Consider the following 55966-nt stretch of genomic DNA (forward strand, 5'->3'; position numbering starts at 1 on the left):
TGGATTGCCGGGCACGCGCATCCGGAGCGCCGCTTCGACGAGGTCGCTGTGCGCGACGCCCAGTCGGCAGCCGATCTGGTGGGCTACCTGAACTACATCCACCCTTACCGGGTCCAGATCGTGGGACGGCGCGAGGTGGCTTATCTGCAGCCGCCGGACATCGAAACCCAGGAGCGCCGCATCTCGCGCATCGTCACGCTGGAGCCGCCCGCGCTGGTGGTGGCCGACGGTCAGGCGCCGCCCGACCGGCTGGTGGCGATGTGCGAGCGCGCCGACATCCCGCTCTTCTGTACTCAGGATTCCGCCGGCCACGTCATCGACGTGCTGCGCGGCTACCTGAGCCAGCACTTCGCCGAGCGCACCTCGCGCCACGGCGTGTTCATGGACATCCTTGGCCTGGGCGTGCTGCTGACGGGCGAATCCGGCCTGGGCAAGAGCGAACTGGGCCTGGAGCTGATCTCGCGCGGCCACGGCCTGGTGGCCGATGACGTGGTCGACCTGTTCCGCGTCTCGCAATCGGCCATCGAAGGCCGCTGCCCCGAGTTGCTGCGCAACCTGCTGGAAGTGCGCGGCATTGGCTTGCTCGACATCAAGGCCATCTTTGGCGAGACGGCCGTGCGCCGCAAGATGCGCCTCAAGCTGATCGTGCACCTGGTACGCAAGGAAACGCTCGACCGTGACTTCGAGCGCCTGCCGCATGAGCCGCTCTATGAAGACGTGCTGGGCATGCCGGTGCGCCGGGTGGTGATCGCGGTGGACGCCGGCCGCAACCTGGCGGTGCTGGTGGAGGCTGCCGTGCGCAACACCGTGCTTCAGTTGCGCGGCATCGACACCTACCGCGAGTTCATCGAACGTCACCGCGTCCTGATGGAGCGCGGCGAAGGCGACCTCTGACCCGATGGCGGGCCGGCTTATTTCACCGGCCGATGCGGACAATCGATCTTGACGCAGTGGGCGTAGAGCGCCAGCGAGTGCTCCTGCAGCTTGAAGCCGCGCTCTTGCGCGATCTCATGCTGGCGGTTCTCGATCTGCGCGTCGAAGAACTCCTCGACGTGGCCGCAATCTAGGCACACCAGATGGTCATGGTGCTGGCCTTCGTTGAGTTCGAAGATCGATTTGCCACTCTCGAAGTGATTGCGCGTCAGCAGCCCCGCCTGCTCGAACTGCATCAGCACCCGGTAGACCGTGGCCAGGCCGATGTCCGAGCCCTCCAGCAGCAAGACCTTGTAGACGTCCTCTGCCGTCATGTGGCGCTGGGCGGCGCGCTGGAAGATTTCCAGGATCTTGATGCGCGGCAGCGTGGCCTTCAGGCCCGAGCTCTTGAGTTCTTCGGAGTTGGTCATGGTGGTCGGCGATGGGGCCGTTGGGCCGGAGGGCCGGGTGCAAAGCCGGCCTCGCTAGAATCTGTCGATGATATCGGCACGGTCTGCCCCGGTGGGCCTCAGGATCCCCAACATGCTCCTTTCCTTCCGGCGCGCACCGCGCCCGCTTTTACTGGCTGCGCTTCTGTTGGCGGGGCTCACGGGTTGCGCCCAGCGCCCCGGCGACAGTCTGTTCGGCCTGATCACGCCTTATCGTCTTGAAGTGGTGCAGGGCAATGTGGTCACGCAGGAAATGGTGGCGCAGTTGCGCCCCGGTCTCAGCCGTGATCAGGTGCGCAGCCTGCTGGGCTCGCCGTTGCTGGCCGACCTGTTCCATGCCGACCGCTGGGATTACGTCTTCACGATCCGCCGCCAGGGCACCGCGCCGCAGCAGCGCCGGGTGTCGGTCTTCTTCAAGGGCGATCTGCTCGACCGTCACGAGGCTGATGCGCTGCCCTCCGAGCGCGATTTCGTCGCCTCCATCGACGCGGCCAAGGTCGAGCAGCGCAAGCAGTCGCTGGAACTGACCGAAGCCCAGTTGCGCGCCTTGCCTGCGCCTGTGGCGCGCGCCACGCCGTCGGCCCAGGCCGCGTCTGCTGCCGGCCCGCTGCGCACCTATCCGCCGCTGGAATCCAGCGCCAAACCTTGATTGAGCTGACGATGAACCCTGCCCACCTGATCGCCATTGCTGGCTGTACCGGCCGCATGGGCCACATGCTGATCGAGGCCGTCCAGGCCGCCGACGACTGCACGCTGGCCGGTGCGCTCGACCGCGCCGGCAGCCCCGCCATCGGCCACGACGCTGCCGCCTTCCTGGGCCAGACCAGCAACGTGGCCATCACCGCCGACCTGCGTGCCGGCCTGCAGGGCGCCCGTTACCTGATCGACTTCACCCGGCCCGAAGGCACGCTGGCGCACCTGGCGGTGTGCCGCGAACTCGGCGTCAAGATGGTGATCGGCACCACCGGCTTCACGCCCGAGCAGAAGGCCGAGATCGAAGCCGCCTCCAAAGACATCGCCATCATGATGGCGCCGAACATGAGCGTGGGCGTCAACGTCGTGCTGCGCCTGCTCGACATGGCCGCGCGCGCGCTCAACGAGGGCTATGACATCGAGGTCATCGAAGCCCATCACCGTCACAAGGTCGATGCCCCCAGCGGCACTGCGCTGAAGATGGGCGAAGTCGTGGCTGCAGCCCTTGGCCGTGACCTGGCCGACTGCGCCGTCTACGGCCGCGAAGGCGTCACCGGCGAGCGCGACCCGAGCACCATCGGCTTCGCCACCGTGCGCGGCGGCGACATTGTCGGCGACCACACCGTGCTATTCGCCGGCATCGGCGAGCGCATCGAGATCACGCACAAGTCGTCCAGCCGCTCGACCTACGCCCAGGGCAGCCTGCGCGCGGTGCGCTTCCTGGCCGGCCAGCCGCGCGGCCTGTTCGACATGAACGATGTGCTCGGTCTGACCTGAGCCGTCATCCCGGCCCTGACCCATGAACGTCCTGCAGCAACTCTGGTCCGAAGGCGACGGCGTCAGCCGTCTGGTGGCGGCGCTGCTGCTGGCGATGTCGGTGTCGGCCTGGGTGCTGATCTTCTGGAAGGCCTGGATCCTGAGCCGCGCCCGCCGCGATCTGGCCCGCGCCGTGCCCGCTTTCTGGGCCGCCAGCGACCTGACCATGGCGCGCGCGCAACTCGCCACGCTCGACCGCGAACAGGTGTTGCAGCCGCTGTTGGACGCCGCGCTGCGCACGCCGCCCGGCGGCACGCTCGAAGCCACCGGCCAGCACGGCTCGCAACTCACCCGCCGCCTGCGCGATGCGCTGCACGGCGTGCTGCGCCAGTTGCAACTCGGCCAGGTGCTGCTGGCGTCGGTGGGCGCCACGGCGCCGTTCATCGGCCTGTTCGGCACCGTGTGGGGCATCTATCACGCGCTGCTGGGCATCTCGGCGGCGGGCAGCGTCAGCATCGACAAGGTCGCCGGCCCGGTGGGTGAGGCACTCATCATGACCGCTGCCGGCCTGGCGGTGGCGATTCCCGCCGTGCTGGCCTACAACGTCTTCGGCAAGTGGGTCGGCGCCTGCGAGGCCGAGCTGGAAGGCTACGCCCACGACCTGCGCGAACTCGCCATGGACCCGTCGGCCTGGAAAACGGCCGACGCCCGGAGCGCCTGAGCATGGCCTTCGGTCGCCTGGAGCGCAGCAGCGGCCCGCAGCCGATGAGCGACATCAACATGACGCCGCTGATCGACGTCATGCTGGTGCTGCTGGTGATTTTCATGATCACCGCGCCGCTGATGACCAGCAGCCTGAAGCTCGACCTGCCCCGCACCGAAGGCGCCACGCCGACCGGTGAGGTGCCGCAATCGCTCGACATCAGCCTGCAGGCCAACGGTGCGCTCTACGTCGGTGAAGAGCGCCTGGAGCCGCCCGCTTTTGCCGGGCGCCTGACACAAGTCGGCCAGCAGACCACCAAACCCGAAGTCCAGTTGCGCGCCGACCAGTCGGTGCCCTATGGCCGGGTGGCCGAGTTGATCGGCCAGTTGCAGCAGGCGGGCCTCAACCGCATCGCCTTCGTGACGGCACCGCAGGCGGCGGCCTCCGCCGCTCGTTGAGTCGCACGCGATAATCGCCGGCTCCCGATCAGCCTGCCGGCGCTCTTGGGCGCTGCGGCGTCCGGCGCAGTCAGGCGGTCGCCAAGATGTCTGCCCAGCCTGCGCCATGAACGAGAAATACGATCCCGCCGCCGTCGAATCCGCCGCCCAGACCGCCTGGCGCGCGGCCGACGCCTACCGCGTCACCGAGGACAAGAGCCGCCCCAAGTTCTACGCCTGCTCGATGCTGCCTTACCCCAGCGGCAAGCTGCACATGGGCCATGTGCGCAACTACACCATCAACGACATGCTGACGCGTCAGCTGCGCATGAAGGGCTACAACGTCCTGATGCCGATGGGCTGGGACGCCTTCGGCCTGCCGGCCGAGAACGCCGCGCTGAAGAACGCCGTGCCGCCGGAGAAGTGGACGCGCGAAAACATCGCCTACATGAAGACCCAGATGCAGGCCATGGGTCTGGCGATCGACTGGTCGCGCGAGGTTGCCACCTGCGATCCCGATTACTACAAATGGAACCAGTGGCTGTTCCTGAAGATGCTCGAAGCCGGCATCGCCGAGCGCCGCACGCAGGTCGTCAACTGGGATCCGGTCGACCAGACCGTGCTGGCCAATGAGCAGGTGATCGACGGCCGCGGCTGGCGCTCTGGCGCGCTGGTCGAGAAGCGCGAGATCCCGGGCTATTACCTGAACATCGTGCAGTACGCCGACGAGCTGCTGGGCGCGGTGGCCGATCCGCAGGACCCGAACTACCTGTCCGGCTGGCCCGAGCGCGTGCGCCTGATGCAGGAAAACTGGATCGGCAAGAGCGAGGGCGTGCGCTTCGCCTTCCCGCATGAAATCGTGGGCGCTGACGGTGCGCTGATCCAGGGCGGCCGGCTCTACGTCTTCACGACCCGCGCCGACACGATCATGGGCGTGACCTTCTGCGCCGTGGCGCCGGAGCATCCGCTGGCCGCACACGCGGCGGCGACGAACCCCGCGCTGGCCGCCTTCATCGCCGAATGCGCGCAGGGCGGCACGACCGAAGCCGAACTCGCCACGCAGGAAAAGAAGGGCATGCCCACCGGGCTGTTCGTCACCCACCCGCTGACCGGCGTCCAGGTCGAGGTCTGGGTCGGCAACTACGTGCTGATGAGCTACGGCGACGGCGCCGTGATGGGCGTGCCGGCGCATGACGAGCGCGACTTCGCGTTCGCCAAGAAGTACGGCATCGAGATCAAGCAAGTCGTGAAGGCGGGCGACGAGGTGTTCTCGCTCGATGCCTGGGCCGACTGGTACGGCGACAAGCAGCGCGCCGTCTGCGTCAACTCGGGCGAACTGGACGGGCTCCCGTACAAGGAGGCCGTCTCCAAGGTCGCCGAACTCGTCGGCGCCAAGGGCCTCGGCGAGAAGAAGACCACCTGGCGCCTGCGCGACTGGGGCATCAGCCGCCAGCGCTACTGGGGCACGCCGATTCCGATCATCCATTGCGACGATTGCGGCTCCGTGCCGGTGCCGGAAGCTGATCTGCCGGTCGTGCTGCCCATCGACTGCGTGCCGGACGGCTCAGGTAACCCGCTCAAGAAGCGCACCGACTTCCTGAATGTCGCCTGCCCCTGCTGCGGCAAGCCTGCGCAGCGCGAGACCGACACGATGGACACCTTCGTCGATTCGTCGTGGTACTTCATGCGCTACTGCGACGCGCAGAACAGCGACGCGATGGTCGCCGGCGGCACCGACTACTGGATGCCGATGGACCAGTACATCGGCGGCATCGAGCACGCCATCCTGCACCTGCTGTACGCGCGCTTCTGGACCAAGGTCATGCGCGACCTGAAGCTGGTCAAGATCAACGAGCCCTTCACCAAGCTGCTGACGCAGGGCATGGTGCTCAAGGGCGCGTTTTTCCGCAAGCCCGAGGGCGGCGGCAAGAGCTACTTCTGGGAGCACGAGGTCAACGTGCTCACCAACGAGCACGGCGTGACCATCGGCGGCACGCTCAAGGCCGACGGCCTGCCGCTTGAATATGAGATGACGACGATGTCGAAGTCCAAGAGCAACGGCGTCGACCCGCAGGAACTCATCAACCAGTACGGCGCCGACACGGCCCGCCTGTTCGTGATGTTCGCGTCGCCGCCCGAGCAGACGCTGGAGTGGAACGACGCCGGCGTGGAGGGTGCACACCGCTTCATCAAGCGCGTGTGGGGCTTCGGCGCCAAGAACGAGGCGCTGCTCAAGGGCGCGGCTGACGTGGCAGGCGAGTTGCCGGCCGCTGCCAAGGCGCTGCGCCGCGAGGTGCACCTGGTGCTCAAGCAGATCAGCTTCGACTTCGAGCGCATGCAGTACAACACCGTGGTGTCGGGCGCGATGAAGCTGCTCAACGCGCTGGAGAGCTACAGGCACGAAGGCGATGCGGCTTCTGCTGCGGTGCTGCGCGAAGGCTATTCGGTGCTGCTGCGCGGCCTCTATCCGGCCTGCCCGCACCTGACCTGGAAGCTCTGGCACGACCTCGGCTACGCCGCCCAGCAGGGCGACCTGCTCGACGCACCGTGGCCGCAGGTGGTGGAAGCCGCGCTGGTGCAGGACGAGCTGGAGCTGGTGCTGCAGGTCAACGGCAAGACGCGCGGCTCGATCAAGGTGCCGGCCAGCGCCGACAAGGCCGCCATCGAAGCGGTGGCGGCCGCCAGCGCCGAGGTGGCCAAGTTCGCCGATGGCAAGCCGCCCAAGAAGATCATCGTCGTGCCGGGCCGGCTGGTGAACGTGGTCGTCTGAGCATGCAGCGCCGCAGCCTGATCACTTCTGCGTTGGGCGCGGTCGCTCTGGGCGTTTCAACGCTGGCGGGCTGCGGCTTCCAGCTGCGCCGCCCGCCCGAGCTGCAGCTCAAGCGCATCTACCTCGGTGGCTTCGACCGCTATTCGGTGCTGGCCGATGAGCTGCGCAGCCAGCTGCGTGCCAGCCCCGGCGTGGTGCTGACCGAGGCCGCGAGCCAGTCCGACCTGGTCTTGCGCGCGCTGGCCGACGTGCAGGAACAGGTTGCCGCCGCCTCCACCGCTGCGGGTCTGGTGACGGAAATGACGCTGCGCACCCGCTTCACTTTCGAAGTACGCAATGCCGGCGGCCAGCTGCTGATTGCGGCCAGCACGCTCAGTCTGAGCCGCGACATGAGCTATTCCGAAACGCGCGCGCTGGCCAAGGAGCAGGAAGCGCAGCTGATGTTCCGCGCCATGCAGCGCGACATTGCCAATCAGGTGCTGCGGCGTCTGGCGGCGTTGCCGGCGGTTCAGTCGGCCGTGTCGGCGGCCTCGGCAGCCTCGCGCTGAAGCGGCCGATGCAGATCCGCGCCGACCAACTCGCCGCCGCGCTGCAGCGTGGCCTGCGCCCGCTCTACGTCATCTACGGCGACGAGCCGCTGCTGGCGCAGGAGGCGGCCGACGCGGTGCGCGCCGCTGCCCGTGCTGCCGGCCACGCCGAGCGCAGCGTGCACACGGTGGCGGGCGCGCACTTCGACTGGTCGGGTCTGCTGGGCGAGGCCAGCGCGCTGAGCCTGTTTGCCGACAAGCGGCTGATCGAGATCCGCATTCCCGGCGGCAAGCCGGGCAAGGACGGTTCGGAGGCGCTGCAGCGCTACGTCGAGACGCTGGGCGACGACACCGTCACGCTGATCCTGCTGCCGCGGCTCGACCGCACCCAGCAGGGCAGCGCCTGGTTCACGGCGCTGGATGGCGCGGGTGTGAGCGTGCGGGTCGACCCGGTCGAGCGCCGCGCGCTGCCGCAGTGGCTGGCGCAGCGGCTGACGCAGCACGGCCTGCGCGTGCAGGACGGCGAGGCCGGGCAGCGCACGCTGGCGTTCTTTGCCGACCGCATCGAGGGCAATTTGCTGGCCGCGCATCAGGAAATCAGCAAGCTGGCGCTGCTGCATCCGCCGGGTGAGCTGAGCTTCGAGCAGGTCGAGTCGGCGGTGCTGAACGTGGCGCGCTATGACGTCTTCAAGCTCGGCGAGGCGGTGCTGGCCGCTCAGGTGAGCCGCGCGCTGCGCATGCTCGAAGGCCTGCGCGCCGAGGGCGAGGCCGCCGTGCTGGTGCACTGGACGCTGACCGAAGACCTGCGCGCGCTGCGCCGCGTGCAGCAGGCGCTGCAGCAGGGCCGGCCGATGGCGATGGCGCTGCGCGAGGCGCGCGTCTGGGGCCTGAAGGAAAAACTCTTCGAGCGTGTACTGCCGCAATTGGATGCCGCCGCGCTCGAGGCGCTGTTGCGCGACGCGCAGGTGTGCGACGGCATCGTCAAGGGCCTGCGCCACGAAGCCTGGCCGGGCGACGCCTGGCAGGCGCTGCAGCGGCTGATGCTGCAGGTGATGGAGGCGGTGGCCACGGCCACCACGCGGCGCGGCGGCACCTTGCCACCCCCGCTGGCCCTGCGCGCCTGATTGATCCGGCCCCCCTTGAAATGACGCGGACCGTTCCTATAATCTGTATTCGTTAGCACTCGCCTCAGGTGAGTGCTAGTGATTCCGGCCCGCCGGAATCGTGAATCAGAACAAGCGCTCGGATCCACCGGGCGTTTCGCCGACTCAAGCTCAACCCCTTCGTTAGGAGATGCCCCATGAAGCTTCGCCCCCTGCACGACCGCGTGATCGTCAAACGCCTCGAACAAGAAACCAAGACCGCCTCGGGCATCGTGATCCCCGACAACGCCGCCGAGAAGCCTGATCAGGGCGAAGTGCTGGCCGTCGGTCCTGGCAAGCGCAACGACAAGGGCGACTTCGTGGCCCTGAACGTGGCTGTGGGCGATCGCGTGCTGTTCGGCAAGTACAGCGGCCAGACCGTCAAGGTCGACGGCGACGAACTGCTCGTGATGCGCGAAGAAGACCTCTTCGCCGTGGTTTCGAAGTAATTCTTCGGCCACACCGCACACCCCACTGAACTGAATCCGGAGTCATACAACATGGCAGCAAAAGACGTTATTTTTGGCGCAGACGCGCGTCATCGCATGATCGAAGGCGTGAACATCCTGGCCAACGCGGTCAAGGTCACCCTGGGCCCCAAGGGTCGCAACGTGGTGCTTGAGCGCTCGTTCGGCGCCCCGACCGTGACCAAGGACGGTGTGTCCGTGGCCAAGGAAATCGAACTCAAGGACAAGCTGCAGAACATGGGCGCGCAGATGGTCAAGGAAGTCGCTTCCAAGACCTCTGACAACGCTGGCGACGGCACCACCACCGCCACCGTGCTGGCACAAGCCATCGTGCGCGAAGGCATGAAGTACGTGGCCGCCGGCATGAACCCGATGGACCTCAAGCGCGGCATCGACAAGGCGGTCACCGCCCTGGTCGCCCAGCTCAAGGCGGCTTCGAAGGCCACCACGACCACCAAGGAAATCAGCCAGGTCGGTTCGATCTCGGCCAACTCCGATGAGTCGATCGGCGAAATCATCGCCAAGGCGATGGACAAGGTCGGCAAGGAAGGCGTGATCACCGTTGAAGACGGCAAGTCGCTCGACAACGAGCTCGACATCGTCGAAGGCATGCAGTTCGACCGCGGCTACCTGTCGCCGTACTTCATCAACAACCCCGAAAAGCAATCCGCGATTCTGGACAACCCCTTCGTGCTGCTGTACGACAAGAAGGTGTCCAACATCCGTGACCTGCTGCCGACGCTGGAGCAAGTCGCCAAGGCCGGCCGCCCGCTGCTGATCGTGGCTGAAGACGTCGACGGCGAAGCGCTGGCGACGCTGGTGGTCAACACCATCCGCGGCATCCTGAAGGTCGTGGCCGTCAAGGCACCGGGCTTCGGCGACCGCCGCAAGGCCATGCTGGAAGACATCGCCATCCTGACGGGCGGCAAGGTCATTGCTGAAGAAGTCGGCATGGCGCTCGACAAGGTGACGCTGGCCGACCTCGGCCAAGCCAAGCGCATCGAAGTGGGCAAGGAAAACACCATCATCATCGACGGTGCCGGCTCCGAAAGCGACATCCAGGCGCGCGTCAAGCAGATCCGCATCCAGATCGAAGAAGCTTCGAGCGACTACGACCGCGAGAAGCTGCAAGAGCGCGTGGCCAAGCTGGCCGGCGGTGTGGCCGTCATCAAGGTCGGTGCTGCCACCGAAGTCGAGATGAAGGAAAAGAAGGCTCGCGTGGAAGACGCGCTGCACGCGACCCGTGCTGCCGTTGAAGAAGGCATCGTCGCTGGCGGCGGCGTGGCTCTGCTGCGTGCCCGCCAAGCGGCTGGCACCATCAAGGGCGACAACGCTGACCAGGACGCCGGCATCAAGCTGGTGCTCAAGGCCATCGAAGCGCCGCTGCGCGAGATCGTCGCCAACGCCGGTGGCGAGCCGAGCGTGGTCGTGAACGCGATCCTGGCCGGTTCGGGCAACTACGGCTTCAACGCCGCCAACGACACCTACGGCGACATGATCGAAATGGGCATCCTGGACCCGACCAAGGTGACGCGCACTGCACTGCAGAACGCCGCTTCGGTCTCCAGCTTGATGCTGACGACCGAGTGCATGGTTGCTGAGGCCCCCAAGGACGATGCACCGGGCGGCATGCCTGGCGGCATGGGTGACATGGGCGGCATGGGCGGCATGGGCATGTAATGCCCATGAGCTGAGCCTTCGGGCTCGGCGTCTGTCAGTCAAGAGGGGCCGCAGCGATGCGGCCCTTTTTTGTGGCTGGATCAATTGCTGTAGCATCGTGCTACACGCTTTTGGAGTTCGTCATGCCTGCTGCCGCTGCCCCGATTCGTCTTGATCGAGAACTCGATGCCTCCGCCCGCGAGGTCGCCCGGCTGATGAGTCGCAGCGTCGCCGAGCAAGTCAGCCACTGGGCGCGGCTGGGCCGGGAACTGGAGCGCAGTCCGGCCGTTTCCGTTGTTCAGGTCAAAGCGGTGCTTGCGGGCGCAGCCAGCTATGACCAGTTGCCCGCCGCAGCGCAGGCGGTGGTCCGCGCAGAGTGGCAGGAGCATCTTGATGCGGCGTTGGGTGAACTGGACTTTTCAGCCACTTTTGCGGCAGAAGGCCATCACTACGCTGAACTGGATGAGCACGGCCAGTTGCGGATCGTGAACTCGGGTGACCGCTGAGCCTCCCCGATGCCGGTACTCCACCTGCTGGTCGGCCCGAATGGATCGGGAAAAACGACGTTTTTCGAGCGAGTCCTCTCGCCCACCACGCACCTGCCGTTCATCAACGCTGATGTGCTGGCCCGCCAGCGTTGGCCCGGTGATGAAGAGTCGCACGGCCATGATGCCGCTGCGCTGGCGCAGCAGGCGCGTGATGTAGCCATCGCGCAAGGCATCTCGTTCGTGGCCGCGACTGTGTTCTCGCACCCCTCCAAGCTTGCGTTGGTGGCTCAGGCGCAGGCGGCGTCTTACCTTGTGACGCTGCATGTGATGCTCGTGCCGCTGGCCCTGTCTCTGGCCCGGGTTCAACTCCGGCATCAGCAGGGCGGGCACTCGGTGCCGTCCGACAAGGTGCGTGAGCGGTACGCGCGTCTGTGGGCGCTCGTCGCGCAGGCCATCACCTTGGCCGATACGGCCACCGTGTACGACAACAGCAGTGCCCGTCACCCGTATCGCTGCGCGGCCCGCTACGAGCAAGGGCGCTTGCTGGGGGTGGCGCAGTTTCCGCCCTGGTCGCCGCTGAAATAGCGTGGATGAAATGAAAGAAGGCGCCTGAGGCGCCTTCTGCTTGTGCGGGAACTAGGCCTGATCAACCGCGGCAGGAGCCGGGGAGGTACTTCGCGGGGATGGTGGTTACAGCGGTGCTCGTGCCGATGGCAGCGGTATTGCCGCACTTCCATTGAGCAACTGAACTGCCGAAGGTCGGCAGGCCCGTGCCTGCAGCGTTGGTCGGGACGAGCGACAGCGTCTTGGCGTCGATCGTGGTGTCGCCCGTGTTCTGGGCGGTGACCGTGATACCGCCGGCGGCGTCGGTGGCGATCGACGCGACGTACTTCGACGTCGACGCGGTGGACTCGCAGCCCCAGCCGCCGGCAGCGGGTGCCGTCGTTGCGGATTGGTAGACCTCCGTTACCGTGGTGCGGCAAGCCGAGGCCGCCAAGATCAGTTCGCTGAGCTTGGCACGCTTGGTGTAGTCCTGATAGGCAGGCAGAGCTACGGCGGCCAAGATACCAATGATCGCTACGACGATCATCAATTCGATCAGGGTAAAGCCACGTTGGATGGATTTCATGGTGAAGCTCGGTGAGGGAAGATTTGAAGAGGAGCCGTCAGGAGGCCCAGGTTTTAACCGCGGCAAGAGCCGGGAAGATACTTTGCGGCAATGGTTGTGCCGTCTGTAGATGATCCGCAGATCCACTTCGCCACTACACCACCAGCGGCAACTGCCGCATCGCTGGCGTCCAAAGGCTTCAGTGTGAGTACGCCGCCTGCGGTTCCATCGGCTTTGTTGTTGATGTTTTGACTGGTCACCTGGATGAGGCCGGCGGCCGTCGTTTCAATTTTGGCTACGTACTTCGATGTAGATGCTGTCGCTTCGCAACCCCATGCGTTGGCGCCTGGCAGAGTCGTCGCGGTTTGCACCGCTTCCGTGATCGTTGTGCGGCAAGCCGATGCGGCCAAGATGACCTCGGAGGTTTTCGCCCGCACCGTGTAATCCTGATACGCCGGCAACGCCACGGCGGCCAGGATGCCGATGATCGCTACGACGATCATTAATTCGATCAGGGTAAAACCTTGCTGTACACGCTTCATGACGAACTCCTTGGGTCAAGCTGGAAAGACTGGTGAACCTATCTCAGCAGCTTGCATGCCAGCCCGGCCGCTTGATATCACTCAACCACGGGAGTGAAATGATCACTTGAGGCATCTTTTCCTGTCGAAGCGTGCATGAAGCGATGAACAAGGTGACGGTTTTGGTCACTTGCCGACCGATGCCGTCGGTCCGAGGCCAGCCACTATGATGGCGTCCGCCCTTGAAGCCCGTGCCATGAACCCCTTGTCCGTCGGATTGATCCTTCCTGCCTTGCTGGCCGTCACGGTACCGCTGTTGCTGGCGCCCAGCGTGTCGCCCACCTCGACGTTCCTGAACCAGATCGTGGCCTTTTCCGGCTGTTGCTTCTGGTTGTGGGCTTGGGTTGGCAGCCCGGCCCGGCGCATGCCGAATGCGGCCGTGACAGGCGCGGGCCGTGTGATCGAGCCGGCGGCGCTGCGGCTGCTGGTGGCCGTGTTGCTGGTGATGGCGCTGTTGCAGGGCGTGAGCTTTGCGCCCATGGGTCAACGCTGGGTGCCGGTGATGTCGATGTTGTTGGCCGCGACGCTGGCCACGGCGGCGGGTGGCGCGGCGCAGCGCGGCGATGTCGCCAGTTTCTGGCGGCCGCTGATGGTGGCGCTGTTGCTGGCGGGCGTGCTGAGCGTGGGCGTGTCGGTGGTGCAGGTGTTCTTGCCCAGTTGGGCCGACGGCGTGCGAGTCGCTTTCCCGACGGCGCCGGGCCGCGCCATCGGCAACATGCGCCAGCCCAACCAACTCTCGACCCTGTTGATGTGGTCGTGTGCCGCTGCCGTCTGGCTGGCGGTGCATCGCCGCTGGCACTGGGGCGTGCTGGCGGCCGTGCTGGCGGCGCTGGTGCTGACGGTGGTGGCGACGGCCTCGCGCACCGGTACGGTGGGCGTGCTGATGCTGGCGCTGTGGGGTGCCGTCGACCGCCGCCTGCCTGGCCGCGTGCGGCTGCTGATGCTGGCCAGCCTGCCGGTCTATGTGCTGGGCTGGTGGGGGCTGGAGCAATGGGCCAACCACACCGGCATCATGTTTTATGGCGACGACCAGTTGCGCAAGACGCTGCATGGCGACGCCAGCAGCTCGCGCGGGCGCATCTGGGGCAACACGCTGGCGATGATCAGCGCGAACCCGTGGTTCGGCGTCGGGCCGGGGGCGTTCAACTTCAACTGGTCGATGTCGGTGTTTCCGGACCGGCCGGTGGCGTTCTTCGACCACTCGCACAACCTGGTGCTGCAACTGGCGGTGGAGTCGGGCGTGCCGCTGGCGCTGGGTGTGCTGTCCGCGCTGGGCCTGAGCCTGTGGCTGGCGCGCGGGGCCTTCAATCATCCGGATGATGCACGCGCCCGTCAGGCTCGGGCCGCCGGCTTCATGCTGGCGCTGGTGGCGGTGCACAGCCTGCTGGAATATCCGCTTTGGTACCTCTATTTCCTGCTGCCCACGGCGCTGCTGGCGGGCAGCCTGGTCGGGTTGGCGGTGCGGCATGAGGCGGATCCGCCGTCCCGTCTTGCCGCCAAGCCGCTGGTGGTGATGAGTCCCGGTCTGACGGCGCGGCTCTACAGCGCGGTGGCCGTGCTGGGCCTGGCCGGGTCCGCCTGGGCGCTGTACGAGTACTACACCGTGGCCGTGATCTTCGAGCCCGATCTGGCCATCGGCACGCCTGCGCCGCTGGCGCAGCGCATCGAGGTCGGCCAGCGCAGCGTGCTGTTCGGCCACCACGCCGACTACGCCCGGGTGACCATGGCGCCGCAGCCCGAAATGGAGTGGGCTGCCTTCCGCCGTCCGCTCCATCACCTGCTCGATACCCGGTTGATGACCGCCTACGCCCGCGCGCTGGCCGGCCGGGGCGACACCGAGCGCGCCCGGCACGTGGCAGCCCGCCTGCGCGAGTTCAACAACCCGCAGTCGGCCGAGTTCTTTGCCGTCTGCGACAGCGCCGCCAACCTGCCCGAGCCGGATCGACCGTTTCAGTGCCGCTCGGACCCGCGCCTGGAAGCGGACGCCCTTCGACCCTGATGGGGGTCCGCTCAGGCCTCGGCCTGCCAGTGCCCTGACTTGCCGCCGATCTTCTCCAGCAGGCGGATGTCGCTCATCACCATGCCGCGATCGGCGGCCTTGCACATGTCGTAAATGGTCAGCAGGCCGACCTGCACGGCGGTGAGCGCTTCCATCTCGACGCCGGTGCGGCCGAAAGTCTCGGCCGTGGCGCGGCAGTGCACGGTGGCCGTGGCTTCATCCACCTCGAAATCCACCGCCACGCGCGTCAGCGGCAGCGGGTGGCAGAGCGGAATCAGCTCGGCCGTGCGCTTGGCGCCCTGGATGGCGGCAATGCGCGCGATGCCCAGCACATCGCCCTTGCGCGCCGTGCCCTGGGTGATGAGCGCCAGCGTCGCCGGCAGCATGCGGATCTGGCCGCAGGCGGTCGCCACGCGGTGGGTCTCGGCCTTGGCGGCCACGTCGACCATGTGAGCCTGGCCCTGGGCGTCGAAGTGGGTCAGCGGCGAAGGTGGGGCTGCAGCGGTCATGGCGGTTTGGTTTACAAGTGAGTGACATCCGGCGGGCATCATAGGGGGCGGAGTCACCCGCTCCCCGGAGTCTGCCCATGCGCCTTGCCCCCTCGCTGTCGTCCTGTTTCCAGCCCCGTTGGGTCGCCCTGACCCTGGCCATGGCGCTGGCCTGCCTTGCGCCGGAAGGTGTTGCACGTGCCCAAAGTGCCTCGTCCCAGGCCCTGCCGGCTTTGGGCGATGCGGCCAGCGATGACCTGGCCGTGGGCGCCGAGCGCCGGCTGGGTGACCGCATCATGCAAGAGCTGCGGCGCGATCCGGACGTGATCGACGATCCGCTGCTGGGCGACTACCTGCAGTCGCTCTGGCTGCCGCTGCTGGCGGCCTCGCGCCAGCGCGGCGACCTGTCGGAAGACCTCAACCAGCACTTCGCCTGGGAGATGTTTCTGGTGCGCGACCGCAGCGTCAACGCCTTTGCACTGCCGGGCGGCTATTTCGGTGTGCACCTGGGACTGATCTCGATGACGGGCAGCCGGGATGAGCTGGCCTCGGTGCTGGCGCACGAGATGTCGCACGTCACGCAGCGCCACATCGCCCGCATGCTGTCGGTGGGGCGGCGGCAGTCGGCGCTGGGCATCGCGACGCTGATCCTGGGCATCATGGCCGCCTCGCGCAGTCCAGACGCCGCCCAGGCGCTGGTGCTGGGTGGCCAGGCTGCCGCCCAGCAGGGCCAGCTGAATTTCTCTCGCGACATGGAGCGCGAGGCCGATCGCGTCGGCTTCGGTGTGTTGGAGGGCGCAGGCTACGCCGGCGTCGGCATGGTCGGCATGTTCGACCGGCTGCAGCAGGCCTCGCGCCTGACCGACAGCAACCAGTACCCCTACCTGCGCTCGCACCCGCTCAGCACCGAGCGCATGGCCGAAGCGCGCTCGCGCCTCGGGCTGGCGGGTGCGGCGGTGCAGGCCGACATCACCGCATCCGGCGGCCCCGCCTCGGCCTGGCTGCATGCCGCGCTGCAAGGCCGTGCCCGGGCCTTGATGGATGGCCGCGATGAAACGCTGCGCCGCCTGGCCAGCGCGACTGATCACAAGGACGCCAGTGGCCCGCAGGCGATGACCGTGAACTACGCTGCCGCCGTGGCCGCCATCCGCCTCAAGGACTGGCCCAGCGCCGACCGCGCCCTGATCCGGCTGCGTACGCTGGCCGCACCCTACCCGGCGGTGCAGCGCGTGGTGATGGCCGCGCAACTCGAATCCCTGATCGAGCGCGACCGGGGCGCCGAGGCGCAGGCCCTGCTCGACAGCCCCGCTGGCGCCGGTCTGGCCGATGGCTCGCGCTCCAGCCTGCTGCTGTCCGCCCGCGTGGCGCTGGCGGTACGCGGCCCGGCGGCCCAGTTGCGCCGCAGCGGCGAGGATTTGCAGAGCTGGCTCGCCTTGCACACCAGCGATGCCGGCGCCTGGGACGCCCTGGCGCAGCTTCACGACCGCCTTGGCGAGCCGCTGCCCGCCTTGCGCGCCCAGGCCGAAGCGCGTTGGGCGCAGGGCGATCTGAACGGGGCTTCTGACCGCCTGCGCGCCGCTCAGCGCCTGGCGCGCAGCAGCGGGCAGATCGAGTCGGTGGACGCCACCATCATCGAGTCGCGCCTGAAAGCGGTGGAAATCCTGCGCCGCCAGCGGCTGGCCGAAGAGCGCAACGGCGGGTAACGTAGCCCGGCGCAGACCGGCGCAGGCCGGGCTCAGTCGCGGCCGAACAGTCCATCGATCGCCTTGTCGATCACCAGCCCGCAGGCGCTGTAGATCAGCGAGGCGACCAGCGCCGCCCCGAACCCCGCCACATGCAGCCCTTGCAGCAAGCTGGCGGCGGCATACAGCATGGCCGCGTTGATGACGAACAGGAACAGCCCCAGCGTCACCAGCGTGACCGGCAAGGTCAACAGCACCAGAATCGGCCGCACGATGGCGTTGAGCAGACCCAGCACCAGCGCCGCGCCCAGCGCTGCGCTGAAACTGCGCACCTGCAGGCCGCTGTAGAGGTGGGCGATCAACATCAGGGCGGCGGCCAGCAGCAGCCAGCGGATCAATAGTTTGCTCATGCCATTGAGCTTACTGCGTGATGTGGCGCTGAATATTGATCAAGCCTAATAAATCCAGACAACAAAAAGCCGCTCACTGAGCGGCTTTTTTGTCTTTTGCAGGAGCAGCAAAAGCCACCCCTGCATCCGATTTTCCTTAGAGCATCGCCTTCAACAGCCGAGCCATCTCGGAGGGGTTGCGCGTGATGGTGAAGCCACACTCCTCCATGATCGCGAGCTTGGCGTCCGCTGTGTCCGCGCCACCCGAGATCAGCGCACCGGCGTGGCCCATGCGCTTGCCGGCCGGGGCCGTCACACCGGCGATGAAGCCCACGATCGGCTTCTTCATGTTGGCCTTGCACCAGAGTGCGGCTTCAGCCTCATCCGGGCCGCCGATCTCGCCGATCATGATGACCGCGTCGGTGTCCGGATCGTCGTTGAAGGCGCGCATCACGTCGATGTGCTTCAGGCCGTTGATCGGGTCACCGCCGATGCCGACGGCGCTCGATTGACCCAGGCCGATCTCGGTCAACTGCGCCACCGCTTCATACGTCAGCGTGCCCGAACGGGAGACCACGCCGATGCGCCCCTTGCGGTGGATGTGGCCGGGCATGATGCCGATCTTGATTTCCTCGGGCGTGATCAGGCCCGGGCAGTTCGGGCCGAGCAGTAGCGTCTTCTTGCCGCCGGCCGCTTCCTTGGCCTTCATCTTGTTGCGCACCATCAGCATGTCCCGAACCGGGATGCCTTCGGTGATGCAGATCGCCAGGTCCAGGTCGGCTTCGACCGCCTCCCAGATCGCAGCCGCCGCGCCCGCGGGCGGCACGTAGATCACGCTGACGGTCGCGCCTTGCGCCTGCGCGGCTTCCTTGACGGTCGCGTAGATCGGGATGTCCGAGAACTTCTCGCCCGCCTTCTTCGGGTTCACACCCGCCACAAAAGCGTTCTTGCCGTTGGCATACGCCTGGCAGCCCAGCGTGTGGAACTGGCCGGTCTTGCCGGTGATGCCCTGGGTGATGACCCGCGTGTCTTTGTTGATGAGAATCGACATGTTCTTGTTCCTTCGGCTTACTTCACGGCGGCGACGATCGCCGTCGCGGCTTCGGCCATGGTGTTGGCAGCGATGATGGGCAGGCCCGAACGGCTGAGCATCTCCTTGCCCAGGTCCTCGTTGGTGCCCTTCATGCGCACCACCAGCGGCACGCTGAGGTTCACGGCCTTGCACGCCACGATCACGCCTTCGGCGATGGTGTCGCACTTCATGATGCCGCCGAAGATGTTGACCAGGATGCCCTTGACGTCCGGGTTCTTCAGCATGATCTTGAACGCCTCGGTCACCTTCTCGGCCGTGGCGCCACCGCCCACGTCGAGGAAGTTGGCCGGCTCGCCGCCGAACAGCTTGATGGTGTCCATCGTCGCCATCGCCAGGCCCGCGCCGTTGACCAGGCAGCCGATGTTGCCGTCGAGGCTGATGTAGGCCAGATCGAACTTCGACGCTTCGACTTCAGCCGGATCTTCCTCGTCCAGATCGCGATAGGCCACGATCTCGGGGTGGCGGAAGAGGGCGTTGGGGTCGAAGTTGAACTTCGCGTCCAGCGCGATCAGGTTGCCCTTGGAGTCACGGTTGAGCGGGTTGATCTCGACCAGCGAGGCGTCCGTCTCCATGTAGCAGCGGTAGAGGTTCTGGAACAGCGTGACGGCTTGCGCGGTCGAGTCGGCCGGCAGGCCGATGGCGTCAGCAATCTTCCTGGCCTGCTCGGCGCCCAGGCCGGTGAGCGGGTCGATCACTTCGGTGACGATCTTCTCGGGCGTCGAGTGGGCGACCTCCTCGATGTCCATGCCACCCTCGGAGGACGCGATGAAGGCGACCTTCTGCGAGGCGCGGTCGGTCACGAGCGAGACGTAGTATTCCTTCTGGATGTCGGCGCCGTCTTCGATGTAGAGGCGGCGCACCTTCTGGCCTTCGGGGCCGGTCTGATGGGTGACCAACTGCATGCCGAGAATGTCCTCGGCGAGCTTGCGCACATCGTCCATCGAGCGTGCGAGCTTGACGCCGCCGCCCTTGCCGCGCCCACCAGCGTGGATCTGCGCCTTGACGACCCACACGGGTCCGCCCAGCTTCTGCGCGGCTTCCACCGCCTCCTGCACCGTGAACGCAGCATGGCCGCGCGGCACCGGCACATCAAACTGGCGCAGGATTTCCTTGCCTTGGTATTCGTGGATTTTCATGGGGAGGCGGGAGGTTGGGAGGGCAGAACGCTGCCTCTGGGCCCTGATTCAGGGCCGGAAGACGCACCGGAGAAATCAAAAACGCGAGAACTTTATCATGCTGCACTGCCGCATGACGCTGCGTAGTAACCGCTGCCGCCAGGGCGGAAAACGCTTGCAGCAGTGCTCAATCCGGAGTCGCTGCTTCGCGCAGGATGCGGCGGGCGACCTCGGCGGAGAAACCGCGCGCCATCAGGAAACGCATGTGTCGCGCTTGTTCACGGGCGTCAGCGGGCGCTTCGCCGAAGCGGCGGCGCCAGACCTCGCGGGCGCGGTCCAGTTCAGTCGTTTGCAACTGGGCCAGGCTGTCTTGCATGACGTCGGCGGCGACGCCCTTGCTGCTGAGTTCCTGCTTGATGCGCGCCGCGCCGAAGCGGCTGGCGCGGCGGTGCACGACGGACTCGACGAAGCGCGCTGCGCTCAGGAGTCCGCGCTGCTCCAGTTCATCCAGCAGTCGCTCGACGACTTCGGCCTCTTCGGCGTGGGGCAGCAGTTTGCGCTGCAACTCGGCGCGGGAGTGCTCCCGCGCGGCTAGGTACTTGAGGGCCCGGCCCTTGAGCGAGAGCTGGTTAGCCTGGCTCGCCACTGGTGAGCGCCGGCAGCAGGCTGATGCCCAGCGAGGTGCGGATCTTGTTCTCGATCTCGTGCGCCAGCGCGGGGTTCTCGCGCAGGAACTCGCGGCAGTTGTCCTTGCCCTGACCGATCTTCTCGCCGTTGTAGGCGTACCAGGCGCCGGCCTTGTCGACGATCTTGGCGGCTACGCCCAGATCGACGATTTCGCCTTCGCGGCTGATGCCTTCACCGTAGAGGATGTCGAACTCGGCGGTCTTGAAGGGCGGCGCCACCTTGTTCTTAACGACCTTGACCTTGGTCTCGGAGCCGATGACCTCCTCGCCCTTCTTGATGCTGCCGATGCGACGGATGTCGAGGCGCACCGAGGCGTAGAACTTCAGTGCGTTGCCGCCGGTGGTGGTCTCGGGCGAGCCGAACATGACGCCGATCTTCATGCGGATCTGGTTGATGAAGATGACCATGCAGTTGGTCTTCTTGATCGTGGCAGTCAGCTTGCGCAGCGCCTGGCTCATCAGGCGGGCCTGCAGGCCGGGCAGGGAGTCGCCCATCTCGCCTTCGAGTTCGGCCTTGGGCGTGAGCGCGGCGACCGAGTCGATGACGACCAGGTCGACCGAGCCGGAGCGCACCAGCGCGTCGACGATCTCAAGGGCCTGCTCGCCGGTGTCGGGCTGGCTGATCAGCATTTCCTGCAGGTTGACGCCCAACTTTTGCGCGTATTGAGCATCCAGCGCGTGCTCGGCGTCGATGAAGGCGCAGGTGCCGCCGATCTTCTGCATCTCGGCAATGACCTGCAGCGTCAGCGTGGTCTTGCCCGAGGATTCCGGGCCGTAGATCTCGACCACCCGGCCGCGCGGCAGGCCGCCGACGCCGAGCGCGATGTCCAGGCCCAGCGAGCCGGTGGAGACGACCTGGATGTCAGCCACCACCTCGCCCTCGCCCAGTCGCATGATCGAGCCTTTGCCGAACTGCTTCTCGATCTGTGACAGCGCCGCCTGCAAGGCCTTGGCTTTTTCGCTGCTGAGGGCTGATTTGGGATTGGCTTCCATGGGGGTGTTCTCCGTCGGTTTGCGTGCCATTATCTCTAAAGCTGGATGTTTGTACAGTGGTTTATCAGGGTGTTGTGCAGATTCTGCCTGCGCAGCCTGGCGGGGCCCAGTGCACGCTCAGTGCGCCACGCCGGGCACGCTGCCCAGCCACCAGAGCAGGGCGCTGAGGGTGAAGAAAGACGTCACCGTGGCGGCCAGCAGCACGGCGGCGCAGAAGCCTTCGTGCTGGTACTTCTGCGCCATTACGGGGTAGATGCTCAGCATCGGCATGGCGGGCATCACCAGTGCTGCAGTGCGCAGCAGCGGGTCCATGGGCGGCAGCAGCATCACGACGCCCAGCACGGCCAGCGGGTGCAGCACGAGCTTGCCGATCACGACTTCGCTGACGTCGCGCAGCATGCCGCCCACCTGCAGCCCGACCAGCGCACCGCCGATGACGAACAGCGCCAGCGGGCTCGATGCGCTCGCCACCAGTTGCACCGCGCGCGCCAGCGTGGTGGGCAGCGTGAGGCCGAACAGCGCGCAGGCGAAGCCGGCCAGGATGGCGATGATGAGCGGGTTCCTGAGCAGCCCGCGCAGCGACTGCAGCAGTGCCTGGTGCCAGGCCAGGTTGCGGCGCTCGCTGCTGTCGGCCAGCACCAGTGCCAGCGGCAGGATCAGCAGGTTCTCGACCAGCATGCACAGCGCCAGCGCGACGGCGGCCGGCGGGCCGATCAACTGCAGCAGCACCGGGAAGCCGATGAAGCCGCTGTTCGGTGCCGCCATGCCCAGGCCCTGCAGCGCGCTCAGCGCCATCGGCTTGCCGCGCAGCCGGCGGGCGTAGAAGGTGCCGCCCAGCAACAAGGCCAGTGAGCCCAGCGCATAGGCGAGCAGGAAGTCGCCATGCACGATCTCGCCCAGGCTGCGCTGCGACAAGGCGTTGAACACCAGCGCCGGCAGGCAGAAGCTGATGACGAACTTGCCCAGCACCCGCATGTCGGGCTTGCTGAACAGGCCGCCGCGCACGGCCAGGTAGCCGAGCGCGATCAGCAGATAGATCGGGCCGGTGATGGCGAGGATTTGTTGCATGGGCAGGTCGGCAGCGGCGGGGCGCACAGTGTCCCAGACGCGAATTGCGGGGCTGCTTCAGCGCCAGTCTTATCTCAAGGTCAGTGCGGATGGTCAGCTTGCGCACGCTTCCTACAATGGCTTCATCCCGTCGGCCGACAGACGGGTCTCGAACAAGACTGAGGAGACACCCCCCAATGCGCATCCTGATTGCCGAAGATGACCAGGTTCTGGCCGATGGTTTGCTGCGCAGCCTGCGCACGGCGGGCTATGCGGTGGACCAGGTCGGCAGTGGCTCCGAGGCCGACGCGGCGCTCGCCGCCCATGAGTTCGATCTGCTGATCCTCGACCTGGGCCTGCCCAAGATGCACGGCCTGGAGGTGCTCAAGAAGATGCGCTCGCGCGGCTCGTCGGTGCCGGTGCTGATCCTGACGGCGGCCGATTCGGTCGAGCAGCGCGTCAAAGGCCTTGACCTGGGCGCCGACGACTACATGGCCAAGCCGTTTTCGCTGCAGGAGCTGGAGGCGCGGGTGCGGGCGCTGACGCGGCGCGGGCTCGGTTCAGCCAGCGCGATCATCCGCCATGGCCCGCTGAGTTTCGACGCCACCGGCCGCGTCGCCTACATCAATGACCAGATGATCGACCTGTCCGCGCGCGAGCTCAGCCTGCTGGAGGTGCTGCTGCAGCGCGCCGGCCGCCTGGTCAGCAAGGACCAGCTGGTCGAGCGCCTGTGCGAGTGGGGCGAAGAGGTCAGCAACAACGCGATCGAGGTCTATGTGCACCGGCTGCGCAAGAAGATCGAGCAAGGCCCGATCCGCATCGCCACGGTGCGCGGGCTGGGTTATTGCCTGGAAAAAATCCCGGGCTGAACGCCGGGAACCTCTGGCTCGGCCGCCCCGTGCGCCTGCTCTCCCGCGTCGTCAAGGTCAAGCCCAGGGCGGACACCGATCCGCTGCTGGCGCCCAAGCGCGAGCAGCGCTCGCTGTTTGGCGAGATCCTCGACTGGATGCTCGCGCCGCTGCTGCTGATCTGGCCGATGAGCCTGGCGCTCACCTGGCTGGCCGCGCAGGGCATTGCCAGCAAGCCGTATGACCGTGCCCTGATCGAGACCGTGCGCACGCTGTCGCAGCGGGTCGAGCCGGGCGGGCCGCGCGGGTTCCGTTTCGATCTGCCGCGCGAAACCGCCCGTCTGCTGCGCACCGACGAGGTCGACACCGTCTATTACCAGGTGCTGGGACCGGGCGGCGAGTTCCTGAGCGGCGACCGCGACCTGCCGCTGCCGCGCGACGGCGACGGCACCCCGCCGGGCGAGTTGCGCATGCGCGACGACGAAGTGCAGGGCGACAGCGTGCGCGTGGCCTACCTGTGGGTGCTGGTGAGCGGGTTCGAGCGGCCGGCGCTGGTGCAGGTGGCCGAGACGCTGACCAAGCGCTCGCGGCTGGCGACCGAAATCATCAAGGGCGTGATCCTGCCGCAGTTCGTGATCCTGCCGGTGGCGGTACTGCTGGTGTGGCTGGCGCTGGCGCGCGGGCTGGCGCCGCTGCACGCGCTGCAGCGGCGCATCCGTGACCGTCAGTCCGACGACCTGTCGCCCATCGACGTGCATGAGGTGCCCGAGGAGGTCTCGCCGCTGGTGCAGGCCATCAACGACCTGCTGGAGCGCCAGCAGACCTCGATGAGCACGCAGAAGCGCTTCCTGGCCGACGCCGCCCACCAGCTCAAGACGCCGCTGGCCGGTCTGCGCATGCAGGCCGAACTGGCCGCGCGCGAGGTGGCGCGCGGCCAGGGCGACCCGCGCCAGCTGCAGTCGTCGCTGGAGCAGATGGCGCACGCCTCGCAGCGCGCCGCGCACATGGTCAACCAGCTGCTGTCGATGGCGCGCACCGATGCGCAGGTGGGCGGGCGCGGGCACGACCCGGTCGACCTGCAGCCGCTGGCCATCGACGTGGTGCGGGACTTCGTGCCCAAGGCGCTCGACCACGGCATCGACCTCGGCTACGAAGGCCCGGACGGCGCCGGGACCGGCACCCGCGTGCTCGGCCACGCGCTGCTGCTGCGCGAACTGGTGGCCAACCTGGTCGACAACGCGCTGCAATACACCCCGCGCGGCGGCACGGTCACGCTGCGGCTGCTGCCCGACCCGTTCGGGCAGGTGGTGGTGCTGCAGGTGGAGGATTCCGGCCCCGGCATTCCGGCGGCCGAGCGAGAGCTGGTGTTCCAGCCCTTCTATCGCGCCCTGGGCACGCCGGTCGACGGCTCCGGACTGGGGCTGGCGATCGTGGCCGAGATTGCGCACCAGCATGGCACGGCGGTCACGCTCGACGATGCCCGCTCGCCCGGCCAGGTGGCGCCCGGCGAAGGCCCCGGAGCGCGCTTCACGCTGCGCCTGCCGCAGGCGCCGATGCCGGCGTCCGAGGCTGAGGTCTTCGTCGAAGCCTGAGCCTCAGCTCTGCATCAGCCCGCGCGCCCGGGCAATCGACATCAGGATGCCCAGCGACAGGCCCAGCGTCACCATGGCCGTGCCGCCGTAGCTGACGAACGGCAGCGGAACGCCCACCACCGGCAGGATGCCGCTGACCATGCCCATGTTGACGATGGCGTAGGTGAAGAAGCTCAGCGTGATGGCGCCCGCCAGCAGGCGCGAGAACGTGGTCGGCGCGCTGAACGAGATCGCCAGTCCGCGCACGATCAGGAAGACGAAGCTCGCCACCAGCACCAGGCAACCCAGCAGGCCGAATTCCTCGGAGAAGGCGGCGAAGATGAAGTCGGTGGTCCGCTCTGGGATGAACTCCAGGTGCGTCTGCGTGCCCTGCATGAAGCCCTTGCCCCAGACGCCGCCCGAGCCGATGGCGATCATGCCCTGGATGATGTGGAAGCCCTTGCCCAGCGGGTCCTTGGTCGGGTCGAGCAGGGTGCAGACGCGGTTCTTCTGGTAGTCGTGCAGGACGACCCAGTCGATGCCCGGCTCGCACAGGCCCGGGCCCGCCAGCACCAGCGCCAGCACGCCCAGCGCGCCGAGCACGGCCACGGGCAGGATCAGCTTCCAGGACAGTCCGGCGAAGAAGATCACGTAGAAGCCGGCCGAGAACACCAGGATGGCGGTGCCCAGGTCGGGCTGCTTGGCAATCAGCGCCACCGGCAGCAGCAGGATGCCTGCGGCGGCGGCGAAGTGGCGCGGCTGGGCCCGGCCCTCGCGGCGCTGGAACCACCACGCCAGCATCAGCGGCACGGCGATCTTGAGGATCTCGCTCGGCTGGATCACCATGCCCACGTTGAGCCAGCGCGTCGCGCCTTTCTTGGTGATGCCGAACAGCGCGGTGGCCACCAGCAGCAGCACGCCGAAGCTGTAGAGCGGCACGGCCAGCGCCATCAGCCGCTGCTGCGGCACCTGCGCCACCAGGAACAGGATGATGCCGGCCAGCATCATGTTGCGGGCGTGGTCGACGAAGCGGGTGCCGTGGTCGTAGCCGGCCGAATACATCGCCAGCAGACCGCAGCCGGCCAGCAGCACGATGGCGGCCACCAGCCCGAGGTCGAAGCCGCGAAACATCGGCCGCAACTGCTGCCAGCGGGTGGGTTGCTCGAAACTTGATCTCATGGCGGGGTGCGCGGGCGCGCCGTGGCGTTGCTGGCCACCGGCGCGGCGGCGGAAGCCCGGACGGATGCAGATCGGGCTGCGGCTGGGTTTGCCGATGCGGCAGAGGCTGCCGCCTGCGCCTCGCTGGCGGCGGGTGGGGTGGCCATGCCAGCGCTCTGCAGCGCCGGCAGCGCGATGTCGGCCGCCAGTCGCGGCGTGCCGATCGGGGCGCCGACCTGGCCTTTCTGCACCAGCGCGATGTCGTCCTCGCTGGGGTAGAGGCCCTGCAGCAGGTAGTCGAGCACGCGGCGGGCGATGGGCGCGGCGGCTTCGGCGCCGAAGCCGGCGTTCTCGACGATCACGGCCAGCGCCACGCGCGGCTCGTCCAGTGGCGCAAACGCGGTGTAGAGCGAGTGGTCGCGCTGGTACTCGCTCAGCCGGGCGGCGTTGTACTTCTCGTTCTGGCCCACGCTCTTGGCCTGTGCGGTGCCGGTCTTGCCGCCACTCTGGTAGCCCGCGCCCATGAACACGCGGGTCGAGGTGCCTTCCTGCGTCACGCCGTACAGGGCCTTGCGGATCACGGCCACATGCTCGGGCTGGAGGGCCAGCGGCGCCAGCATCTCGCCGGGCGGGCGCCGCTTTTCATGCGTGAGCACGTTCTCGATCTGGCGCACCAGCCTCGGCTCGAAGCGTTGGCCGCCCGACACCAGCGTGGCCATCGCGCTGGCCAGCTGCGTCATGGTGAAGTTGTTGTAGCCCTGGCCGATGCCCAGCGAGATGGTCTCGCCCGCGTACCAGCGCTGCTGCTCGGGGCGCTTGTACTTCTTGCGTTTCCAGTCGGTCGAGGGCAGGTCGCCGGTCGACTCGCCCTCCAGGTCGATGCCGGTGCGGCGGCCGAAGCCGAAGGGGTCGAGCTGGTCGTGGATCAGGTCCACGCCCATCTCGTTGGCCAGCGAGTAGTAGTAGACGTTGCTCGACTGCACGATGGAGCGGTTCATGTCCACCGCGCCCAACGCGGTGTCGCCGTGGCTGCGGAAGCGGTGGTTGCCGAACATGAAGGCGCCGTTGTCGTTGATGACGGTGCTGGCTGCGCGCTTGCCGGTGGTGAGCGCGGCCATCGCCATGAAGGGTTTGAAGGTCGAGCCGGGCGGGTAGGTGCCGCGCAGCGCGCGGTTGAGCATGGGTTTGTCGATCGACTCGTTGAGCTCTTTCCAGCTGTCCTGGTCGATGCCGTCGATGAACAGGTTCGGGTCGAAGCTGGGCTTGCTGACGAAGGCCAGCACCTCGCCGTTGCGCGGGTCGATGGCCACCAGTGCGCCGCGCCGGTCGCCGAAGAGCCGCTCGACCAGGGCCTGCAGCTTGATGTCGAGCGACAGCTGGATCGTGCTGCCCGGCGTGGCGGCGTCCGAGCGCAGGCGGCGTACCGGGCGGCCTCCGGCGCTGGTCTCGATCTCGTCGATGCCGGTGATGCCGTGCAGCTCGCGCTCGTATTTCTGCTCGATGCCGAGCTTGCCGATCACGTCGGTGCCGCGGTAGTTGGCGAAGTCTTCCTCCGGCCAGTCTTCCATCGCCAGCTTTTCGGCCCGGTTGATGCGCCCGATGTAGCCCAGCACGTGGCTGGCCAGCGCGCCGTAGGGGTAGTTGCGGAACAGCCGCGCCTTGATCTCGACGCCGGGGAAGCGGAAGCGCTGGGCGGTGAAGCGGGCGACCTCCTCGTCGCTCAGGCGGGTGCGCACGGGAATCGACTCGAAGCTCTTGGAGTCCTCGCTCAGGCGCTTGAAGCGGCGCCGGTCGCGTGGCTGGATCTCTATCACTTCGGCGAGCTCGTCGATGACGGCGTCGACCGGGCCATCGAGCTGCGAGCGCGTCACCTCCAGCGTGTAGGCCGAATAGCTGTCGGCCAGCACCACGCCGTTGCGGTCGACGATCAGGCCGCGGTTGGGCACGATCGGCACCACGGCGATGCGGTTGTTCTCGGCCTGCAGCGCCAGCTCCTCGTGCGCGCTGACCTGCAGGTAGAGCAGCCGCGCCACCAGCAGGCTGAAGCAGAGCACCACGAACCCCATCGCCGCGATCAGCCGGACGCGGAAGCTGTCCAGCTCCTGCTCGACGTTGCGTAACTCGGTCATGGCGGCTCAGGCAGCGCTCACAGCGGCCGGTTCTTGTCGGGGTCGGGCGCACGCCGCTGCGGCGCCAGCAGGGTCCAGCTGACCAGCGGCCAGAGCACGCTCTCGATCAGCGGCGCGGCCAGCAACGCCCAGCCCGGGAATTCGCCGCCGGCCATCAGCCGCACGATCAGGCTGATCACGTGCGCCGTGAAGAACAGCGGCAGCACGTGCAGCGCCTGCGCCCCCAGCGTGAACCACAGCAGCCGCCGCTGCAGGCTGATGGCCAGATAGCTCACCAGCGTGTAGGCCAGCGCGTGCTGGCCGAGGATGGCGCCGTCGTGCACGTCCATCAGCAGGCCGAGCACGAAGGCCGCGCCCAGGCCGACGCGGCGCGGCTGGTGCACGTTCCAGAACACCAGCGCCATCATCAGCAGATCGGGCATGGCGCTCTCGCGCCCCAGCGGGATCATGTTGAGCACCAGCGCCATCAGCAGCGTGCTCCAGATGAACCACGGGTTGGCCGGCAGCAGCAGTTGGTCGGACGAGCGCGGCAGCATCAGCGACGGCCTCCGGTCAGGGGGCGCCCGGACGCGCCGGACGCGGCCGTGCCGGCGCGTCCGGGCGCGGCCTCCGGCGGCGCCGGCATCTGTTGGGCGATGGGCGTGAGCACCAGCACGTGGCGCACGCCATCGACCTTGGCCACCGGGCTGAGTTCGATGCGGGCGAAGTCCGACTGCGTGCGGCGCTCCAGCCGTCCGATGCGTGCCACCGGCAGACCGGCGGGGTAGACGCCGTCCAGCCCCGAGGTCTGCAGCAGATCATTGGGGCGCATGTCGGCGTTGGCGGCCATGAAGCGTAATTCCATGCCGCCGCTGGACGGGTCGCCAAACGCCACGCTGCGCTGCTGGGTGCGGTTGTTGAGCACTGGCAGCGCCGCCTCGCGGTCGGTCAGCAGCGTGACTTCGGCCGTGAGCGGGTAGACCCGCGTCACCTGGCCCAGCACGCCTTCTTCGTTGATGACCGGTGCGCCGCGCTCGACGCCCTGGTGGCTGCCGCGGTCGATCACGACCTTGCGGCTGTACGGATCGGCGGCGGCGTAGAGCACCTCGGCGGCGCTGGATCGCACCTGCAGGCGGTCCCGCAGGGCCAGCAGCGCGCGCAGCTTGCTGTTCTCCAGCAGCAGTTGCTCGTACTGCAGTGAGCGCTCGGACTGGCGCGTCAGCTGCACCTGCGCCACCTCGGCCACCTGACGGGCGCGGCCGATGCCGCCTGTGTAATCGCGCAGCGCCGCAAAGCCATCGACCGGCGCCAGCCAGGCCCGCTCGATCGGGTGCAGCACCACGGCGGCCACGGTGCGCACCGGCCCGGTCAGGCCCAGCCGGGTGTCGGCGGCCATCGTGAAGACCGCCAGCGAGGCGAAAAAGAACAGCCGCGTCAGGGCCGAAGGGCCCTGGCGGAAGAAAGGCGGCGGTGTGCGGTCGAGGGTGCCCAGCGGCATGTCGTTCAACAGCCCGGTCCGTCAGCGCGCACCCTGCAGCACGCGCCAACGTGAAAGGCTGGCGCTTATTCGGACGTGAAGATCGAACCCAGGCGCTCCATGCGCTCCAGGGCCATGCCGCAACCGCGCACCACGCAGGTCAGCGGGTCTTCGGCGATCAGCACTGGCAGGCCGGTTTCCTCGGCCAGCAGGCGGTCGAGGTCGCGCAGCAGCGCGCCGCCGCCGGTCAGCATCATGCCGCGCTCGGCGATGTCGGCACCCAGTTCGGGCGGGGTCTGTTCGAGCGCCTTCTTGACGCTGGAGACGATCTGGTTGAGCGGGTCGGTCAGCGCCTCCAGGATCTCGTTGGACGAGACCGTGAACGCGCGCGGCACGCCCTCAGACAGGTTGCGGCCCTTGACTTCCATCTCCTTGACCTCGGAGCCCGGGAAGGCGCTGCCGATTTCCTTCTTGATGGCTTCGGCCGTGGGCTCGCCGATCAACATGCCGTAGTTGCGGCGGATGTAGTTGATGATGGCCTCGTCGAACTTGTCGCCGCCGACGCGGACCGATCCCTTGTAGACCATGCCGCCGAGCGAGATCACGCCGACTTCGGTCGTGCCGCCGCCGATGTCGACCACCATCGAGCCGGAAGCTTCCGACACCGGCATGCCGGCGCCGATGGCTGCGGCCATGGGTTCCTCGATCAGGTAGACCTCGCTGGCACCGGCGCCGAGGGCCGACTCGCGGATCGCGCGGCGCTCGACCTGGGTCGAGCCGCAGGGCACGCAGATGATGATGCGCGGGCTGGGACGCAGCAGCGAGCGCGGATGCACCATCTTGATGAACTGCTTGAGCATCTGCTCGGTGACGGTGAAGTCGGCGATCACGCCGTCCTTCATCGGGCGGATGGCTTCGATGTTGCCGGGCACCTTGCCCAGCATGGCCTTGGCTTCAGCGCCGACGGCCTGAATGGTCTTCTTGCCGTGCGGGCCGCCTTCATGGCGGATCGAGACCACTGAAGGCTCGTTGAGCACGATGCCCGTGCCTCGCACGTAAATCAGGGTGTTGGCGGTCCCAAGGTCGATCGCGAGATCGGTGGAGAAATAGCGGCGCAACGATCCGTACAGCATGGGCGAGCTCATGGGTCATCCACGCGGCGTGCAGGACGGCTCGGGCACGCCGGCGGAGAAATAATGGGGGGTCTCCGCGACGCGGAGTGCATGCAAAACGCGCCTGCCTGGCCGGCGCGAACAGCAAGTGATAATACCTTACGGCCCTTGAGGCCACGGCTGTTCACCCCTTGCCGACCGCTCAGGCGGCGGTCCAATCGGGGCCTCAGACCCCCGCAACACCCGCAGCGCCTGCCGCTCGGGTTCACATGGCGACTTGTCCCCTTTCATCATGGCACTCACCCCCCAGGACGTGAGCCGCATCGCCAATCTGGCGCGGCTGGAACTGAGCGAGGCCGAACAGCACGATCTGCTGGGCCAGCTCAACGGATTCTTCGGCATCGTCGAGCGCATGCGCGCAGTCGACACCAGCGGCGTGGCGCGCTCTACACGCCGCTGTCGGCGGTGCAGGACGTGACGCTGCGCCTGCGCGAGGACGCCGTCACCGAAACCAACAACCGCGAAGCCAACCAGCAGAGCGCCCCGGCCGTCGACGCCGGGCTGTTCCTGGTGCCGCGCGTGATCGAGTGACCAGGACGACCACCAAGATGACAGCACTGCACACCCTGGGCGTGGCCGAACTGGCCCGCCTGCTGGACGCCCGCGAAGTCTCCAGCGTCGAACTCACCCGCCATCAGCTCGATCGCATTGCCGTGCACGGCACGCTGGGCGCTTTCCTGAACGTCAATGAAGACGTCGCGCTGGCGCAGGCCGCCGCCGCCGACGCTGCCCGCGCAGCCGGCCGCAGCGGCGCGCTGCTGGGCGTGCCGATCGCGCACAAGGACATCTTCGTCACGCGCGACTTTCCCAGCACCGCCGGCTCGAAGATGCTGGAGAACTACCGCAGCCCGTTCGATGCCACCGTGGTCAGCCGCCTGGCCGACGCGGGCGCGGTCACGCTGGGCAAGCTCAACTGCGACGAGTTCGCCATGGGCGGCGCCAACGAGAACTCGGCCTACTTCCCGGCCCGCAACCCCTGGGACACCACGCGCATCACCGGCGGCTCGTCGGGCGGCAGCGCTGCCGCCGTGGCGGCACGGCTGATTCCGGCGGCCACCGGCACCGACACCGGCGGCTCGGTGCGCCAGCCGGCGGCGCTGACCGGCATCACCGGCATCAAGCCGACCTACGGCCGCTGCTCGCGCTACGGCATGATCGCCTTCGCCTCCAGCCTCGACCAGGCCGGGCCGATGGCGCGCAGCGCGCTCGACTGCGCCCACCTGCTGCAGGCCATGAGCGGCTTCGACGAGCGCGACGCCACCAGCGCCCAGCAGCCCGTGCCCGATTTCGTGGCCGCAACCACCGGCCTGCGCGCGGGCGCCACGGCTGAGCAACCGCTGAAAGGTCTGCGCATCGGCCTGCCGAAGGAGTTTTTCGGCGACGGCGTGACGGCCGACGTGCTGGCCGCCACGCGTGCGGCCCTGGCCGAGCTGGAAAAGCTCGGCGCCACGCTGGTCGAGGTCAGCCTGCCGCGCACCGAGCTGTCGATTCCGGTGTACTACATCATCGCCCCGGCCGAGGCCAGCTCCAACCTGAGCCGCTTCGACGGCGTGCGCTACGGCCACCGCGCCGCGCAGTACAAAGACTTGAACGACATGTACCGCAAGAGCCGGGCGGAGGGGTTCGGTGCCGAGGTCAAGCGCCGCATCATGATCGGCGCCTACGTGCTGAGCCACGGCTACTACGACGCCTACTACCTGCAGGCGCAGAAGCTGCGCCGCATGATTGCCGACGATTTCCAGGCCGCCTTCCAGGACTGCGACCTGATCGCCGGCCCGGTGGCGCCGACCGTGGCCCGCCCGATCGGCAGCCAGCATGACCCGGTGGCCGAGTACCTGGCCGACATCTTCACACTGCCGGCTTCGCTGGCGGGGCTGCCTGGCATCAGCGTGCCGGCCGGCTTTGGCGACTCGGGCATGCCGGTGGGCTTGCAACTGATCGGCAACTACTGGCAGGAAGGCGCGCTGCTGCACGCCGGCCACGCGCTGCAGCAGGCGACCGACTGGCACCTCAAGGCGCCGGCGCTGGGCTGAACCCGCAGCCCTCTGTTCAGCCCATCGGAGTGCAGAGCTCGACCAGGCTGCCGTCCGGGCAGCGCACATACGCCACCGTCTGGCCCCAGGGCTTGATGGTCGGCGGCTTCAGGCCGGTGGCGCCGGCCGACAGGGCTTGCGCGTAGGCCGCGCCGACGTCCGGGCAGGCCAGGCCGACCTCCACGCCCAGCGGCAGCGCCGAGGCGTCCGCCGCCGCGTAGTCGCCGCCCAGGCTGCCGCGGGCCACGTCGTGGCGCGCGAAGGACAGCGTGGTCGCACCGGTCTCCAGCTCGCCATAGCCGCCGTCGGGCGAGACGAAGCGGCGCTGCAGGCCGAAGGCGCGCTCGTAGAAATCGAGCGAGGCAGCCGGGTCGGCCACATAGACGATGGTGTAGGCGAAGTTCATCGGCAGCTCCTGCGGGTGGGCCCGGACGGGGGTGAAGACAGGCATGGCCCGTATCATGCGCGCCCTTTGAAATATTGAGCGAGCCCTTACCGTGACCGAAGAAGACTTCTGCGCCATCGACTTCGGCACCTCCAATTCGGCCATCGCCGTGCCCGATGCGGCGGTGCCCGAGGGCATGACGCTGGTGCCGCTCGAAGACGGCCAGCCCACCATGCCCACGGCGGTGTTCTACCTGGCTGAAGGCCCGGACCTGCAGAACCTGCCCAAGCTGTTTGGCCGTGCCGCGATGGCCGCCTACATGGAGGCCACCGAAGGCCGGCTGATGCGCTCGATGAAAAGCGTGCTCGGCTCCAGCCTGATGGAGCAGCACACCGACATCGGCGCCGGCCGCTCGGTCAGCTTTGCCGATGTCATCAGCGGCTACCTGCTGCGCCTGAAGCGCAGTGCCGAGGCCCACGCCGGCCGCGAGTTCAGCCGCGTCGTGCTCGGCCGGCCGGTCTACTTCGTCGATGACGATCCGGTGCGCGACGCCCAGGCGCAAGCTGCGCTGGAAGCGGCCGCGCGCTCGGTCGGCTTCGACGAGGTCGGCTTCCAGTTCGAGCCGCTGGCCGCCGCACTCCACTACGAGGCCACCACCGACACCGAGCAGCACGTGCTGGTGTGCGACATCGGCGGCGGCACGTCGGACTTCTCGCTCGTGCGCGTCGGCCCGGCGCTGCGCCAGCGGCTGGACCGGCGCGATGATGTGCTCGCCCACCACGGCATCCACATCGCCGGCACCGACTTCGACCGCCGTGTCGAGTTGGCCAGCATCCTGCCCGCGCTCGGCTACGGCGCCTTCGGCCCGAGCGTCGACGGCAACCCGCCGCGCGAGGTGCCCAGCGGCATCTACTTCGACCTGGCGACCTGGCATCTGATCAACAGCCTCTACCGCCCGCAGCGGCTGGCCGAGGCACGCGCCATGCGTGTCAACTTTGCCGACCTCAGCCTGCACGCGCGGCTGCTGAAGGTGCTGACCGACCACCTCGGCCACGACCTGCTGACCCGTGCCGAGCGCGCCAAGATCGCCGTGGCCGCCGGCGGCGAATGCACCATCGACCTGCGCCTGGTCGAGCGTGGCCTGGCCACCCGGCTCGATGACGGCCAGGCTTCGGCCGCGCTGCAGGACGACGTCGGCCGCATCACCGCCGCCGCCATCGAGACCGCCCGCCGCGCCGGTCTGGCGCCCGGGCAGATCGACGCGCTCTACTTCACCGGCGGCTCCACCGGCCTGAAGCTGTTGACCGACAGCGTGGCTGCCGCCTTCCCCGCTGCGCAAGCCGTCTACGGCGAGCGCCTGGCCAGCGTGGCCACCGGCCTGGGGTTGTACGCGCGGCGCCTGTTCGCTGCACCGGCCTGACCTGACGCGTGCTGCCGCGCGGCTCAGTTTTTCCTGAGGCGCGGGCGGTTCAAGTTCACGGGGGTGTCTGCACGAGGTGGTGTGCGGGGCTGTACGCTAGAAGGCTCTGCATTTCTGCCTGGGTCTTCATGATCATTCCCCCCTGCTCCGAGGACTCGGCGCTGGGCCTGCTGTTTCGGGCACATCCCCAACCGATGTACGTCGTGGAGGTGTCCAGCCTGCGTTTCCTGGATGTCAATGACGCTGCCATCGAGCAGTACGGCTGGAGCCATGCCGAATGGCTGGCGATGTCGCTGGACGACATTCGTCCGCCTCCGGAGGTCGTGCGCCTGCATCGCTACATCGGGCGCGCGGGGGCGAACATCCCGCACCGCGCCGGCATCTGGCAGCACCAGCGCAAGGACGGCAGTCTGCTGCACGTCCACATCAGCTCTCGGCCGCTGCGCTACCAGGGCTGTGATGCACGCCTGGTGCTGACGCAGGACCTGACCGGCTGGCTGGAGACCGAGCAGGCGCGCGAGTCTGCGCTGCGGGCCTTGCACCGCTCCGAAGCCAGCCTGCTGGCGGCGCAGAGCATCGCGCAGCTGGGCAGCTTCGAGTCCGACGTGGCGGGTGATGGCCGCATGGTGTGCTCGGCGCAGCTGCTGCGCCTGATCGGCCGTGAACCAGGCAGCCACCCGGTGGTCGGCATGGCTCAGCTCATGGCCCACATCGACGCGCGCGATCTGGAGTCGGTGCGGGCCTTCCGGCGCAGCGTCCTGCGTGAAGCGCAGGACGGCCAGGTGGTGTTTCGCTACTGGTGCCCGAACGGCCAGATGTGCTGGCTGGTGTGCAGAACCGAGACCGAAACCGACCGCCACGGTCGCGTGCTGCGGGTGCGCGGCACGCTGCAGGACATCACGCAGCACAAGAATTCCGAGGCCCGCCTGCTGATGCTGCGCGATCAGCTGCGCGAGCTGTCCGCCCAGCGCGAGCACGAGATCGACCGCGAGCGCAAGCGCATCGCCGGCAACCTGCACGACGGACTGGGCCAGCTGCTGAGTTCGATCAAGCTGCAGCTGGAGTTGCTGGTGCAGCGCTGCGCCTCGCAGGGCGATCTGGCCGAAGGGCTGTCGACCGGCCTGGTCAAGCTGGGCGAGCTGGTCGAGGACAGCCTGGACATGACGCGCAACTTCAGCATGCACCTGCGCCCGCCGGCGCTGGACCTGGGCCTGGTGCCCGCGCTGGAGTGGCTGGCCGACGAGTTCCGCGTGCGGGCCGAAATTCCTTGCACCCTGACTGTCCTGGGGCCGCAGGACCGCGTGCAGGCGCTGGACGAGGACGCCACCAACGACCTGTTCCGCGTCGTGCAGGAGTCGCTGGGCAACATCACCCGCCACGCCAGCGCGCGACAGGTGGACATCCGCCTGGAGTCCGCCACCGAGGCACTGCACCTGCGTGTGCAGGATGACGGCTGCGGCTTCGACCCCGAGCAGGCGCGCAACAAGGGCCATTTCGGCCTGTTCGGCATGCGTGAGCGCGCGCTGCGCCTGGGCGCGCAGCTCGACATTGCCAGTCAACCGGGGCAGGGCGCGGTCGTGGCGCTGCACATGCCCTGGCGACACTCATAGAAAATCGACATCAAAACCGACCAGGGAGGTCACTCGATGATTCAACTGCTGATGGCAGACGACCACGCGATCATGCGCGCCGGTCTGGCCGAACTCTTTGCCCTGCAGCCCGACGTGCGTGTCGTCGGGCAGGCCGCCAGCGCCGCCGAGGTGCTGGCGCAGGTGCCCTCCGCGGAGGTCGGGCTGCTGCTGCTCGACCTCAACATGCCCGGCGACAGCGGTGTGCCGCTGATCACCCGCGTGCTGCGCCTGCGGCCCGATCTGCCCATCCTGGTGCTGTCGATGAACAGCGATCCGCTGGTCGTGCAGCGGGTGCTGGAGGCGGGCGTGCGCGGCTACCTGACCAAGGGCGCCGACATCGCCACGGTGATGACCGCCCTGCGCACCGTCGCCAGTGGCGGGCGCTACATCGAGTCCACGCTGGCGCAGAGCATCGTCCTGAACGACGCCCGCCCGCCCCACATGAGCCTGACCCGGCGCGAGCGCGAGGTGCTGGCGCTGATCGTGGCAGGCCACCGGCTGGGCGACATCGCCGACCGGCTGTTCCTGAGCGCCAAGACCGTCAGCACGCACAAGATGAACCTGATGAACAAGCTCGACATCGACAACAACGCCGATCTGATTCGATATGCGCTTCGGCATAGTCTGAATTGAGCGTTCGGAATTGCCTGATGAAAATCAGGATTTCTCGGTTTCAGTCGCTGGACCTTTCGTCGATATTCTTGGTCGTCAGAACAAGAGCGAACCCTGCGAGTTCGAGTGTCTGATTCGAAAAGCGGCCATCAGGGATGAAAAACGAATGAAGTCGAGCGCAACGCAACGCCGCTGGCGGGCTGCCGGGGCGCTGCTTTTTCTGTGCCTGATCGGGATGGCGGGCACCGCGGGCGCAGTCGAGCGGGTCACCTTGCGGCTGAGCTGGCTGCACCAGTTCCAGTTCGCCGGCTACTACGTCGCCCAGCAGCGAGGGTTCTACCGCGACGCCGGGCTGGACGTGGACTTGCAGCCCGGCGGCGTTCATGGGGTGAACACCATCGAGGCGGTGCTCCAGGGCCAGGCCGAGTTCGGTGTCAGCAATGCCGGCGTATCGGCGGCGCGCATGAACGGAAAGCCCGTGGTGGCGCTGGCCGCCGTGCTGCAGGACACATCGCGGGTCTGGTTGACCCCCGGGACGGCGAGCCATGCGCCCAACCTGCCCGCGCTGGCGCGAGGCCGGGTGATGTGGGCCGGCACGCCCGAAGATTCCACCGAGTTGATGCTGCCGCTGGCGCGTGCCGGGGTGAAGCTGGCGCAGTTGCAGTCCTTGCCCGCCCGCTTTTCGCCCGACGCCTTTGCGCGCGGTGAGGTCGACCTCTACGCCGCCTATCTCAGCAATGAAGTGCTGGAGTTGCAACGCCGGGGCGTGGCTTTCCATGCCATCGAGACCGGCAGCCTGACGCAGTTCTACAGCGAGGTCCTGTTCACCTCGGCGAGCTTCGCTGCGGCGCATCCCTTGCTGGTGTCGCGTTTTCGCGCTGCCAGCCTGAAGGGCTGGGAGGCCGCCTTCGACGATATCGAAGGGACGGCCCGCCTGATCCACGAGCACTACGCGCCCGGCACGCCCGTCGCCGTCCTGGTGGCCGAAGGGCTGGAGCTGCGCCGCCTGGCCCGCCGCCATGACATCGAGATCGGGCACATGAGCATGCAGCGCTGGCGCCAGATCGCCACGCAGCAGCAGCAACTCGGCCTGGGGCGGGATCTGGCCGCGATCGACAGCCTAGTGTTCGATTCCGCCGTCCTTCAGCCGCAGGCCTGGCCTGACCCGATGCGCCTGGGCCTGATCGGGCTGGTGCTGGCGCTGTGCGCCACGATCTGGGCACTCTGGCGCGCTCAGCTGGCGTCCCAGGCCGAGGTGGCCACCATCCGAGCCCGCCAGCAGGAAGCCATTGCCGACGAGCTGCGCTACCGCTTCCTGATGGACGTGGCACCGTTTCCGGTGCTGATGTTCGGCATCCGTGATGGCGAGATCGTCTATGCCAACGAGCGTGCGCTTGGCTGGCTCGGGCTGATGGAGGGGCATGCCAACGCGCAAGTGCAGCGCTGGTTGCCCGATGCCGCGCCTGGCAGTCTGGTCATGCAGCGTCTGCAGGCCAGCCGCATCCTGCGCGATCTGGAACTGGAGTTGCCGGGCCAGAACGGTGCGCCCGCCCGCTGGTGCCTGCTGACGATGCGCGTCGTCGAGTACGAGGGCCGCCCTTGCGCCTTTGCCGCGGCCACCGACATCACCCTGCGTAAATCTGCCGAGCAGGAGTTGAGCCTGCTCAGTGCCCAGCGGGGTCGCCTGCTGGATGAGGCTGCACTGCTGCAGGCCAGGCTGCGCGACGCCAGCGTTCGCGACCCGCTCACCCGGCTGTTCAACCGCCGCTACCTCGACGCGACCTTGAGCCGTGAACTGCAGCGCTGCAACCGCGATGGGCGGCCGCTGGCGTTGCTGGTCGTGGACGCCGACCACTTCAAGCGCATCAACGACCAGCACGGTCACGCCGCCGGTGACGACGTGTTGCGCGCGCTGGCCCATGCGCTCAACACGATGCATCGGGGGGCTGACGTGGTCTGCCGCTTCGGCGGCGAGGAGTTCGTGGTCGTGCTGCCGGGCTCCGATGCGTCGCATGCGGCTCGTCGGGCCGAAGAGGTCCGCCTGCGCATCCAGGCGCTGGAAGTCGCCACGGACGGCGGCCTCGTGCGCATCACCGTCTCGATCGGCGTGGCGGCCATTCGTGCCGGCGAAGACCGGCGCAGCCTGTTCAAACGCGCGGACGCCGCGGTCTATGCGGCCAAGCAGCAAGGCCGCAACCGGGTCGTGCTGGCGCCTGAGTCCGACGCCGCAGGACCGCCTTGATGCTGCCATCTCCGATGGTGTCCACCGCGCCGTCCACCCGTGTGGGGCGCCGCCGATACCCGCTGGTTTCGGCACTGGCCCTGGCGCTGGGGTGGCTGCTGGTGCTGCTGCTGAGCGCCGTGGCACCGCTGCTGCACAACGCGCCGGCAGCGTTGCCACCGCCCTGGCTGGCCGTGGGCGCGGCCACCCTGGTGGCCATGCGCCAGCGCGCCTGGTGGGTGACCGTCGTGCTGGCACTGCTGCTGGGTGGCATCGGGTGGTTGATCCGTACGCTGGAGGTCGCAACGCTGCCGGCGCCTCCCGCCTTGATGTTGATGGGCCTGGTGGCCAGCCTGCAGGCGCGCCAGAGCGCGGTCCTGACCCGCCGCGTGTGGCGCGACATTGCCAACGATCCGCGCCAGTTGCGCCTGCGCCGCATGGCTGCCAGCGCGAATTTCGTCTTTCGCTGCGTGCTGCCGTCGGCTCTGCTGGCCGGCCTCGTGATGGCGGTGCTGGGGTGGCTCAGTTTCTGGGCGGGCTGGTCGGCCTGGCCGCGGGCGCCGCAGCCGGACGCCCTGGAGTTGTTGCGTCACGGCGCGCTGTATGCGGCGGCCTCCGGCCTGAGCACCGTCTTGCTGACGCCTGCGCTCAACTGGGATCACTGGCGCCTGCCGTCATGGCACATCGCCGGGGCGATGGTGCTGTGCTGCGCTGCGCTGGGCAGCGTGGTCGTCGTCATGCCGCAGGCGCTTTACGCTGCGCCACTGCTGGCGCTGGTCTCGGGCTATCTGGGTGGGTTCTGGCTGGCCAGTACAGGGGTGGCCGTGATGGCCGCCAGTCTGATGCTGGCCCTGCAGTGGCACGAACTCGCCCTGCTGGACGGGCCGGTCGGCTTCTGGACCCTGCTGCTGCTGCTGTGGCGGCTGGCGGGCATGAGTTTCCTGGCGGCGCTCTGGTCCGATCGACGGCTCCGGCTGCATGCCCGTTCGCCAGCGAGCCGTTCTGATCAGCAGGGGGCCCAGGTGTTCCGCAACGTGGTGGCGCTGGAGCAGCACTCCCTCACCGCCTGGCCTGACCAGGCCAGCGTCGCCTGGCTGCACATCGACCTGCGGTCCGAGCGCGTACCGGGCGCCAGCAGCCTCTTTGCCGGCCTGGATGCCGGTGCAGCGGCCGAGCCTGAAGGTGCATCGACGGGGTCGACCGAGGGCATCGAGAGCGGCGGCCAGGGGCTCGCCTCGCCCCGGCTGCCGGCCTTGATGCTGCTGCTGTCACGCATGCTGCGCAACAACGACGCAGTCGCCCCGATCACCGCAGAGGCGCTGGTGATCGTGCTGCAGAACGTGGACCGCAGGCACCTCTCCAAGATCGTCGACCGCATCGACGTCGGCCTGCTTCGCGAGGCCAATCGGCACGCCGCACCAGCCCACCTGCGGCAGGCCGTGGTGCTCGACGCCTCTGCGCTGGCGGTGCTGCTGTGCTCGGCGCGCTATCTGATGGCCGAGGCCTGATCCCCCTGCCGGCCTTACCCCGCCACCGCCTGCCGCACCGCATGCTCCCAGTGGGCCATCAACTCCTGCGCGCGCTCACGCGGCAGCGTCGGGTAGAAGCGCCGCTCCACCTGCCACTGCGCGCTCAATTCATCCAGGTTCCTGTAGACGCCGGTCGACAGCCCGGCCAGATAGGCCGCGCCCAGCGCCGTGGTCTCGATCACCCGGGGCCGCACCACCGGAATGCCCAGCAGGTCGGCCTGGAACTGCATCAGCAGGTCATTGACGCAGGCGCCGCCGTCGACGCGCAACTCGCTCACCGCCACGCCGCCGGCCTCGACCGTGTCGCGGTTCATGGCCTGCAGCAAGGCCGCGCTTTGATAGGCGATGGATTCCAGCGCGGCGCGGGCGATGTGCGCCACGGTGCTGCCCCGGCTCAGGCCGACGATGGCGCCACGCGCCTCGGCGTTCCAGTACGGTGCGCCCAGGCCGGTGAAGGCGGGCACGAACATGACGCCGCCCGCATCGGGCACGCTCTCGGCCAGGCCTTGCACCTCATGGCTGCCCTGGATGGCCTGCAAGCCGTCGCGCAGCCACTGCACCACCGCGCCGCCGATGAAGACGCTGCCCTCCAGCGCGTACTGCGGCGTGGCGTTCATCTGCGCTGCCGCCGTCGTGATCAGGCCGTTGTGCGAGGTCTGGAAAGCGTCGCCCGTGTGCATCAGCATGAAGCAGCCGGTGCCGTAGGTGTTCTTGGCCAGCCCGGCCTTGAAGCAAGCCTGGCCGAACAGCGCGCTCTGCTGGTCGCCGGCCATGCCGCCGATGGGAATCGACGTGCCGAAAAGACCTGAATCGCTCTCACCAAAGACATGGCTCGACGGGTGAGCTTGCGGCAGCAGGCTCGCCGGAAGATTCAAGGCCTCCAGCAAACCGGCATCCCACTGGTTTTGGCGGATGTCGAACAGCATGGTGCGCGCCGCGTTGCTCACATCGGTGGCGTGCACCCGGCCGCCGGTCAGCTGCCACAGCAGCCAGCTGTCGACGGTGCCGAACGCCAGCTCGCCGCGCTCGGCCGCAGCCTGGGCGCCCGGAACCTGGTCCAGGATCCAGCGGATCTTGGTGGCGCTGAAGTAGGCATCGACGATCAGTCCCGTGCTCTGCCGGATGCGCCCGGTCAGGCCGCGCTGGCGCAGGTCGGCGCACAGCGGCTCGGCCCGGCGGTCCTGCCAGACGATGGCGTTGTAGATCGGCTCACCGGTGCGGCGGTTCCAGACCAGCGTGGTCTCGCGCTGGTTGGTGATGCCGATGGCCCGGATGTCGCGCGCCGTCAGGCCGGCTTGGGCGATGGCCTCGTGCGCGGTCGCCAGCTGCGTGCTCCACAACTCGCGTGGATCGTGCTCGACCCAGCCCGGCTGCGGGTAGATCTGCCGGAACTCGCGCTGCGCCATGGCGACGATGCGGCCCGCCTCGTCAAAGACGATGCTGCGCGAACTGGAGGTGCCCTGGTCGAGCGCGAGGAGGTAGGTCATGGCAGTGCTTTCTTCAGGTCACGCGACTTCGAGCTGCACGTCGGCCTCGGCCAGCAACTGCGGGAAGGGTGCGGGTGGCGCGGCGTCGGTGTAGAGGCGGTCGAGGTGTTCCAGGCGTGCCAGTTCGACCATCGCCGGCCGGTTGAACTTGCTGGCGTCGGTGGCCAGCCAGACCTCGCGTGACTGTTCGATGATGGCGCGCGAGACCTTGCACTCGCGGAAGTCGAAGTCGCGCAGCGTGCCGTCGGCCTCGATGCCTGAGATGCCGATCAGGCCGATGTCGACCTTGAACTGGCGGATGAAGTCCACCGTGGCCTCGCCGATCACGCCGCGGTCGCGCGCGCGCAGCACGCCGCCGGCCACGATCACCTCGCAGTCCGGGTTGTCGCTCAGGATGCCGGCCACGTTCAGGTTGTTGGTGATGACGCGCAGGCCCCGGTGCTGCAGCAGCTCGCGGGCGACGGCCTCGATGGTGGTGCCGATGTTCATCAGCAGCGAACAGCCCTGCGGCACCGCCTGCGCAATCGCGCGCGCTATGCGCTGCTTGCCCTCGGCGTTGAGCGCCTGGCGCTGGCGGTAGGCGATGTTCTCGGTGGTGGAGCTCGGCACGCGCACACCGCCATGAAAGCGCGCCAGCAGGCCGGCTTCAGCCAGCAGTTTCACATCGCGCCGTACGGTCTGCAGCGTGACGCCAAAGCGCTCTGCCAGCGCCTCGACGCTCATGACGCCACGGACGCGAACTTCATCGAGCAACTCGGATTGACGGGGATTGGGATTCATAGGCCGCGCAGCGTAAGCGAAATTCAAACGAACAGGATCGCGGGTAAACGCCAGTGATCGAAAGCTGAATATGAGTTAAAAAGAAAAAAGGCGAATAAAAACGAACATAAACGAACCACTCCGGAGCTGCTCTTGTCCATGAACCCGTCGCGCATCGATCCGAACGCCAGCACCTGCGATGTGCTGGTGGTGGGCGGTGGCATCAATGGTTGCGGCATCGCCCGCGACCTGGCCGGGCGCGGCTGGCGCGTCACGCTGGTCGAAGGCGATGACCTGGCCGCGCACACCTCGTCGTCATCGACCAAGCTGATCCACGGCGGCCTGCGCTACCTGGAGTACTACGAATTCAACCTGGTGCGCAAGGCGCTGCAGGAGCGCGAGGTGCTGCTGCGCAGCGCCCCGCACATCATGTGGCCGCTGCGCTTCGTGATGCCGCATGACGCCGCCATGCGCCCGGCCTGGATGATCCGCGCCGGCCTGTTTCTCTACGATCACCTGGCCCGGCGCGAAGTGCTGCCCGCATCGACCAGCGTCGACCTTCGCACCCACGCCGTCGGCACGCCGCTCAAGGGCCAGTACACGCGGGGTTTTGTCTATTCGGACGGCTGGGTCGATGATGCGCGGCTGGTGGTTCTGAACGCGCTGGACGCCGTAGCTCACGGCGCGAGCCTGCACACCCGCACCCGCTGCATCGCCGCCCAGCGCAGCGCGCAAGGCTGGACGGCAACGCTGCAGTCTGCGGACGGCAGCACCCACCCCGTGACGGCCCGAGCGCTGGTCAATGCCGCCGGGCCCTGGGCCGAGTCCTTCCTGCGCAACGTAGCGCAGTCGGCACGCGGTGAAACGCTGGCGACCAAGAGCCTGCGGCTGGTCAAGGGCAGCCACATCATCGTGCCGCGCTGCTTTGCCCATGACCACGCCTACATCTTCCAGAACCCTGACAAGCGCATCATCTTCGCGATTCCCTACGAGGACGACTACACGCTGATCGGAACCACCGACGTCGAACTGCACGGTGATCCGCGCGGCGCACAGATCGGCGCCGACGAAATCGCCTACCTGTGCGAGCAGGCCAGCCGCTACTTCAAGCAACCGGTGCAGCCCCGTGACGTGGTCTGGAGTTATGCCGGGGTCAGGCCGCTGCTGGACGACGCCTCGGGCGACCCGTCCGCCGTGACACGCGACTACCTGCTCGAATCCAACACCGATGCCGCGCCCCTGCTCAGCGTGTGGGGCGGCAAGATCACCACCTTCCGCAAGCTGGCCGAAGACGCCGCCGACGACATCGGCCGCATGCTGGGCGATGTGCGCTCGCACTGGACCGAGTGCGCCACGCTGCCGGGTGGCGACCTGAAAGACTGGATCGGCGTGCCGGTTCGCCCTGACAGCGACTTCGAGCGACTGGTTCATGCCGTGAGCCAGCGTCACGCCTGGCTGCCCGCCAAGCTGGCACGCCGGCTGGCGCGGGCCTACGGCAGCCGCATCGACCGCGTCATCGGCCCGGCGCAGGCGCTTGCCGACCTGGGTGCCGAGGTCGCGCCCGGCCTGCACGAGGCCGAACTGGTTTACCTGCAGCGCGAGGAATGGGCCGTGAGCGCGGATGACGTGCTCTGGCGCCGCTCCAAGCTGGGCCTGCACTACAGCGCAGCGCAACGCGAGGCGGTGGCCGACTGGATGGCCGCGCATCCGGCGGCAGTAAAGGCGTTTTCCTCACAACAACAACGAAAGGCCGTCTGATGAAGCTGGCTCTGGAAGGCATCAGCAAGAAGGTCGGCCCAGCCGACTGGCTGTACGCCATGGATCTGCAACCCCAAAGCGGCGCGGTCACTGTGCTGCTGGGTGCCACGCAGGCAGGCAAGACCAGCCTGATGCGCATCATGGCCGGGCTGGACGTACCGAGCACCGGCCGCGTCACCGTCGACGGCATGGACGTGACCGGCACGCCGGTGCGCGAGCGCAACGTCGCGATGGTCTATCAGCAGTTCATCAATTACCCGTCGTTCACGGTCTACGACAACATTGCTTCGCCGCTGAAATTGCGCGGCGAGAAGAACATCGACGCGCGGGTGCGCGAGATCGCCAGCAGGCTGCACATCGACATCTTCCTGCAGCGCCTGCCGGCCGAACTGTCCGGTGGCCAGCAGCAGCGCGTGGCGCTGGCCCGCGCGCTGGCCAAGGCCGCGCCGCTGATGCTGTTGGACGAGCCGCTGGTCAACCTCGACTACAAGCTGCGCGAAGAACTGCGCGAGGAACTCAGCCAGCTGTTTGCCACGGGCGACTCCACCGTTATCTACGCCACCACCGAACCGGGCGAAGCCCTGCTGCTGGGCGGCTACACGGCCGTGATGGATGCCGGCGAGCTGCTGCAGTACGGCCCGACGGCCGAAGTTTTTCATGCACCGGCATCGATCCGCGTCGCGCGTGCTTTCAGCGATCCGCCGATGAACCTGATCGCGGCGCAGGCGGTGGCCGGCGGCGTCAGGATCGAAGGTGGTTCACAGCTTGATCTGAGCTTGCCGCGCAGCCTGCCGGGTGGCGCTGCTGCCCATGCATTGACGGTGGGCGTGCGAGCGAGCGCACTGCGCACCCGGCCGCGCGAAGGCGACATCGCCTTGCCAGGCAAGGTGGAGCTGGCGGAGATCTCCGGTTCCGACACCTTTGTGCACGTAGCCACGCTGGCGGGCGAGCTGGTCGCGCAGCTGACCGGCGTGCATTACTTCGAGCTGGGCGGCGCCATCACGCTGCACCTGAATCCGGCGCAGGTGCATGTGTTCGACGCCAAGGGCGAACTGCTGCTGGCGCCACCCCGTCGCAATGAAGGGAGCCGCTGACATGGCACGCATCGACCTCGACCTGGCGCACAGCTACAAGCCCAGCCCGCAGCAGGACAGCGACTACGCCTTGCTGCCGCTGAAGATGACGTTTGTCGACGGTGGCGCCTACGCGCTGCTGGGCCCGTCGGGCTGCGGCAAGACGACCATGCTCAACATCATGTCCGGCCTGCTGGTGCCTTCGCACGGCAGCGTCAAGTTCGACGGCGTGGACATGACCCGCGCCACGCCGCAGCAGCGCAACATCGCCCAGGTGTTCCAGTTTCCGGTCATCTACGACACGATGACGGTGGCCGAGAACCTGGCGTTCCCGCTCAAGAACCGCAAGGTGCCGGCCGACCGCATCAAGGCCCGCGTCGGCCAGATTGCCGAGATGCTGGAGATGAGCCACCAGCTCGACCAGCGCGCCGCCGGGCTGAGCGCCGACCAGAAGCAGAAGATCTCGCTCGGCCGCGGCCTGGTGCGGCCCGATGTGTCGGCGGTGCTGTTCGATGAGCCGCTGACGGTGATCGATCCGCACCTGAAGTGGCAGCTGCGGCGCAAGCTCAAGCAGATCCACAACGAGCTGAAGCTGACCCTGATCTACGTGACCCACGACCAGGTCGAGGCGCTGACCTTCGCCGAGCAGGTGGTGGTGATGACACGCGGTCGCGCGGTGCAGGTGGGCAGTGCCGATGCGCTGTTCGAGCGGCCCGCGCACACCTTCGTCGGCCACTTCATCGGCTCGCCCGGCATGAACTTCCTGCCGGTGCAGTCGCAGGGCCGCATGCTGAGCCTGGGCGGCCACAGCCTGGGTCTGAACGAGGCGGCCCATGTCCTGCCCGAGGGTGAGTTGAAGCTCGGCATCCGGCCCGAATATCTGGCGGTGTGCGCCGCCCATACGCCTGGTGCGGTGCCGGCGGTGCTGGAGCGTGCGCAGGACATCGGCACCTACTGGATGCTGACGGCGCGGGTGGGTCCGCACGAGGTCAAGGTCCGCATCGCCCCCGATGCCGATGTGCCGCGCACCGGCGCGACCGTCTGGCTGCGCGTGCTCAGCGAGCACAGCTGCTTCTACAAGAACGAGGAGCTCATTGCATGAGCCAAACGACGAAACCCGTGAACCAGAAAGCCTGGTTCCTGATCCTGCCGGTGTTCATCTGCGTGGCATTTTCGGCCATCCTGCCGTTGATGACGGTGGTGAACTACTCGGTGCAGGACATCATCTCGCCCGAGCGACGCGTGTTTGTCGGCACCGAATGGTTCACTGCCGTGATGCGCGACGAGGAACTTCACGCCGCGCTGTGGCGGCAGATGGTCTATTCGCTGTCGGTGCTGGCGGTGGAGATTCCGCTGGGCATCCTGCTGGCGCTTTCCATGCCGGCCACGGGCTGGAAGTCTTCGGCCACGCTGGTGGTGGTGGCGCTCTCGCTGCTGATTCCGTGGAACGTGGTCGGCACGATCTGGCAGATCTACGGCCGTACCGATATCGGCCTGCTGGGGGCGACGCTGCAGGCGCTGGGCTTCGATTACAGCTATACCGGCAATGCCACGCATGCCTGGGTCACGGTGCTGGTGATGGACGTGTGGCACTGGACGCCGCTGGTGGCACTGCTGTGTTTTGCCGGCCTGCGCTCGATTCCAGATGCCTATTACCAGGCCGCGCGCATCGATGGCGCCAGCAAGCTGGCGGTGTTCCGCTACATCCAGTTGCCCAAGATGCGCGGGGTGTTGATGATCGCGGTGCTGCTGCGCTTCATGGACAGTTTCATGATCTACACCGAGCCCTTCGTGCTGACCGGCGGCGGGCCGGGCAACGCCACCACGTTCCTCAGCCAGTACCTGACGCAGAAGGCGGTGGGCCAGTTCGATCTGGGGCCGGCAGCGGCGTTCTCGCTGATCTATTTCCTCATCATCCTGTTGCTCTGCTTCATCCTCTACAACTGGATGCAGCGCGTCGGCACCGCCGAGAAAGAAGGTGGCCATGAATAAGGCTCCGTTCCAGAAGCGCACGATCTTCCTCATCGCCTACATCGTCTTTGCACTGCTGCCCATCTACTGGATGCTGACGATGTCGTTCAAGACGAACGAGGAAATCCTCTCCAGCTTCTCGCTCTGGCCGCAGAACTTCACCTGGGCCAATTACGCGACGATCTTCACCGATCCGTCCTGGTACTCGGGCTACATCAACAGCCTGATCTATGTGGCCATCAACACGGTGATCTCGGTGGCCGTGGCGCTGCCGGCGGCTTACGCCTTCAGCCGCTACAGCTTCCTGGGCGACAAGCATGTGTTCTTCTGGCTGCTGACCAACCGCATGACGCCGCCGGCGGTGTTCCTGCTGCCGTTCTTCCAGCTCTACACCACGGTGGGGCTGATGGACACGCACATCGCCGTGGCCATGGCGCACCTGCTGTTCAACGTGCCGCTGGCGGTGTGGATTCTGGAAGGCTTCATGAGCGGTATCCCGCGCGAGATCGACGAGACCGCCTACATCGACGGCTACAGCTTCCCGCGCTTCTTCGCGACGATCTTCCTGCCGCTGATCAAGGCCGGCGTGGGCGTGGCGGCGTTCTTCTGCTTCATGTTCAGCTGGGTCGAGCTGTTGCTGGCGCGCACGCTCACCAGCGTCAACGCCAAACCCATCGTCGCGACGATGACGCGCACGGTGAGCGCCAGCGGCATGGACTGGGCGACGCTGGCGGCGGCCGGGGTGCTGACCATCGTGCCGGGCGCGATCGTGATCTGGTTTGTCCGCCACTACATCGCAAAAGGCTTTGCGATGGGCCGCGTCTGAGGAGACTGAAATGTTCGAATGGATGGCCTGGACCCTGCCGGTGGCGGTGTTCTTTACCTGCATCGTGCTGATGCTGATCGGCATGACGGTGTGGGAGATCAAGTCGCCCACGACGATGCGCAAGGGCTTTCTGCCGATCGCGACCACGCGTGGCGATCGCCTGTTCATCGGCCTGCTGACTGCCGCGTACATCAACCTGATCTTCGTGGGCATGGCGGCCCGCCTGGCCGGCTGGTTCGGCCTGGATCAGGAGCCGAGCGTGTGGATCAGCTTCGTGCTGTCGATGGCCGTGCTGGCATGGGTGATGCGCAAGGGCTGAGCCACTGCGGCGTGCTCGATTTTTTCACGCGAATCCGGCCCGGAGCTTCCCCGGGGCCGTGGATCCCGACACACGGGGAAGCAACTTGAGGAGACATGCAATGAAGATGCGTTACACCGCACTCGCCCTGGCCGCTGCTGCGGCACTGGGTAGCCACAGCGCCTGGGCCGGCGAAGCCGAAGCCAAGAAGTGGATCGACAGCGAGTTCCAGCCCAGCACGCTGAGCAAGGACCAGCAGGCTGCCGAGATGAAGTGGTTCATCGACGCCGCCAAGAAGCTGCAGGCCAAGGGCGTGAAGGAAATCAGCGTGGTCTCCGAGACCATCACCACGCACGAGTACGAATCGAAGACGCTGGCCAAGGCGTTTGCCGAGATCACCGGCATCACCGTCAAGCATGACCTGATCCAGGAAGGCGATGTGGTCGAGAAGCTGCAGACCTCGATGCAGTCGGGCAAGAGCATCTATGACGGCTGGATCACCGACTCCGACCTGATCGGCACCCACTACCGCTACGGCAAGGTCATGAACCTGACCGACTACATGGCGGGTGCGGGCAAGGAGTTCACCAACCCCGGCATCGACATCAAGGACTACATCGGCACCAAGTTCACGACCGCGCCGGACGGCAAGCTGTACCAGCTGCCCGACCAGCAGTTTGCCAACCTGTACTGGTTCCGCGCCGACCTGTTCGACCGCAAGGACCTGAAGGACAAGTTCAAGGCCAAGTACGGCTATGACCTGGGCGTGCCGCTCAACTGGTCGGCCTATGAGGACATTGCCGAGTTCTTCACCAACAACGTGAAGAACATTGACGGTAAGCCGATCTATGGCCACATGGACTACGGCAAGAAGGATCCGTCGCTGGGCTGGCGCTTCACCGACGCCTGGCTGTCGATGGCCGGCACCGCCGACATCGGCGCGCCCAATGGGTTGCCGATCGACGAGTGGGGTATCCGTGTCGGTGCCGACAAGTGCACGCCGGTGGGCGCGTCCGTCGCCCGCGGCGGCGCGACCAACTCGCCCGCGGCCGTCTACGCGCTAACCAAGTACGTCGACTGGATGAAGAAGTACGCGCCCAAGGAAGCCAGCGGCATGACCTTCGGCGAAGCCGGCCCGGTGCCCGCCCAGGGCCAGATCGCGCAGCAGATCTTCTGGTACACGGCGTTTACCGCCGACATGACCAAGCCCGGCCTGCCGGTGGTCAACGCCGACGGCACGCCCAAGTGGCGCATGGCCCCCGGCCCCAACGGCCCGTACTGGAAGCAGGGCATGCAGAACGGCTACCAGGACGTGGGCAGCTGGACCTTCTTCAAGGACCACGATGCCAACAAGACGGCTGCCGCCTGGCTCTACGCCCAGTTCGTGACCGCCAAGACCACGTCGCTGAAGAAGACCACGGTCGGCCTGACGCCGATCCGCGAGTCCGACATCCAGAGCAAGGCCATGACCGATCTGGCGCCCAAGCTGGGTGGCCTGGTGGAGTTCTACCGCAGCCCGGCGCGCGTGGCCTGGTCGCCGACCGGCACCAACGTGCCCGACTACCCCAAGCTGGCGCAGCTGTGGTGGAAGAACGTGGCCCAGGCTGTGACGGGCGAGAAGACCCCGCAGGGCGCGATGGACACGCTGGCCGACGAGATGGATCAGGTGATGAGCCGTCTGGAACGCGCGGGCATGGCCCACTGCGCGCCCAAGCTCAACCCCAAGGGCGACCCGGCCAAGTACCTGAGCGACAAGGCCGCGCCCTGGAAGAAGCTGGCCAACGAGAAGCCCAAGGGCGAGACCATCGCCTATGACAGCCTGCTGAACGCCTGGAAGGCGGGCAAGGCGCGCTGATCAGCGCTCGGGGCGGCGGGGATCGCCGCCCCGGTCATCGCCGCGCTGAGTTCGGTCGGGCCGGGGTGAACCCCGGCCCGCTGCCGTTGGGGCGGACGCTGCAGGCGCGGCGGGTGTCTGGGGCGCCACGACCCCACCGCGCCGGGCCACGTCCTGCACGATGCGGCCGAGGTTGCCGGTCGGGCCTTGCGGCTCGGACGGTTGCACGACGGGAGGTCGCGGCGACGGGTTCTGCAGCGGATTGGGGACCGGGTGGGGCAGCGGCACGATGCCGCCGGGCGGCAGGCCCCGCGGTGGTTGCGGCGGTGGGGCGACGTTGTTCCGGTCGTTGCGAGGTCGGCGGTCGGCGTGGTCGTCCCGCTCATATCGCTCATGGCGGTCCTGGTCGCGCCGGGGGGGCTCGGGCAGGCGCATCACCGGGGGCGGGAAGGCGGGTGCGGGCCAGGGGCGCATGCGCGGTGGCTCGTGGCGGGGGAAGCCGCCGCCGATGATGAGTACGGGCGCCTGCGGCGGCGTGACCCAGACCTGGGGCGGCTCCACGTACGGCGGTGGCACGGGCATCGGAGCGGCCCGGTCGGCGGCGTTGTCTTCGCCCATGCCCCAGCGGGCGAAGGCGTCGGATTCCGGCGTGGTCAGGCGCCAGCCACCAGTGCTGAACAGCTCGGCGCGCTGGCCGGGGCGCAGCGTCAGCGTGGCGCTGTTCTGCTCGATGCGCAGCGGGCTGCGCCAGGCGGTGGCGCTGAAATCGTCCCAGCGGCTGCGTATGGCGTCGAAGCGGAAGAGGCCGGCGCCGAGCGGCTCGTGGTGGCCCGCATCGGTGTCGAGGCTGAAGGCGAGCGCATCGGCGTGGCTGTCGAGCCGGGCGGCCAGCGAGCCGCGCCGCAGTTGCAGCACGATGCGGTCCTCGTCGAGGCGGCGCAGCAGCAGTTCGCTGTCTTCATCCAGCCGCAGGCGGCTGGCGCCGAGGCTGATCTCGGCGCGTCCGCCCGCGCCGGTGCGCAGCAGGTCGCCGCTGCGCACGGATTCGCGGCGCAGCGCCTCGTCGCGGTTGTCCTGCGGCGCGCTGCCGTCGGCGCGTTCCAGTTGCACGCTGCCTTCGACCCAGCGCAGTCGTGCCGTGCGACCGTGGGCGTCGTCGGCCCGGGCGCTCGTCAGGCTGCAGGCCAGCAAGGTCAACGTGATGATGAGTCGGGCGATCCAGTTCAATTCAGTGTCCTCGGCCAATGACCCGGTGGGGCCGGCGTGAAAGGCACAACGGTCGGACGGGGCTGCGCGCTGACAGGGTCGCTGTCGGGAGGGCGAGGCGCCGATCGCGTATGGTGCGAGCCCTGATGCTGACCGGAACCCTTTTTGCACTCACCGCTGGCCTGATGTGGGGCCTGGTCTTCGTCGGGCCGCTGCTGCTGCCCGAGTACCCGGCGGCGCTGCAGTCGTTCGGCCGTTATCTGGCGTTCGGGCTGATCGCGCTGCCGCTGGCGTGGTTCGACCGCGCCGGCCTCGCCCAGTTGCGCCGCGCCGACTGGCGCGAGGCGCTGCGCCTGTCGGTGGTCGGCAACGTGGTCTATTACCTGTGCCTGGCGTCGGCGATCCAGCGCGCCGGCGGGGCGCTGCCCACGGTCATCATCGGCACGCTGCCGGTGGTGATTGCGCTGACGGCCAATCTGCGCCAGTCCCACGACAAGACCAGCGGCGAGGGCCGCCTGCCGTGGCGCCGGCTGCTGCCGCCGCTGGGGCTGATCGCCGTGGGCATCGCGCTGGTCAATCAGGTCGAGCTCACCGCGCTGCGCGAGCAGCCCGACGCCGACCTGAGCCGCTATGGCAGCGGCGTGCTGTTCGCCTTGGTGGCGCTGGTCTGCTGGACCTGGTATCCGCTGCGCAACGCCGACTGGCTGCGCGAGCACCCCGACCGCAGCCCGCGCGCCTGGGCGACCGCTCAAGGGTTGACGACGCTGCCGCTGGCGCTGCTCGGTTACGGCGGTTTCTGGCTCTGGCAGACGTTCACTGCGGGCGATTTCCCCATGCCGCTGGGCCCGCGCCCGGCGTTCTTTGTCGGGCTGATGTTGACCATCGGCCTGCTGGCGTCGTGGGTCGGCACGCTGTGCTGGAACGAGGCCAGCCAGCGCCTGCCCACGGCGGTGCTGGGGCAGTTGATCGTTTTCGAGACCCTGGCCGCGCTGCTCTACGCCTTCATCTGGCGCCAGGTCTGGCCGGCGCCGGCCACGCTGGCGGGCATCGCGCTGCTGGTGGCCGGCGTGCTGGTGGCCTTGCGCGTGCGGCCGCAGCCGCTGGTCGCACACGCCCACCCGGACTGATCCATGACGACACACTCTCTCTGGAAAGCACCGCGCTGGGCGCTGGCGGTGATGCTGGCCAGCCTGGGCACGCTCGGGCCGTTTGCCATCGACACCTATCTGCCGGCCTTTACCGGCATGGCCGTTGCGCTGGACGCCACGCCGGTGCAGATGCAGCAGACGCTGTCGGCCTACCTGCTGGGCTTTGCGGTGATGAACCTGTTCCATGGCGCGCTGGCCGACGCGCTGGGCCGCCGCCCGATCGTGCTGACCGGCGTGGCGGTGTTCACGCTGGCGAGCGTGGGTTGCGCCATGTCGACGCACGTGGGCGCGCTGGTGTTCTTCCGCGCGCTGCAGGGCATGTCGACCGGCGCGGGCATGGTGGTGTCGCGCGCGGTGATCCGCGACCTGTTCCCGCCGGCCGAGGCGCAGAAGATGATGTCGCAGGTGACGATCTACTTTGGCATCGCCCCGGCAGTGGCACCGGTGATCGGCGGCTGGCTGTTCGTGCACCTGGGCTGGCAGGCGGTGTTCTGGTTTCTGGTTGGCGTGGGCGTGCTGCTGTGGCTGGGCATCTGGCGGGCCTTGCCCGAGACGCTGGCGCCCGCACAGCGCCAGCCGCTGAATCTGAAAAATCTGATGGGCGGCTATGCCGAACTCGGCGGCAGCGGCCGCTTCTGGCTGCTGGCGCTGGCCTCGGGCGTGCCGTTCAATGGCTTCTTTCTCTACATCCTGGCCGCACCCACCTTCCTGAGCGAGCACCTGCACTTGGCGCCGACCGAGTACTTCTGGCTGTTCGGCTCCACGGTGGCGGGCATCATGCTCGGCGCCTGGCTGAGCGGACGGCTGGCCGGGCGGGTGGTGGGCCTGCGCCAGATCCACCTCGGCTTTGCGCTGATGGCGCTGGCCAGTGCCCTCAACGTGGCCGGCAACCTGTGGTCGGCGCCGAGCCTGCCGTGGGCGCTGGTGCCGCTGCCGCTCTATGCACTCGGCTGGGCGCTGCTGGTGCCGGTGGTCACGCTGATGCTGCTGGACCTGTACCCGGCGCGGCGCGGCATGGCGTCCTCGCTGCAGGCCACCGTGGGCAGCGCGGCCAATGCGCTGGTGGCGGGCGTGATCGCACCGCTGGTGATGCACAGCAGCGTGGCGCTGGCGGTGGCGTCGGCCGGGCTGATGGCGGTCGGGCTGGTGGCGTGGTTCTGGCTGCAGCACGCGACGCGCGGGAACGTGGGCCAAGCGGGTCAAGTCTGATCCCGGCCTGCCGATATGACGGGTAGAGCCCGGCATGCGTCCGGGCGGATCTGAACTGCCGGGCGATGGCGTCCGGCGCCGGAGTGCCGCATGTCTGCTTCTTTCCCGTTCTTGAACTTGCGCCGCACGGCGCTCAGCCTGTCCGCCGGCCTGGTTCTGGCTGCCATGCCGGCCGTGGCGGCGCCGCCGGCCGAGAAGCCGCCCGTGCGCGACGCTTCGCTTGACCAGTTGCGCGATCGCCTGATGGAGCGGGTCAGCGCCGTGCAGGCCCGCACGCCGGTGCTGCAGGTCTCGGTCAAGGCGGATGCGCATGCGCTGGTTGAAAAGGCGGCGCCCCATGGTGAGCGCGTCACCAAAAAGGCCGGCAAGGCAGAAAAAGCAGACAAGCCTGACAAGGCCGACAAGGCCGACAAGAGCATTCCCACCGGCCACGAGCATGCCCATTGGGGCTACGCCGGTGAGGGCGGCCCCACCGCCTGGGGCGACATGGACGCGTCGTACGCCACCTGCAGCGTTGGCAAGCGCCAGAGCCCGATCGACATCCGCGAGGGCATCAAGGTCGAGCTGGCCCCGATCCGCTTCGACTACCGGGCCACCGGCTTCCGGGTGATCGACAACGGTCACACCGTGCAGGTGAACCTGGCGGCAGGCAACTCGATCGAGGTGGGTGGGCGGCGCTACGACCTGGTGCAGTTCCACTTCCATCGCCCGTCGGAGGAGCGCATCAACGGCCGCCAGTACGACATGGTCGCGCACCTGGTCCACAAGGACCCCGATGGCCGCCTGGCCGTGGTGGCGGTGCTGCTGGAGCAGGGCCGCCTGCATCCGGCGGTGCAACTGGTCTGGAACAACCTGCCGCTGGAGCGCGGCGAGGAAAACCCGGCCGCGCAACTGCTGGACCTCAGCGCGCTGCTGCCCGAGGACCAGCGCTACTACACCTACATGGGCTCGCTCACCACGCCGCCGTGCACCGAGGGCGTGTTGTGGATGGTGATGAAACAGCCCGCACAGGTCTCCAGCGACCAGGTGGCGATCTTCTCGCGCCTCTACCCGATGAACGCCCGCCCGATCCAGTCCGCCAGCGGTCGCCTGATCAAGGAATCGAACTGATCCGGGGCGTTGCCGCACTGAAGACACCATGATCGTGGCCGCAAAAAATGCGTGCACCTTTTCACGAGGATTGTTTTTTCAGGGGCCGTGGCACGCGGTTTTTTCACTTGTAAGTACTTGCTACGGGTGTCGAACCCTCTGTCTGGATGGGTCGTGCGCACCTGAATCGTGCATCGCCTGTTCAGGCAATACTTTGGGTTTGGCCTGCAAGTCCTTCATTCATATGATTTTTTCTTGTTCTGATTTGTATCTGCAAGCGCCGCTAGATACTTGATTTCATTGACCATTCCCGGCGGCATGGGTCGGGGCCCGCGAGTTTTCCGCTAAAGTGGGTGGACGTGTCAAATCGTGGGTATTCGTGGTGGACTTTCATTTCCAAGGGACTTCAGCGCTTTCGCTGGACGCCAAGGGGCGGGTAACCGTTCCTGCGCGCCATCGAGAACTGCTCACGTCCCTGGCCGAAGGTCAGCTCACCCTCACCAAGCATCCCGAAGGATGTCTGATGGTGTTTCCCCGCCCGGTGTGGGGTGCGTTCCGCGCCAAGGTCGAAGCCTTGCCGATGGCCGCCAGCGGCTGGAAGCGCATTTTCCTGGGCAGCGCGATGGACGTCGAAATAGACGCCGGTTCCCGCATGTTGATCTCGCCCGAGCTGCGCACTGCCGCCGGTCTGAGCCGCGACGTGCTGCTGATCGGCATGGGCAATCACCTCGAGCTGTGGGATGCACAGCGCCATGTCGCGGCCGAGGCTGCGGTGTTGCTGCAGCCGATGCCCGACGCATTGCAGGATTTCAGCTTTTGAGCGCGACCGTTGGTATTGCAGAAGAACGACAGCACCGCACGGTGCTGTTGCATGAGGCCGTGGATGCGCTCGTGCAGCGCCCCGACGGCGTGTATCTGGACGGCACCTTCGGCCGCGGCGGCCACAGCCGGCTGATCCT

53 protein-coding genes and 1 pseudogene (2 of these 54 cut by a window edge) are annotated in these 55966 nt (G+C 67.6%); 35 read left to right on the forward strand and 19 right to left on the reverse strand.

Annotated elements, in window-relative coordinates:
* A protein-coding gene (gene hprK, locus AC5IG3_RS01325) for an HPr(Ser) kinase/phosphatase (protein ID WP_491897017.1) crosses the window boundary here: on the forward strand, window positions 1-894 show its 3' portion. Its footprint begins 66 nt before the window's first position; 894 of the gene's 960 nt are visible here — the last part of the coding sequence; its start codon lies beyond the left edge, outside the window; the stop codon is at window positions 892-894.
* A 17-nt stretch (window positions 895-911) separates the two neighbouring features.
* Here hprK and fur read toward each other — a convergent pair whose 3' ends face one another.
* On the reverse strand, window positions 912-1343 hold the full coding sequence (gene fur / locus AC5IG3_RS01330; protein ID WP_491897018.1) for a ferric iron uptake transcriptional regulator: 432 nt from the start codon (window positions 1341-1343) through the stop codon (window positions 912-914).
* A gap of 112 nt (window positions 1344-1455) precedes the next feature.
* On the opposite strand from fur, the gene AC5IG3_RS01335 reads away from it, so the two are divergent.
* From AC5IG3_RS01335 to AC5IG3_RS01385, 11 genes are all read left to right on the forward strand, one after another.
* Entirely contained in the window at window positions 1456-2010 is a 555-nt protein-coding gene (locus AC5IG3_RS01335) for an outer membrane protein assembly factor BamE (protein WP_491897019.1), read from the forward strand.
* A gap of 11 nt (window positions 2011-2021) precedes the next feature.
* A complete protein-coding gene (gene dapB / locus AC5IG3_RS01340; protein ID WP_491897020.1) occupies window positions 2022-2831 on the forward strand; it encodes a 4-hydroxy-tetrahydrodipicolinate reductase in 810 nt (269 codons plus the stop codon).
* A 22-nt stretch (window positions 2832-2853) separates the two neighbouring features.
* A complete protein-coding gene (locus AC5IG3_RS01345; protein WP_491897021.1) occupies window positions 2854-3531 on the forward strand; it encodes a MotA/TolQ/ExbB proton channel family protein in 678 nt (225 codons plus the stop codon).
* 2 nt (window positions 3532-3533) lie between these two features.
* Window positions 3534-3971: an ExbD/TolR family protein gene (locus AC5IG3_RS01350; RefSeq protein WP_491897022.1), complete on the forward strand. Its 438-nt coding sequence runs from the start codon at window positions 3534-3536 to the stop codon at window positions 3969-3971.
* A 106-nt stretch (window positions 3972-4077) separates the two neighbouring features.
* A complete protein-coding gene (gene leuS / locus AC5IG3_RS01355) occupies window positions 4078-6720 on the forward strand; it encodes a leucine--tRNA ligase (RefSeq protein ID WP_491897023.1) in 2643 nt (880 codons plus the stop codon).
* 2 nt (window positions 6721-6722) lie between these two features.
* Complete coding sequence (locus AC5IG3_RS01360) at window positions 6723-7268, forward strand: LPS-assembly lipoprotein LptE (protein ID WP_491897024.1); 546 nt, start codon at window positions 6723-6725, stop codon at window positions 7266-7268.
* Between the two features lie 8 nt (window positions 7269-7276).
* The gene (gene holA / locus AC5IG3_RS01365; RefSeq protein WP_491897025.1) at window positions 7277-8371 is read left to right on the forward strand and encodes a DNA polymerase III subunit delta; all 1095 of its coding nucleotides are present in this window, start codon (window positions 7277-7279) and stop codon (window positions 8369-8371) included.
* Between the two features lie 176 nt (window positions 8372-8547).
* Window positions 8548-8838, forward strand: a complete 291-nt coding sequence (groES, locus tag AC5IG3_RS01370) for a co-chaperone GroES (protein WP_491897026.1) — start codon at window positions 8548-8550, stop codon at window positions 8836-8838.
* Window positions 8839-8889: 51 nt separating this feature from the next.
* On the forward strand, window positions 8890-10536 hold the full coding sequence (groL, locus tag AC5IG3_RS01375) for a chaperonin GroEL (RefSeq protein ID WP_491897027.1): 1647 nt from the start codon (window positions 8890-8892) through the stop codon (window positions 10534-10536).
* A 122-nt stretch (window positions 10537-10658) separates the two neighbouring features.
* Window positions 10659-11021, forward strand: coding sequence for a TA system antitoxin ParD family protein (locus AC5IG3_RS01380; protein WP_491897028.1), 363 nt, complete (start codon window positions 10659-10661; stop codon window positions 11019-11021).
* A 9-nt stretch (window positions 11022-11030) separates the two neighbouring features.
* On the forward strand, window positions 11031-11588 hold the full coding sequence (locus AC5IG3_RS01385) for an ATPase (protein WP_491897029.1): 558 nt from the start codon (window positions 11031-11033) through the stop codon (window positions 11586-11588).
* Window positions 11589-11649: 61 nt separating this feature from the next.
* Here AC5IG3_RS01385 and AC5IG3_RS01390 read toward each other — a convergent pair whose 3' ends face one another.
* Window positions 11650-12132: a pilin gene (locus AC5IG3_RS01390; RefSeq protein ID WP_491897030.1), complete on the reverse strand. Its 483-nt coding sequence runs from the start codon at window positions 12130-12132 to the stop codon at window positions 11650-11652.
* A gap of 53 nt (window positions 12133-12185) precedes the next feature.
* Window positions 12186-12653, reverse strand: a complete 468-nt coding sequence (locus AC5IG3_RS01395; protein ID WP_491897031.1) for a pilin — start codon at window positions 12651-12653, stop codon at window positions 12186-12188.
* A gap of 235 nt (window positions 12654-12888) precedes the next feature.
* Here AC5IG3_RS01395 and AC5IG3_RS01400 point away from each other — a divergent pair, with 235 nt between their 5' ends.
* Window positions 12889-14691, forward strand: a complete 1803-nt coding sequence (locus AC5IG3_RS01400) for a PglL family O-oligosaccharyltransferase (RefSeq protein WP_491897032.1) — start codon at window positions 12889-12891, stop codon at window positions 14689-14691.
* 11 nt (window positions 14692-14702) lie between these two features.
* On the opposite strand, the gene moaC is transcribed toward AC5IG3_RS01400, so the two are convergent.
* Window positions 14703-15200 (reverse strand): cyclic pyranopterin monophosphate synthase MoaC, encoded by a 498-nt coding sequence (moaC, locus tag AC5IG3_RS01405; protein WP_491897033.1) that lies wholly within the window; start codon window positions 15198-15200, stop codon window positions 14703-14705.
* A 77-nt stretch (window positions 15201-15277) separates the two neighbouring features.
* On the opposite strand from moaC, the gene AC5IG3_RS01410 reads away from it, so the two are divergent.
* Entirely contained in the window at window positions 15278-16882 is a 1605-nt protein-coding gene (locus tag AC5IG3_RS01410; protein WP_491897034.1) for a M48 family metalloprotease, read from the forward strand.
* Between the two features lie 32 nt (window positions 16883-16914).
* Here the strand turns inward: AC5IG3_RS01410 and AC5IG3_RS01415 are convergent, their stop codons facing one another.
* From AC5IG3_RS01415 to AC5IG3_RS01440, 6 genes are all read right to left on the reverse strand, one after another.
* The gene (locus AC5IG3_RS01415) at window positions 16915-17271 is read right to left on the reverse strand and encodes a phage holin family protein (RefSeq protein WP_491897035.1); all 357 of its coding nucleotides are present in this window, start codon (window positions 17269-17271) and stop codon (window positions 16915-16917) included.
* Window positions 17272-17407: 136 nt separating this feature from the next.
* The gene (gene sucD, locus AC5IG3_RS01420) at window positions 17408-18301 is read right to left on the reverse strand and encodes a succinate--CoA ligase subunit alpha (RefSeq protein WP_491897036.1); all 894 of its coding nucleotides are present in this window, start codon (window positions 18299-18301) and stop codon (window positions 17408-17410) included.
* 17 nt (window positions 18302-18318) lie between these two features.
* On the reverse strand, window positions 18319-19479 hold the full coding sequence (gene sucC, locus AC5IG3_RS01425; RefSeq protein WP_491897037.1) for an ADP-forming succinate--CoA ligase subunit beta: 1161 nt from the start codon (window positions 19477-19479) through the stop codon (window positions 18319-18321).
* Between the two features lie 166 nt (window positions 19480-19645).
* A complete protein-coding gene (recX, locus tag AC5IG3_RS01430) occupies window positions 19646-20104 on the reverse strand; it encodes a recombination regulator RecX (RefSeq protein ID WP_491897038.1) in 459 nt (152 codons plus the stop codon).
* On the reverse strand, window positions 20088-21137 hold the full coding sequence (gene recA, locus AC5IG3_RS01435; protein ID WP_491897039.1) for a recombinase RecA: 1050 nt from the start codon (window positions 21135-21137) through the stop codon (window positions 20088-20090). The genes recX and recA overlap by 17 nt, the downstream gene beginning before the upstream one ends.
* Before the next feature lie 117 nt (window positions 21138-21254).
* Window positions 21255-22205, reverse strand: a complete 951-nt coding sequence (locus tag AC5IG3_RS01440) for an AEC family transporter (protein ID WP_491897040.1) — start codon at window positions 22203-22205, stop codon at window positions 21255-21257.
* 176 nt (window positions 22206-22381) lie between these two features.
* Between AC5IG3_RS01440 and AC5IG3_RS01445 the strand changes: the two genes are divergently transcribed.
* Window positions 22382-23053 carry a response regulator gene (locus AC5IG3_RS01445; RefSeq protein WP_491897041.1) on the forward strand — a complete coding sequence of 224 codons (672 nt, stop codon included), beginning with the start codon at window positions 22382-22384 and terminating at the stop codon, window positions 23051-23053.
* Window positions 23054-23190: 137 nt separating this feature from the next.
* On the forward strand, window positions 23191-24624 hold the full coding sequence (locus AC5IG3_RS01450; RefSeq protein WP_491905023.1) for a sensor histidine kinase: 1434 nt from the start codon (window positions 23191-23193) through the stop codon (window positions 24622-24624).
* Window positions 24625-24627: 3 nt separating this feature from the next.
* Here the strand turns inward: AC5IG3_RS01450 and rodA are convergent, their stop codons facing one another.
* From rodA to AC5IG3_RS01475, 5 genes are all read right to left on the reverse strand, one after another.
* Complete coding sequence (gene rodA / locus AC5IG3_RS01455) at window positions 24628-25782, reverse strand: rod shape-determining protein RodA (protein WP_491897042.1); 1155 nt, start codon at window positions 25780-25782, stop codon at window positions 24628-24630.
* Complete coding sequence (gene mrdA / locus AC5IG3_RS01460; protein WP_491897043.1) at window positions 25779-27890, reverse strand: penicillin-binding protein 2; 2112 nt, start codon at window positions 27888-27890, stop codon at window positions 25779-25781. The genes rodA and mrdA overlap by 4 nt, the downstream gene beginning before the upstream one ends.
* Window positions 27891-27907: 17 nt before the next feature.
* Window positions 27908-28426, reverse strand: coding sequence for a rod shape-determining protein MreD (gene mreD, locus AC5IG3_RS01465; protein WP_491897044.1), 519 nt, complete (start codon window positions 28424-28426; stop codon window positions 27908-27910).
* Complete coding sequence (gene mreC / locus AC5IG3_RS01470) at window positions 28426-29367, reverse strand: rod shape-determining protein MreC (RefSeq protein WP_491905024.1); 942 nt, start codon at window positions 29365-29367, stop codon at window positions 28426-28428. Before mreC ends, mreD begins: the two co-directional genes overlap by 1 nt.
* A gap of 65 nt (window positions 29368-29432) precedes the next feature.
* Window positions 29433-30476 (reverse strand): rod shape-determining protein, encoded by a 1044-nt coding sequence (locus AC5IG3_RS01475; protein WP_491905025.1) that lies wholly within the window; start codon window positions 30474-30476, stop codon window positions 29433-29435.
* Between the two features lie 274 nt (window positions 30477-30750).
* Here AC5IG3_RS01475 and gatC point away from each other — a divergent pair.
* Together gatC and gatA are read left to right on the forward strand one after the other, a co-directional pair.
* Window positions 30751-31049 (forward strand): annotated as a pseudogene (gene gatC / locus AC5IG3_RS01480) (Asp-tRNA(Asn)/Glu-tRNA(Gln) amidotransferase subunit GatC).
* A gap of 17 nt (window positions 31050-31066) precedes the next feature.
* Window positions 31067-32551 carry an Asp-tRNA(Asn)/Glu-tRNA(Gln) amidotransferase subunit GatA gene (gatA, locus tag AC5IG3_RS01485; protein WP_491897045.1) on the forward strand — a complete coding sequence of 495 codons (1485 nt, stop codon included), beginning with the start codon at window positions 31067-31069 and terminating at the stop codon, window positions 32549-32551.
* Between the two features lie 16 nt (window positions 32552-32567).
* Here gatA and AC5IG3_RS01490 read toward each other — a convergent pair whose 3' ends face one another.
* Window positions 32568-32957, reverse strand: a complete 390-nt coding sequence (locus tag AC5IG3_RS01490) for a VOC family protein (protein ID WP_491905026.1) — start codon at window positions 32955-32957, stop codon at window positions 32568-32570.
* A gap of 91 nt (window positions 32958-33048) precedes the next feature.
* On the opposite strand from AC5IG3_RS01490, the gene AC5IG3_RS01495 reads away from it, so the two are divergent.
* From AC5IG3_RS01495 to AC5IG3_RS01515, 5 genes are all read left to right on the forward strand, one after another.
* Window positions 33049-34356, forward strand: coding sequence for an Hsp70 family protein (locus AC5IG3_RS01495; RefSeq protein WP_491897046.1), 1308 nt, complete (start codon window positions 33049-33051; stop codon window positions 34354-34356).
* Between the two features lie 128 nt (window positions 34357-34484).
* Entirely contained in the window at window positions 34485-35966 is a 1482-nt protein-coding gene (locus tag AC5IG3_RS01500) for a PAS domain-containing sensor histidine kinase (protein WP_491897047.1), read from the forward strand.
* A gap of 36 nt (window positions 35967-36002) precedes the next feature.
* Complete coding sequence (locus AC5IG3_RS01505) at window positions 36003-36620, forward strand: response regulator (protein WP_491897048.1); 618 nt, start codon at window positions 36003-36005, stop codon at window positions 36618-36620.
* Window positions 36621-36765: 145 nt separating this feature from the next.
* Window positions 36766-38841, forward strand: coding sequence for a diguanylate cyclase (locus tag AC5IG3_RS01510; protein WP_491897049.1), 2076 nt, complete (start codon window positions 36766-36768; stop codon window positions 38839-38841).
* Window positions 38841-40328: a hypothetical protein gene (locus AC5IG3_RS01515; RefSeq protein ID WP_491897050.1), complete on the forward strand. Its 1488-nt coding sequence runs from the start codon at window positions 38841-38843 to the stop codon at window positions 40326-40328. Before AC5IG3_RS01510 ends, AC5IG3_RS01515 begins: the two co-directional genes overlap by 1 nt.
* 14 nt (window positions 40329-40342) lie before the next feature.
* Here AC5IG3_RS01515 and glpK read toward each other — a convergent pair whose 3' ends face one another.
* Together glpK and AC5IG3_RS01525 are read right to left on the reverse strand one after the other, a co-directional pair.
* Window positions 40343-41836: a glycerol kinase GlpK gene (glpK, locus tag AC5IG3_RS01520; RefSeq protein ID WP_491897051.1), complete on the reverse strand. Its 1494-nt coding sequence runs from the start codon at window positions 41834-41836 to the stop codon at window positions 40343-40345.
* A gap of 18 nt (window positions 41837-41854) precedes the next feature.
* Window positions 41855-42616 carry a DeoR/GlpR family DNA-binding transcription regulator gene (locus tag AC5IG3_RS01525; protein ID WP_491897052.1) on the reverse strand — a complete coding sequence of 254 codons (762 nt, stop codon included), beginning with the start codon at window positions 42614-42616 and terminating at the stop codon, window positions 41855-41857.
* A 138-nt stretch (window positions 42617-42754) separates the two neighbouring features.
* On the opposite strand from AC5IG3_RS01525, the gene glpD reads away from it, so the two are divergent.
* The 7 genes from glpD to AC5IG3_RS01560 all read left to right on the forward strand — a co-directional run bounded on the left by glpD (window position 42755) and on the right by AC5IG3_RS01560 (window position 50376).
* Window positions 42755-44353, forward strand: coding sequence for a glycerol-3-phosphate dehydrogenase (gene glpD, locus AC5IG3_RS01530; RefSeq protein ID WP_491905027.1), 1599 nt, complete (start codon window positions 42755-42757; stop codon window positions 44351-44353).
* Window positions 44353-45447, forward strand: coding sequence for an ABC transporter ATP-binding protein (locus AC5IG3_RS01535; protein ID WP_491897053.1), 1095 nt, complete (start codon window positions 44353-44355; stop codon window positions 45445-45447). The genes glpD and AC5IG3_RS01535 overlap by 1 nt, the downstream gene beginning before the upstream one ends.
* Before the next feature lies 1 nt (window position 45448).
* Window positions 45449-46528: an ABC transporter ATP-binding protein gene (locus AC5IG3_RS01540; protein WP_491897054.1), complete on the forward strand. Its 1080-nt coding sequence runs from the start codon at window positions 45449-45451 to the stop codon at window positions 46526-46528.
* Complete coding sequence (locus tag AC5IG3_RS01545; RefSeq protein WP_491897055.1) at window positions 46525-47418, forward strand: carbohydrate ABC transporter permease; 894 nt, start codon at window positions 46525-46527, stop codon at window positions 47416-47418. The genes AC5IG3_RS01540 and AC5IG3_RS01545 overlap by 4 nt, the downstream gene beginning before the upstream one ends.
* Complete coding sequence (locus tag AC5IG3_RS01550) at window positions 47411-48223, forward strand: carbohydrate ABC transporter permease (RefSeq protein WP_491897056.1); 813 nt, start codon at window positions 47411-47413, stop codon at window positions 48221-48223. Before AC5IG3_RS01545 ends, AC5IG3_RS01550 begins: the two co-directional genes overlap by 8 nt.
* A 10-nt stretch (window positions 48224-48233) precedes the next feature.
* Entirely contained in the window at window positions 48234-48542 is a 309-nt protein-coding gene (locus AC5IG3_RS01555) for a DUF2160 domain-containing protein (protein ID WP_491897057.1), read from the forward strand.
* A gap of 100 nt (window positions 48543-48642) precedes the next feature.
* Window positions 48643-50376 carry an ABC transporter substrate-binding protein gene (locus tag AC5IG3_RS01560; protein WP_491897058.1) on the forward strand — a complete coding sequence of 578 codons (1734 nt, stop codon included), beginning with the start codon at window positions 48643-48645 and terminating at the stop codon, window positions 50374-50376.
* Here AC5IG3_RS01560 and AC5IG3_RS01565 read toward each other — a convergent pair whose 3' ends face one another.
* The gene (locus tag AC5IG3_RS01565) at window positions 50377-51582 is read right to left on the reverse strand and encodes a FecR family protein (RefSeq protein WP_491897059.1); all 1206 of its coding nucleotides are present in this window, start codon (window positions 51580-51582) and stop codon (window positions 50377-50379) included.
* A gap of 125 nt (window positions 51583-51707) precedes the next feature.
* Here AC5IG3_RS01565 and AC5IG3_RS01570 point away from each other — a divergent pair, with 125 nt between their 5' ends.
* From AC5IG3_RS01570 to rsmH, 5 genes are all read left to right on the forward strand, one after another.
* Entirely contained in the window at window positions 51708-52688 is a 981-nt protein-coding gene (locus AC5IG3_RS01570; RefSeq protein ID WP_491897060.1) for a DMT family transporter, read from the forward strand.
* Window positions 52689-52691: 3 nt separating this feature from the next.
* Entirely contained in the window at window positions 52692-53918 is a 1227-nt protein-coding gene (locus AC5IG3_RS01575; protein WP_491897061.1) for a multidrug effflux MFS transporter, read from the forward strand.
* A 90-nt stretch (window positions 53919-54008) separates the two neighbouring features.
* Window positions 54009-55028 carry a carbonic anhydrase gene (locus tag AC5IG3_RS01580; RefSeq protein WP_491897062.1) on the forward strand — a complete coding sequence of 340 codons (1020 nt, stop codon included), beginning with the start codon at window positions 54009-54011 and terminating at the stop codon, window positions 55026-55028.
* Between the two features lie 358 nt (window positions 55029-55386).
* A complete protein-coding gene (locus tag AC5IG3_RS01585) occupies window positions 55387-55827 on the forward strand; it encodes a division/cell wall cluster transcriptional repressor MraZ (RefSeq protein ID WP_491897063.1) in 441 nt (146 codons plus the stop codon).
* Window positions 55828-55841: 14 nt separating this feature from the next.
* Window positions 55842-55966 carry the 5' end (the start) of a 16S rRNA (cytosine(1402)-N(4))-methyltransferase RsmH gene (rsmH, locus tag AC5IG3_RS01590; RefSeq protein ID WP_491905028.1) on the forward strand. 844 nt of this gene lie beyond the right edge of the window, so only the first 125 of its 969 coding nucleotides appear in the window; it begins with the start codon at window positions 55842-55844; the stop codon falls past the right edge of the window.

Origin of the sequence: Leptothrix sp. (in: b-proteobacteria) (genome assembly GCF_965250675.1) — a bacterium.
Classification (GTDB): domain Bacteria; phylum Pseudomonadota; class Gammaproteobacteria; order Burkholderiales; family Burkholderiaceae_C; genus Sphaerotilus.

Coding starts and splice junctions, on each gene's coding strand:
- AC5IG3_RS01555 (WP_491897057.1), top strand. CDS start 48,234: ATGTTCGAATGGATGGCCTGGACCCTGCCGGTGGCGGTGTTCTTTACC.
- AC5IG3_RS01450 (WP_491905023.1), top strand. CDS start 23,191: ATGCTCGCGCCGCTGCTGCTGATCTGGCCGATGAGCCTGGCGCTCACC.
- AC5IG3_RS01550 (WP_491897056.1), top strand. CDS start 47,411: ATGAATAAGGCTCCGTTCCAGAAGCGCACGATCTTCCTCATCGCCTAC.
- AC5IG3_RS01505 (WP_491897048.1), top strand. CDS start 36,003: ATGATTCAACTGCTGATGGCAGACGACCACGCGATCATGCGCGCCGGT.
- AC5IG3_RS01335 (WP_491897019.1), top strand. CDS start 1,456: ATGCTCCTTTCCTTCCGGCGCGCACCGCGCCCGCTTTTACTGGCTGCG.
- rodA (WP_491897042.1), bottom strand. CDS start 25,782: ATGAGATCAAGTTTCGAGCAACCCACCCGCTGGCAGCAGTTGCGGCCG.
- glpD (WP_491905027.1), top strand. CDS start 42,755: ATGAACCCGTCGCGCATCGATCCGAACGCCAGCACCTGCGATGTGCTG.
- moaC (WP_491897033.1), bottom strand. CDS start 15,200: ATGACCGCTGCAGCCCCACCTTCGCCGCTGACCCACTTCGACGCCCAG.
- AC5IG3_RS01575 (WP_491897061.1), top strand. CDS start 52,692: ATGACGACACACTCTCTCTGGAAAGCACCGCGCTGGGCGCTGGCGGTG.
- leuS (WP_491897023.1), top strand. CDS start 4,078: ATGAACGAGAAATACGATCCCGCCGCCGTCGAATCCGCCGCCCAGACC.
- mrdA (WP_491897043.1), bottom strand. CDS start 27,890: ATGACCGAGTTACGCAACGTCGAGCAGGAGCTGGACAGCTTCCGCGTC.
- AC5IG3_RS01410 (WP_491897034.1), top strand. CDS start 15,278: ATGCGCCTTGCCCCCTCGCTGTCGTCCTGTTTCCAGCCCCGTTGGGTC.
- AC5IG3_RS01510 (WP_491897049.1), top strand. CDS start 36,766: ATGAAGTCGAGCGCAACGCAACGCCGCTGGCGGGCTGCCGGGGCGCTG.
- AC5IG3_RS01345 (WP_491897021.1), top strand. CDS start 2,854: ATGAACGTCCTGCAGCAACTCTGGTCCGAAGGCGACGGCGTCAGCCGT.
- groES (WP_491897026.1), top strand. CDS start 8,548: ATGAAGCTTCGCCCCCTGCACGACCGCGTGATCGTCAAACGCCTCGAA.
- AC5IG3_RS01380 (WP_491897028.1), top strand. CDS start 10,659: ATGCCTGCTGCCGCTGCCCCGATTCGTCTTGATCGAGAACTCGATGCC.
- AC5IG3_RS01440 (WP_491897040.1), bottom strand. CDS start 22,205: ATGCAACAAATCCTCGCCATCACCGGCCCGATCTATCTGCTGATCGCG.
- mreD (WP_491897044.1), bottom strand. CDS start 28,426: ATGCTGCCGCGCTCGTCCGACCAACTGCTGCTGCCGGCCAACCCGTGG.
- AC5IG3_RS01540 (WP_491897054.1), top strand. CDS start 45,449: ATGGCACGCATCGACCTCGACCTGGCGCACAGCTACAAGCCCAGCCCG.
- gatA (WP_491897045.1), top strand. CDS start 31,067: ATGACAGCACTGCACACCCTGGGCGTGGCCGAACTGGCCCGCCTGCTG.
- mreC (WP_491905024.1), bottom strand. CDS start 29,367: ATGCCGCTGGGCACCCTCGACCGCACACCGCCGCCTTTCTTCCGCCAG.
- AC5IG3_RS01500 (WP_491897047.1), top strand. CDS start 34,485: ATGATCATTCCCCCCTGCTCCGAGGACTCGGCGCTGGGCCTGCTGTTT.
- holA (WP_491897025.1), top strand. CDS start 7,277: ATGCAGATCCGCGCCGACCAACTCGCCGCCGCGCTGCAGCGTGGCCTG.
- groL (WP_491897027.1), top strand. CDS start 8,890: ATGGCAGCAAAAGACGTTATTTTTGGCGCAGACGCGCGTCATCGCATG.
- AC5IG3_RS01385 (WP_491897029.1), top strand. CDS start 11,031: ATGCCGGTACTCCACCTGCTGGTCGGCCCGAATGGATCGGGAAAAACG.
- glpK (WP_491897051.1), bottom strand. CDS start 41,836: ATGACCTACCTCCTCGCGCTCGACCAGGGCACCTCCAGTTCGCGCAGC.
- AC5IG3_RS01490 (WP_491905026.1), bottom strand. CDS start 32,957: ATGAACTTCGCCTACACCATCGTCTATGTGGCCGACCCGGCTGCCTCG.
- AC5IG3_RS01515 (WP_491897050.1), top strand. CDS start 38,841: ATGCTGCCATCTCCGATGGTGTCCACCGCGCCGTCCACCCGTGTGGGG.
- AC5IG3_RS01390 (WP_491897030.1), bottom strand. CDS start 12,132: ATGAAATCCATCCAACGTGGCTTTACCCTGATCGAATTGATGATCGTC.
- AC5IG3_RS01445 (WP_491897041.1), top strand. CDS start 22,382: ATGCGCATCCTGATTGCCGAAGATGACCAGGTTCTGGCCGATGGTTTG.
- AC5IG3_RS01535 (WP_491897053.1), top strand. CDS start 44,353: ATGAAGCTGGCTCTGGAAGGCATCAGCAAGAAGGTCGGCCCAGCCGAC.
- sucC (WP_491897037.1), bottom strand. CDS start 19,479: ATGAAAATCCACGAATACCAAGGCAAGGAAATCCTGCGCCAGTTTGAT.
- AC5IG3_RS01545 (WP_491897055.1), top strand. CDS start 46,525: ATGAGCCAAACGACGAAACCCGTGAACCAGAAAGCCTGGTTCCTGATC.
- sucD (WP_491897036.1), bottom strand. CDS start 18,301: ATGTCGATTCTCATCAACAAAGACACGCGGGTCATCACCCAGGGCATC.
- AC5IG3_RS01360 (WP_491897024.1), top strand. CDS start 6,723: ATGCAGCGCCGCAGCCTGATCACTTCTGCGTTGGGCGCGGTCGCTCTG.
- AC5IG3_RS01415 (WP_491897035.1), bottom strand. CDS start 17,271: ATGAGCAAACTATTGATCCGCTGGCTGCTGCTGGCCGCCGCCCTGATG.
- AC5IG3_RS01400 (WP_491897032.1), top strand. CDS start 12,889: ATGAACCCCTTGTCCGTCGGATTGATCCTTCCTGCCTTGCTGGCCGTC.
- AC5IG3_RS01525 (WP_491897052.1), bottom strand. CDS start 42,616: ATGAATCCCAATCCCCGTCAATCCGAGTTGCTCGATGAAGTTCGCGTC.
- AC5IG3_RS01395 (WP_491897031.1), bottom strand. CDS start 12,653: ATGAAGCGTGTACAGCAAGGTTTTACCCTGATCGAATTAATGATCGTC.
- AC5IG3_RS01570 (WP_491897060.1), top strand. CDS start 51,708: ATGCTGACCGGAACCCTTTTTGCACTCACCGCTGGCCTGATGTGGGGC.
- AC5IG3_RS01580 (WP_491897062.1), top strand. CDS start 54,009: ATGTCTGCTTCTTTCCCGTTCTTGAACTTGCGCCGCACGGCGCTCAGC.
- fur (WP_491897018.1), bottom strand. CDS start 1,343: ATGACCAACTCCGAAGAACTCAAGAGCTCGGGCCTGAAGGCCACGCTG.
- AC5IG3_RS01560 (WP_491897058.1), top strand. CDS start 48,643: ATGAAGATGCGTTACACCGCACTCGCCCTGGCCGCTGCTGCGGCACTG.
- AC5IG3_RS01350 (WP_491897022.1), top strand. CDS start 3,534: ATGGCCTTCGGTCGCCTGGAGCGCAGCAGCGGCCCGCAGCCGATGAGC.
- dapB (WP_491897020.1), top strand. CDS start 2,022: ATGAACCCTGCCCACCTGATCGCCATTGCTGGCTGTACCGGCCGCATG.
- recA (WP_491897039.1), bottom strand. CDS start 21,137: ATGGAAGCCAATCCCAAATCAGCCCTCAGCAGCGAAAAAGCCAAGGCC.